The sequence below is a fragment of the Micromonospora sp. CP22 genome (assembly GCF_009712475.1).
Classification (GTDB): Bacteria; Actinomycetota; Actinomycetes; order Mycobacteriales; family Micromonosporaceae; genus Micromonospora.
The window spans coordinates 1-57,671 of the sequence record NZ_VCJO01000019.1 but is presented as its reverse complement, the minus strand read 5'-3'; the positions used below and the strand labels follow the sequence as shown (position 1 = coordinate 57,671).

The following is a 57,671-nucleotide window of genomic DNA, read 5'->3' as shown; positions in this document are numbered from 1 at the left end:
TGCAACAGGTCGTCGTAGACCCGGGCCACCGCGACCACCGGCGGGTCCGGGCCCGGGTCGGCGCGCAGCACGTCGGCCTGGGTGAAGCCGAGTTCGGCCTGCCCGGTGTGGAGCAGTTGCACGTTCTCCGCGGAGGCCGCGGTGACCAGCACCTCTGCCCGCACGTCGGGTAACTCCCGGTTGAGGATGGCCGCCAGTGACACGCCGAAGGCGTGGTAGACGGCGGTGGGGCTGCCGGTGGCGATGCGGATGACGACCGGTTCACCCGGATCGTCGCGGCAGCCGCCGAGGCCGGGCAGGGCCAGCAGCAGGGTCAGCGCCAGCGTCACGCGGGCACCGCGCCACCGCGCTCGGGCGGGAAACCGGGTACGGCTCACGGGCAGCACTGTGCGCCGCCGGACCCCTGTGGCGCAACCCCAGGCGACGGCGGAGCGTGGCACGGCCGTGGTCGGCCGCCGGTCAGGCCACCGGGTACGGCATCGCCTCCTCCGCCGCATACCGCAGGATCCGGTCCCGGTCGGGGCCGTAGGCCACACTGACCAGGAAGCAGCCGGCGTTGGGGCGCAGCAGCGCCGGAACGTCGAGCAGGGCGGCCCCGCGCACCAGCACCGCGCCGAGTTCCCGGTCGGTGATCCGCACCCCGAGGATGTGCCGCCGGACATGCCGACCACCGGCCAGCAGCGCGGCCCGCCAGGCGGCGGCGGCCAGTCGGGTGCGCCACAGTCGCCGTGCCGTCGAGGCACCCGGCACCGGTCCGCCGAGCAGTTCCCGTCGGCCGCGCCGCCAGCCGTTCTCCACCATCGCCGCGTACGTCGGCCGGTGCTCCCGCCCGACGTGCAGCCGGTGCAGTTCGTACCGACGGCGTAGTCCGCCGACGACCACCTCGTGCCGGACCGGGATGTCGAGGCGGTCGAGCAGCCGTCGGGTCCGCCGCGCCGCCTCCTCCCGGTTGAACTCGATCGTCGTAGGCCGGACCGGCTGCTGGCCCGCCTGTCGGTTCCCGGGACTCGCCGGGGGCGGCATGCAGCGCAGCAGGCAGGCCGTCTCGAACGCGTCGGCCAGGGTCGTCCAGTCCAACGGTGGCGGTGCCGACGGGGGCCGCAGCGACGACGTGGCGCCGGCTGACGACGGACGTGACCGGTCGAGCAGGATCGGTTCGGCAGTCACCGGAGGGCCTCCTCGTCGCGTCGGGTCCTATTACGGTGACCCGCGACACCGACCGGTGGTACCGATCCGGCCCAGCCTTGAGGAAATCTTGCGTCTGCTTACAGCGCCGTAACGATCACGTCGACCTGACGCGGTCGGCCGGGCTCGGTGTTCTGCACGCAGACGGTGTACTTCAGGTCCCGCAACGTCGTCACCAACGCGTCGACGGTGCGCGGTCGGGCACCGGAGAGCAGCAGGTCCCGGACCAGCCGCCCCTTCGTGGCCTTGTTGAAGTGGCTGACCACCGAGCGCACCGGCACCCCGTCGACCTCACGCTCGTGCAGCACCCGCACCGTCACGGTGCGCTCGGCCAACTCGCCGCGCGGCGTCCAGACGGCGGCGTACGCCCCGGAACGTAGGTCCAGCACCGGGCCCCGACCGGCCGCCTCGGTCAGCGCGGCGCCGAGTTCCCGACGCCACAGCGCCGGCAGGGGACCGATGCCGGGCAGCCGGGCCCCGATCGGACACCGGTACGGCGGGATCCGGTCGGTCAGCCGTACCGCGCCCCACAGACCGGAGCTGACCAACACCTGCCGTCCGGCCGTCCGTTGGGCCGCCGCCGGAAGGCTGGCCAGGTCGAGGGCCTCGTAGAGCACCCCGGTGTAGATCCGGCCGGCGGGCGCGGTGGCGGCCTGCCGCAGCCGGGCGTTGCGCCGCACCTCGCCGACCTGTCCGGGGCCGAGACCGAGCGCGGCCAGCGCCGCCTCCGGCGGCCCGGCGCTGAGCGCGAGCAGGGCGGACAGCACCTCCTCCCGCACCGGGTTCAGGCCCGGCAGGGAGAGTCGGTCCAGATCCAGTCGACGGCCCGAGCCGGCTTCGGCCTTGCCCTCCGAGGGCGGCAGCAGGATGAGCATGGGTGACTCTAACGCCACGGTCGCAGCGGCTCCGGCGGGTGGTACACCCGGAATCCGCCGATCTCGGTGAGCAGCGCGGCACCGGACCGGTCGCCGAGCAACTCCCGCAGCCGCCGGTCCGCCGGAGCGTCGGCCGCCAGCACGTACCCGGGCCGCTGGGCCCGCTCCAACCGCCACCAGTACGCCGGATAGCGGTTCTGGCCGGGGCGCAGATCGTCGTCGAGCACCCCGCAGACCACCTGTTCGGCGGTGTTGAACACCAGTCGGTTACACGTCCAGTATTCCGCGTACACCTCGTGCAGCCCGGCCGCGCGTACCGTGTCGGCCAGCTGCCGGGCGTGTCGTTCCTCGGCGCGTCCGGCGGTGGTGCCGGAGGTGGCGAAGAGCACCGTCACCACCAGCGCGCTGGCCGCCAGCGCACCGAGCACGGCGGTGGACGCGGCACCGGCCACCCGGCCCGCCACGCCGACCGTGCCCCTCCGGGCGGCCACCGCCGCCACCCAGAGCGGCCACAGCACCGCCGGCAGCGACAGTTGCAGCACCGACAGGTAGCGGGCGTTGCCCAGCGGGTCCGTCGCGGCCAGCGGGCTGCGCACGTACGCCAGCAGGGTCAGCGCCGCGCCGCCGAGCAGGGCGAGGTGCACGACCGGCCCGACCCGCTCGGGCCGCCCGCGCGCCCGCCGGTACGCGAACCCGGCGAGCGTCGCCGCCACCACCAGCAGCACCGGATAGAGCAGGCCGAACCACGCCTGCCAGCGGGCGCAGCCGGTGACCGGGCAGAGCCCGGCGGCCAGCGGTACGCCGTCCAACAACCCGCCACCGAGCCGCTGCGGCCAGGACGGGACCGGCCCGTCCTCGCCGCTGATGCCCCGCAGCACCGACAGGGAGTCCTGCCCCGGCGGGGCCACCAGGTTGTCCCGGATCATCGGGGCGAGCCCGATGACGAAGCCGACGAGCAGCAGCAGACCCGCCCGGCCGAGCAGTTCCCGGCGCAGGGTCCACAGCAGCGCCAGCCCGGCCATCGTCAGGTAGGGCACGATCAGCCAGTCCGACCAGAGCGCCACCCCGGCGAGCAGCCCGAAACCGCCCACGGCCAGCCCTCGCCGACCCACCGTGTGCCGGGCCAGCGCCACCACGAGCAGCAGCATCGCCAGCACCGCCACCTTGACCTCCGGCCGCCCGCCGACGGTGGTCACCTGGTCCCGGACGACCCGTTCGGAGCCGAGTGCGAGCAGTCCGACGATCAGGGTGGCGAACCACGGCGAGCCGATCCGCCGGGTCAACCGGTGGATCAGCCAGAGGAACAGCGCGTAGAGCCCGAGCACCGGCAACCGCAGCGCCGTCCAGCTCGGCCCGGTCACCGCGAGCAGCGGCGCGGCCAGGTACGACTCCAGGGTGCCCATGTACCGCTGGCCGTAGAGGAAGATCGGCTGCTCGCGCCCGTCGGCGATGTGCAGTGCGGCCAACCCGAAGGTCGCCTCGTCGCTGTTGGAGACGGGCACGGTGGTCAGCACCAGCACCAGCCGGTAACCGACCCCGGCGATCCCGAACAGCAGGGCGACCAGCGCCGGCCGGTCGAGCCGTGGCCGCCACCGCTCGCGCCGCCGCCCTGGTCCCGCTGCCGCTCGTGGCACGACCTCGCCCCCGTCGCCGTTCCGACCGGAGTCTGTCACGGCGGTGACGTCGGGCGTGGTGGTTCGGCTCAGCTCGCGTGGTCGAGGTGGCAGCTCTGTGGCAGGGTTGCATCGTGTCACCCACTCCCGCCGGCCAGCTGGCCGTACCGAATCTGCACCGGGCCGCGCGGATCGAGGACGCCGTGCACGCCCTGGTCGAACGCCGGCTGCGGCGGACCGGTTGGCGGACCAACATCATCGCGTACACCGGCTACGGGGCGCCCGGTTGGGTGCGGGTGATGTGCCGGGTGCTGTTGGGGCGACCGGACACCCGGCAGCGGGGCCGGCTGGAGAAGGTCCGGGGCTGGCGCAGCTTCGCCACCCTGCCGGCCAAGCACGTCACCGTGACCATCGAGACCGGTGGGGTGGTCCACGAGGCGCAGGCCGACCGCAGCGGTTTCATCGACACGGTGGTCGAGGCGGGCCTGCCGCCCGGCTGGGGTTCGGTGCGGCTGAGCATGCCCGACGTCGAGCCGGTCGAGGCGCCGGTACGCATCCTCGACCCGGAGGTGCGCTTCGGGGTCCTCTCCGACATCGACGACACGGTCATGGTGACCGCGCTGCCCCGGCCACTGCTCGCCGCGTGGAACACCTTCGTCCTCGACGAACACGCCCGTGCGGCGGTGCCCGGCATGGCGGTGCTCTACGAACGGCTGGTCACCGCCCACCCCGGTGCCCCGGTGTTCTACCTGTCCACCGGCGCGTGGAACGTCGCCCCGACGTTGACCCGGTTCCTGTCCCGGCACCTCTACCCGGCCGGTCCGCTGCTGCTGACCGACTGGGGGCCGACGCACGACCGCTGGTTCCGCAGCGGCCGGGAGCACAAGCGGGCCACCCTGGCCCGGCTGGCCAAGGAGTTCCCCGACGTGCGCTGGCTGCTCGTCGGCGACGACGGTCAGCACGACCAGGAGATCTACCGCGAGTTCGCGGTCGCCCACCCGGACAACGTCGCCGGGGTGGCGATCCGCCGGTTGTCGCCCACCCAGTCGGTGCTCGCCGGTAGCCTGCCCGTGCCGCAGGACCACTCGAACGAGGGGCCGGTGGGGCAGAAGTGGCTCTCCGCCCCCGACGGCGCCGGTCTGTGGACCCTGCTGCGCGCCGCGAACCTGGTCTGAGCCGCGGACCCGGGCCCTGGTCTGAGCCGCGGACCCGGGCGCCTCGACGGCCGCCAGCGGGGGCCGGAGCGTACGAGATCAGGCGGGGCGGAGCCAGAGGGCGCCGAGCGGCGGCACCCGCAGCGCCACCGAGGCGGGTTGGCCGTGCCAGGGGACGTGTTCGGCGTGCACCGAGCCCAGGTTGCCGACCCCGGAGCCGCCGTAGTGGTGAGCGTCGGTGTTGAGCACCTCGGCCCAGGCACCGGCGGCCGGTAGGCCGACCCGGTAGTCCTCCAGCGGCAGCGCGGAGAAGTTGGCCACGCAGACCAGGGTCGCCCCGTCGGGTGCGATCCGGACGAACGAGATGGCGTTGTTGGTGACGTCGTCACCGGCGAGCCAACGGAAACCGGTGGGGGAGGTGTCCTGCGCCCACAGGGCCGGCGTGTCCCGGTAGACCCGGTTCAGGTCGCCCACCAGGCGTTGCACACCGGCCCGCGCCGGATCGTGCAGCAGATACCAGTCGAGGCCGCGCTGCTCGCTCCACTCCCGGTCGTCGGCCAGCTCGCAGCCCATGAACAACAACTGCTTGCCCGGGTGCGCCCACATGTACGCCAGCAGCACGCGTACGTTGGCCAGCCGTTGCCACGTGTCGCCGGGCATCTTGCCGACCAGGGAGCCCTTGCCGTGCACCACCTCGTCGTGGCTGATCGGCAGCACGTAGTTCTCGCTCCAGGCGTACGACAGGGAGAAGGTGAGCTGATGGTGGTGGTGCTGCCGGTAGATCGGGTCCTTCGAGGTGTAGAGCAGGGTGTCGTGCATCCAGCCCATGTTCCACTTGAAACCGAAACCGAGCCCGCCGTCACTGGTCGCCCGGGTCACCCCCGGCCAGGCGGTGGACTCCTCGGCGATCATCACCACCCCGGCGTGGTGTTTGTACACCGTCGCGTTGACCTCCTGCATGAACGCGATGGCCTCCAGGTTCTCCCGGCCACCGTGCACGTTCGGGGTCCACTGCCCGTCCTGCCGTGAGTAGTCCAGGTAGAGCATCGAGGCGACCGCGTCCACCCGCAGCCCGTCGACGTGGAACTCGTCGAGCCAGTAGAGCGCGTTGGCGACCAGGAAGTTGCGGACCTCCGGGCGGCCGAAGTCGAACACGTAGGTGCCCCAGTCGGGGTGCTCGCCCCGCTGCGGGTCGGGATGCTCGTAGAGCGGGGTGCCGTCGAAGCGCGCCAGCGCCCACTCGTCCTTGGGGAAGTGCGCCGGCACCCAGTCCAGGATCACCCCGATCCCGGCGGCGTGCAGCCGGTCCACCAGGTACCGGAAGTCGTCCGGGTCGCCGAACCGGGCCGTCGGCGCGTAGTAGCCGGTCACCTGGTAGCCCCACGAGCCGCCGAACGGGTGCTCCATCACCGGCAGGAACTCCACGTGGGTGAAGCCCAGCTCGACCACGTACGCGACCAACTGCTCGGCCAGTTCCCGGTATCCCAGGCCGGGCCGCCACGAGCCCAGGTGCACCTCGTACACGCTCATCGGCTCCTGGTGCGGCTGCCGCCGCGACCGCTCGCCCATCCAGTCCGCGTCCGACCATTCGTACGTCGACCGGTGCACCACCGACGCGGTGGCCGGTGGCACCTCCGCGTACGCGGCGAGGGGGTCGGCCTTGTCCCGCCAGCGCCCGTCCGCGCCCAGCACCCGGTACTTGTAGCGGGTGCCGCCGGTGGCGTCGGGGACGAAGATCTCCCACACGCCGGTCGAGCCGAGTGAACGCATCGGCCAGCCGTCGTCGGGTGCCCAGCCGGTGAGGTCGCCGACCAGGCGCACGCCTCGGGCGTTCGGCGCCCACACCGCGAACGCCACCCCACCGTCGACGACGCGGGCGCCGAGAGCCTCCCACAGCCGTTCGTGCCGCCCCTCACCGATCAGGTGCAGGTCCAGCTCACCAAGGGTCGGCGCGAAGCGGTACGGGTCGTCCTGGCGTACCCCGTCGACGTCGAGTCGGTAGTCGAGCACCTCGCCGGGGAGGGTGGCCTCGAAGATTCCGCCGTCGTGCACCCGCTTCATCGGGTGCCGCTCGTCGCCGACCAGCACGCTCACCTGGTCCGCGCCCCGCCGCAGGGCGCGGATCACCGTACGGCCGCCGGACGGGTGTGCCCCGAGCACGGCGTGCGGGTCGTGGATCTCCCCGGAGATCAGCTGGTCCATCGGGCGTCGTCCTTCTGGGCGGGAACGGTCGGCGCGGTGCCGCCGGACAGATCAGCCGGTACGTCCTGGGTGGTCAGGGTGGGCGGCTCGGTGCCGGTCTGGCCGGGCGACGCCGCGTCCGCCGGGCCGGTCGCGGCAGCCGCGACGGTCGGCCGGCTCAGGGTGAACACGTGCGCCGGTTGCAGGTACGGGTCGAGACGCACGGTGTTGCGCTGCCCCCAGTCGTAGCTGACCCCGGTCAGCTCGTCGTGCACGGTGAACCGGTCGTGCCAGTCCAGCCCCAGCGCCGGCATGTCCAGCGTGGTGTTGCCCCACTGCACGGTGTGCGAATCGAACGAGCAGACCACCAGCACCGTGTTGCCGGTCACCGGGTCACGTTTGGACCAGCACAGCAGGGCCGGGTTGTCGATGTCGTGGAAGACCAGGTTGCGCAGCCGGTGTAGGGCCGGGTTGTCGCGGCGTACCCGGTTGAGGGTGGCGATGAACGGGGCCAGCGACCGGCCGTGCGCCTCGGCACCGGCCCAGTCCCGGGGGCGCAGCTCGTACTTCTCGTTGTCCAGGTACTCCTCCGCGCCGGGGCGCGCCACGTGCTCGAACAGCTCGTAACCGGCGTAGATGCCCCAGGAGGGGGAGAGCAGCGCGGCCAGCACGGCACGGATCTTGAACATCGGCGGGCCGCCGTGCTGCAACGAGGCGTGCAGGATGTCCGGCGTGTTGGGCCAGAAGTTCGGCCGCATGTAGTCGGCCGCCGCCACCAGCTCCGTGCAGTACTCACGCATCTCGGCGGCCGAGGTCCGCCAGGTGAAGTACGTGTACGACTGGGTGAAGCCGATCTTGGCCAGCCCGTGCATCATCGCCGGTCGGGCGAACGCCTCGGCGAGGAAGAGCACGTCCGGGTCGACCCGCTTGACCTCCCAGATCAGCCAGTGCCAGAAGTCGACCGGCTTGGTGTGCGGGTTGTCCACCCGGAAGATCTTCACGCCCTCGTCGACCCAGTGCAGCACCACCCGCAACACCTCGGCCCGGATGCCCTCCGGGTCGTTGTCGAAGTTGAGCGGGTAGATGTCCTGGTACTTCTTCGGCGGGTTCTCCGCGTACGCGATGCTGCCGTCGGCGCGGGTGGTGAACCACTCCGGGTGTTCGGTCACCCACGGGTGATCCGGCGCGCACTGCAACGCCAGGTCCATCGCCACCTCCAGGCCCACCTCGGCGGCGGCGGCGAGGAAGTCCCGGAAGTCCTCCAGCGTGCCCAGATCGGGGTGGATGGCGTCGTGCCCGCCCTCGGCCGCGCCGATCGCCCACGGCGAACCCACGTCGTCCGGCCCGGCCACCAGGCTGTTGTTCGGACCCTTGCGGTTGACCCGGCCGATCGGGTGGATCGGCGGCAGGTAGAGCACGTCGAAGCCCATCGCCGCGACGCCCGGCAGCCGCTCGGCGGCGGTGGCGAAGGTGCCGGACCGGGCCGGCGCGTCGACGGTCGCCGGAATCGCCCCCTCCGAGCGGGGGAAGAACTCATACCACGCGGAGAACAGGGCCCGCTCCCGGTCCACCCAGATGCGGTACTCCTCGCCGGTGGTGACCAACTCCCGGACCGGGTGCTCCCACAGCAGGTCGGCCAGTTCCAGCGCCGGGTTCACCCGCTTCGGCAACGGCCGGTCGGCGTCACCCAGGGCCTGCACGGCCTTCTTGAGGCGGGCCCGCTCGGCCTTCGGCACCAGGTCGGCGGCGGCGGTCAGCACGCGTACGCCCTCGGCCAGGTCGTTGGCCAGCTCGGCCGCCCCCTGACCGGCGGCGATCTTCTTGGTGACCGCGGCGTGCCAGGTCAGGTAGGGGTCGCTGAACGCCTGCACGGTGAACTTCCACTCGCCGACGGCGTCCGGCACGATGGTGGCGTGCCACCGGTCCTGGCCGGGCTCACCCGGACGCATCCGGGTGAACGAGCGGGCCAGCCCGTCCGGGCCGAGCCACACCACGTTGCAGCCGAGCGCATCGTGCCCCTCGCGATAGGCACGCGCCGACACGGGCACCAACTCGCCGACCACCGCACGGGCCGGGTAGCGACCGCAGGAGACGACGGGGGAGACGTCTTCGATCGGGAACCGTCCGCTCACCCGATTCAACCTACTGCCCGAGATCGCTTCCCGCTCGGCTGACAACCCACCCTGCCCCGCACCGCGCGGGGTTGATCCACTGGTGGCTGCACTGTCCTGGTGATCAACCCCATCGTGTACGCCGAAGCGTCGGTGCGTTTCGACCGCATCGAGGACCTCGACGAGGCATTGCCGGCCGGTGACTTCCTGCGCGAGGAACTTCCGTATGCGGCCGGCTTCCTCGCGGGCAAGGCGTACGCGAGTTGCCGTGCGCAGGGCGACGCCAAGAGGTCGCCGATCGCCGCCTTCTACATCGGTGCGCATGCCGCTGTCTGCGGGTACCGTCTGCTCACCCGCGACGAGGCTCGCTGTCGAACGTACTTCCCGAAGCTGGAGTCGATCAGCCCGGCAGGTTGATCGCTGCGCACCTCGTGCCGGTGGTGACCGTGGTGAGAAGGGCACCCTTCTCTACCGGAGGCGTTAATAAGGTGCCCTTCCTTACCCGCGCAGCGCGCGGTAGAGCTGCAGGGTGCGGGCGGCGACGGCGTCCCAGGAGAAGTGTTCGACCGCGCGCCGCCGCCCGGCCCGGCCGAGTGCGGCGGCGCGCTCGGGCGCAGCCAGCAGCTCGTTCAGCCGCCCCGCCAGGTCGGCCTCGAAGCGGGCCGGGTCGACCGGCGTGCCGTCGGCGGTCTGCTCGATGGGCACCAGCAGGCCGGTGTCGCCGTCGGTGACCACCTCGGGGATGCCGCCGGTGGCGGTGGCCACCACCGCCGTCTCGCAGGCCATCGCCTCCAGGTTGACGATGCCCATCGGCTCGTACACCGACGGGCAGACGAAGATCGTGGCGTGGGTGAGCACCTGGATCACCTCGGACTTGGGCAGCATCTCGGCCACCCATACCACCCCGGAGCGGCTGGCCCGCAGTTCGGCGACCAGGCGCTCCACCTCGGCGGAGATCTCACGCGTGTCCGGTGCCCCGGCCAGCAGCACCAACTGGGTGTCCGGGGGCAACTCGCGGGCGGCGCGCAGCAGGTGCGGCAGCCCCTTCTGCCGGGTGATCCGCCCGACGTAGGCCACGCTGGGCCGGGCCGGGTCGATGCCGAGGCGCGTCAGCACGTCGGTGCCCGGGTCCGGGGCGTACTGGGCGGTGTCGATGCCGTTGTAGATCACGTGGACCCGGTCCGGGTCGACCGACGGGTATGCGGCCAGCACGTCCCGGCGCATGCCCGCGCTGACCGCCACGATCGCGTCGGCCGCCTCGTACGCGGTGCGCTCACACCACGAGGAGAGCGCGTAGCCGCCGCCGAGCTGCTCGACCTTCCACGGTCGCAGGGGTTCCAGGCTGTGCGCGGTGGCCACGTGCGGCACCCCGTACAGCAGCTTCGCGGTGTGCCCGGCCAGGTTCGCGTACCAGGTGTGGCTGTGCACCACGTCCGTGCCGGCGCACCCGGCGGCCATCTCCAGGTCCACCCCCATGGTCCGTAGCGCCGGGTTCGCGCCGTCCAGGCTCACCGGCTCGGCGTACGCCCGCACGCCCGGCTCGGTGCGGGGCGCGCCGAAGCAGTGCACCCGCACGTCGGCGAGTCGGCGCAGCTCGCGGGCCAGGTACTCGACGTGCACCCCGGCACCGCCGTAGACCTCCGGCGGGTACTCCCGGGTCAGCAGGTCCACGCGCAGCCGTGCGGAGTCCGTCATGCCCGGCACCCTAGTGCAGATTCCGACGCCGCACCGGGCAGCGGAACTGTGCCGTACGAGTGGTGAACCGGCACCGGTATGGATAGCGTCTGGTCATGGCTGCCAAGGTGCTCGCGATCGTTCTGGCCGGCGGAGAGGGCAAGCGCCTGATGCCGCTGACCACGGACCGGGCCAAGCCCGCCGTGCCGTTCGGCGGGATGTACCGCATGGTCGATTTCGTCCTCTCCAACCTGGCCAACGCCGGCTATCTGAAGATCGTCGTGCTGACCCAGTACAAGTCCCACTCTCTCGACCGGCACATCACCAAGACGTGGCGGATGTCGACGCTGCTCGGCAACTACGTCACGCCGGTGCCCGCGCAGCAGCGCCGTGGCCCCTGGTGGTTCGCCGGGTCGGCCGACGCGATCTACCAGAGCTTCAACCTGATCTACGACGAGCAGCCCGACTACGTGATCGTCTTCGGTGCCGACCACATCTACCGGATGGATCCCCGGCAGATGGTGGAGGACCACATCGCCTCGGGCGCCGCGGTCACCGTCGCCGGCATCCGGCAGCCGCTGTCGACGGCCGACCAGTTCGGCGTCATCGAGGTCGGCGCGGACGGGCGGCGGATCCAGGCGTTCCGGGAGAAGCCCACCGACGCCGTCGGCCTACCCGACGCGCCCGACCAGATCTACGCCTCGATGGGCAACTACGTCTTCACCACCCGGGCGCTGATCGAGGCGGTCGAACGCGACGCCGACGACAAGACCAGCAAGCACGACATGGGCGGCAGCATCATCCCGATGCTGGTCGAGCGCGGCGAGGCCAACGTCTACGACTTCCGTGACAACGAGGTGCCGGGCAGCACCGACCGGGATCGGGGCTACTGGCGGGACGTGGGAACCCTCGATTCGTTCTACGACGCGCACATGGATCTGATCAACGTCCACCCGGTGTTCAACCTCTACAACTTCGACTGGCCGATCTACACCGAGCAGCCGCCGTTCCCGCCGGCCAAGTTCGTGCACCAGTGGGGTGAGCGGGTCGGTCGGGCGGTCGCCTCGATGGTCTCGCCCGGTGCGGTGATCTCCGGTTCGCTGGTGGAGAACTCGATCGTCTCGCCGAAGGTGAAGGTGCACTCCTGGGCCCACGTGGACGGTTCGGTGCTGATGGAGGGGGTCGACATCGGCCGGCACGCGGTGGTCCGCCGCGCCATCCTCGACAAGAACGTGCAGGTGCCCGAGGGTGCCGAGATCGGTGTGGACCTGGAGCGGGACCGGCAGCGCTACACGGTCTCCGACAATGGCATCGTGGTCATCGGCAAAGGACAGAAGGTGGAACCGTAAGCGCGAGGAGTGCAGCGCAGCGGAGCCCAGCAGTCGCGAACGGAAGGCCAACACAGCCTTGAGTAGTCATCCCCGTGCCGGCCAGCCGGCCGAGCCCGCCGACCTGGTCGACGTACCACGGTTGGTGACCGCCTACTACAGCGAGCATCCCGACCCGGCCGACCCGGCGCAGCAGGTCTCCTTCGGCACGTCCGGGCACCGTGGGTCGAGCCTGCGTAACGCCTTCAACTCCGATCACATCGTCGCGGTCACCCAGGCGCTCTGCGACTACCGTCGGGAGCAGGGCATCGACGGGCCGCTGTTCCTCGGGCGGGACACCCACGCGCTGTCCACCCCCGCTGCCGTCGACGCCCTGGAGGTGCTCGCCGGCAACGACGTCACCGTGCTGTTGGACAGCCGCGACGGCTACACCCCCACCCCGGCGGTCTCGCACGCCATCCTCGGCCACAACCGGGGTCGTACCGCCGGTCTCGCCGACGGCATCGTGATCACCCCGTCGCACAACCCGCCGGACGACGGCGGGTTCAAGTACAACCCCACCCACGGCGGGCCGGCCGACTCCGACGCCACGAAGTGGATCCAGGACCGCGCGAACGCGATCCTCGCCGCCGGGCTCAAGGAGGTGCGTCGCGTCCCGTACGCCCGAGCCCGCGCCGCCGACACCACCGGCACCTACGACTTCCTCGGCGCGTACGTCGACGACCTGCCCGCGGTGCTCGATCTCGACGCGATCCGCGCCGCCGGGGTCCGCATCGGCGCGGATCCGCTCGGCGGCGCCAGTGTCGACTACTGGGGTGAGATCGCCGACCGGCACCGGCTGGACCTGACCGTGGTCAACCCGAACGTGGACCCGACCTGGCGGTTCATGACCCTCGACGGCGACGGCAAGATCCGGATGGACTGTTCGTCGCCGAACGCGATGGCCTCGCTGATCGCCATGCGGGGCGACTACCACGTGGCCACCGGCAACGACGCCGACGCCGACCGGCACGGCATCGTCACCCCGGACGCCGGGCTGATGAACCCCAACCACTACCTGGCGGTGGCGATCGCCCACCTGTTCCGCACCCGTGAGCGGTGGGGACCGGACGCGGCGGTCGGCAAGACGTTGGTCTCCTCCTCGATGATCGACCGGGTCGCCGCCGATCTCGGTCGGCCACTGCTGGAGGTCCCGGTCGGCTTCAAGTGGTTCGTGCCCGGCCTGCTCGACGGTGCGGTCGGCTTCGGCGGCGAGGAGAGCGCCGGCGCGTCCTTCCTGCGCCGTGACGGCGGCACCTGGACCACGGACAAGGACGGCATCCTGCTCTGCCTGCTCGCTGCCGAGATCATCGGCAGCACGGGGCGTACCCCGAGCGAGCACTGGGGCGAGTTGGCCGCCCGCTTCGGCGCACCCGCGTACGCCCGCATCGACGCACCGGCCACCCGGGAGCAGAAGGCGGTGCTCGGCAAGCTCTCCCCGGAACAGGTACGCGCCACCGAGCTGGCCGGTGAACCCATCACCGCCACGTTGACCACCGCCCCCGGCAACGGCGCGGCGATCGGCGGTCTGAAGGTCACCACCGAGTCGGGTTGGTTCGCCGCCCGCCCGTCCGGCACCGAGGACGTCTACAAGATCTACGCGGAGTCGTTCCAGGGGCCGGAGCACCTCACCCGCATCCAGCGGGAAGCCCAGGAGCTCGTTTCGGAGGTGCTGACGGCGGCCGGTTGACCCACTCCGCAGGCGTACCGGGTGGCCGGACGTCGGCGGCCCGGCCGAGGTGCGACGGCGGGCACCGGGTGTGGTGGCGGCATGCGACCACACCCGGCTATCACCGTCACGCGCTGGCGGGACCGATCAACGTGGGACGGAAGGTGTACTCGCGACCGCAGTAGTCCGGCGCGACGCTGGGCCGGTCGAACGAGGCCCGGCAGACCTGGATCACCACCCGGTCGATGCCGGCCGCCGAGGTGTTGGAGCCGAGCAGCAGGTCGAGCCGTACGGCTGAGTTGTCCGCTCGCTGGGCCGCCCGGTCAATCACGGTTTCGCCCGCGTACGCGACATAGGTGGCGATCGTGTAGCGCCGGTCGTCGCGGCAGGCGATCGGCTCGTTGGCGATCGGCCGGTCGACGACGACTCCGGTCAGCCGCACTGCGGCCGCTGGAGCGAAGGACCGCCACTCCAGGACGCCCTCGGTGTAGCCGTAGGTGCAGTTGTCTCCGGAGGGAACCGAGAAGCGCTGGGGGATGGGGGTGGGGCTGGCGGCTGCGCTGCCGGCCATGACGGTGGTGGCGATCAGCGCGGCGGCGAGCGCGGTCGCCGCCCTCAGGAACGCACGAGTCATCTGCTTCCTTTCAGGCTGGCACGGTGCGGTGGTGACCGGGCGGTACGGTCAGGGCCGCAGGCCCGGCTGGACGGGCCACCGGCATCCGTGGCGGGATAGAGCGAAGTTTATCGATTTGAAGAAGCGAAGTCACCCACCGTGGAGCGGATCGTGACACCCATCCGTACGCCGCCGCGCAGCCGCCCGCCGCCCGAGGGGCCCCGATGCCCGCGCCGCCGAGGCTCAGCTGGTGCTGGCGACGAGCACCAGGGCGCTGGCGAGGATTTCGATGAGGCCGACATGCTTCGGCGTGAGCCGGTGACGGGGTAGGACGACGGCCCGGACGAGGAGGAGCAGGAAGACCCCGAGCAGGGGAGGACCGAGCCAGGCGGCCAGGGCGACCGAGGCGACGTGGTAGCCGACCGAGGCGCGGTAGTAGCTGGTGCTGCCGCGTTCGCGGATCATCGTCTTGACGTAGAGGACGGTGCCGATGAAGTAGGCGGTGACGGCGAGGAAGGCGGTGACCACCGTCTCCGGAGGCTGGCCCGCGGCGGTGGCGCAGACGAACACCATGAGGCAGCTCTGGGCGACCGAGGCCAGGTCGTTGCCGAGGGCGCGTTCGGCGCGTCGCCGCGCGTAAGCGACGTTGACGCCCAGCAGGACGGCGTACGCCGGGGCGTACCAGAGCAGGTCCGGGCGCAGCAGGAGGACGAGTCCGCCGAGCAGCGCGGTGGGGACGCCGTAGGTCCACAGTTGGACGCGGAAGCGGCCGAAACGGCCGGTCTTGACGGCCTGCAACAGGTAGTAGCTGAGCAGGTAGCCGGTGAGCCAGGCACCGAGAAGGGGCAGGTGCGGCCAGCGCAGCCCGAGGGTGAGGACCGCGGCGAGCCATGGTACGAGCAGCATCGCCCAGGCGCCGTGCTGGGGCGGGATGAACTGTCGACGTTTGCGGGGCCGTGACCCGGTGGCGGGGGGCCGCCGCCGGACGGGCGGCGCGGTCGGGCGTGTCATCGCGGTCTCCCCGCCGCCGGGGCTGCCGCCGTCATCCGTACGACGCAGGCGGCGGGTGCGCCGAAGGGCTCCAACGTCACCGATCCCTCCGCCGCGCCGTCACGCTGGAGGGCGCCCCGCACCACACCGAGATGCAGCCCGCACATCGCGTCCGGATTCTGGCCGACCAGGTCCAGGAAGGGGCAGGTCAGCAGGTGCAACTCCGTCTCGGTGCCGACGTCAGCGGTCGGCTGGCGTCGCGGGCTGAAACCCAGTCCGTCCAGCACCGCCAGGACGGTGTTCACCGGGTCTTCGTCGCGGGGTGTCGCGGCGGCCAACTGCCGGCCCCAGTCCTGGCCCACCCGCGCGGCGGTGGCCCTGATATCACCGTCACCGCGGGACAGGTGCCCCAGGAGGGCGGCCGCCAGATCCCGGTAGGTGCCCGGGACCGGGTCGGCCGCCGCCGCCCGGTACCGCCAGGCCGGGCGGCCCGGCAGCCCACCGCTGGCGCGGGCCTTGACCAGGAGCCCGGCCTCGGTGAGTCGATCCAGGTGGGCGCGGGTGGTGGAGAGGTGCTGTCCGGTACGGGCGGCCACCTCGGCGGCGGTGACGCCGCCCTCGGCATCGCGCACCAGATGCAGAATCGTGACCCGGCTGGCAGAGCCCAGAGCGCGGTGACGGGGAGCGTCGATCGTCTCCCCGCGAGGACCCCTCCGCTGAGTTTCCATGTCACATGACGTTACAACGTCGATCGACGTCGAAAATCCTGGGGCAGGGTCCGTGTCACGCTCGGCCGCCCGAGCACCATGGGCACAGGTCCAACGGCCCTACTCGCCCACGATTCACCGGACCAGGCTGGGCGTGTCACCAGATGGGCGTCAGGAGGTCGACCATGTGCGACTACTGCGGCTGCCGGGAGTTTCCGTTGATCGGTCGACTGACCACCGAACACGAGGCGATCGCCAATGCCGCAGAGCGGCTGCGTACGGCGATCACCTCCGGTGCCGATGACGCCGTCACCCGCCTCGACGACCTGCTCGCGCTGCTGACGCCGCACACCGACACTGAGGAACGTGATCTCTTCGTCGAACTGCGGGCCGAGGGCAGTCTCACCGAAGCCGTGGATCGGCTGTGCGACGAACACGACGACATCCACGGTGTCCTCGGCGCCATCGACCGCACGTCGCCGGACTGGTCGGGAGTGCTGGCCGCGCTGGACCGGCTACGTCGACACATCGACAACGAGGAGCACGGATTGTTTCCGGCCGCGGTCATCGCCCTGCCGATCCCAGCCTGGGATCGCCTCACCAGCGGATAGCGCGGTCTCCGGTGGACCATGTACCGGGCGGCGGTGCGGCCCGCCCGGCGCACGGTCCAGCCATGTCGGGGACTTCGACCGGGCGGGCAACGCCGACAGCACGGTTGATGTCACGTGATCGCGTCTGGGGTTGCGGCAGCCCGTCGAAGGCATGAACGTGGTCAGCAAGGTCACAACCGAGGGAATGAGGCGCATGGCGAGCACCGGGGAGCAGGCGAGCCGAGCACTGATGGCGGTCGGAGGACTGGTACGGCGGGCGGAGGTGTCACCGGACGGCCGTGCGCTGTACCAGATCGGCGGTCGTGAGGCGGACGCGTTCTACCGCGACCGGTGGTCGTACGACAAGGTGGTGCGCTCCACCCACGGCGTCAACTGCACCGGCTCGTGTTCCTGGAAGGTGTACGTCAAGGACGGCATCATCACCTGGGAGCAACAGCAGGTCGATTACCCCAGCGTCGGGCCGGACCGGCCGGAGTACGAGCCGCGCGGCTGCCCGCGCGGCGCCGCGTTCTCCTGGTACACCTACTCGCCCACCCGGGTGCGCTACCCGTACGCCCGCGGTGTCCTGGTGGAGATGTACCGCGAGGCCAAGCAGCGCCTCGGTGACCCGGTCGCGGCGTGGGCCGACATCCAGAGTGACCCCGAGCGGCGTCGCCGATACCAGCGGGCCCGCGGCAAGGGTGGCCTGGTTCGGGTGACCTGGGACGAGGCCCAGGAGATGATCGCCGCCGCGCACGTGCACACGATCAAGCGGTACGGGCCGGACCGGGTCGCCGGATTCTCCCCGATCCCGGCGATGTCGATGGTGTCGCACGCGATCGGCGCGCGGTTCCTGTCGCTGCTCGGCGGTTCCATGCTCTCGTTCTACGACTGGTACGCCGACCTGCCGGTGGCCTCCCCGCAGGTGTTCGGCGACCAGACCGACGTACCCGAGTCCGGCGACTGGTGGGACGCCTCCTACCTCGTCATGTGGGGATCCAACGTCCCGGTCACCCGCACGCCGGACGCCCACTGGATGGCCGAGGCCCGCTACCGCGGCCAGAAGGTGATCGTGGTCAGCCCGGACTTCGCCGACAACGTCAAGTTCGCCGACGAGTGGATGCCCGCCCAGCCGGGCACCGACGGCGCTCTCGCCATGGCGATGGGCCACGTGATGCTCAAGGAGTTCTTTGTCGACCGGCGCACCCCCCGTTTCGTCGACTACGTCCGCACCTTCACCGACCTGCCGTTCCTCATCACTCTCGAGCAGGCCGCCGACGGGTCGTACCGGCCGGGGAAGTTCCTCACCGCGGCCGATCTCGGCGGGCAGGGCACGGAGGACGCGTTCAAGCCGGTGCTGTGGGATTCGGTAGGCGACGAGGTTGCGGTGCCGCGCGGTTCGCTGGGCCACCGCTGGCAGGAGCAGGCCGGTCAGTGGAACCTCGACCTGGGCGACCTGCAACCGGCGCTGACCTGTCTGGGGGCGGGCGACGCGGTGGAGGTCGGGTTGCCGCGGTTCGACACCGACACCCCGCAGGTGCTGCGTCGCGGCGTACCCACCCGCACCGTCGCCGGCAAGCTCGTCACCAGTGTCTTCGATCTTCTGTTGGCGCAGTACGGGGTGGCCCGTGACGGCCTGCCGGGGCAGTGGCCGGCCGGCTACGACGACGCCGAGGTGCCGTACACCCCGGCGTGGCAGGAGCCGATCACCGGCGTGCCGGCGGCGCAGGTGGCCCGGGTGGCGCGGGAGTTCGCCGACAACGCCGAGCGGTCCGGCGGCCGGTCGATGATCCTGCTCGGCGCGGGCACCAACCACTGGTTCCACTCGGACACCACCTACCGGGCGATCCTCGCGCTGGTGACGCTGACCGGCTGCCAGGGGGTCAACGGTGGCGGTTGGGCGCACTACGTGGGGCAGGAGAAGTGCCGACCGGTGACCGGTTGGGCGAACCTGGCGTTCGGGTTGGACTGGGTGCGCCCGCCACGGCAGATGATCGGCACCGCGTTCTGGTACGTCCACACCGACCAGTGGCGTTACGACACGTACTCCGCCGACGTGGTCTCCGCACCGACCGGCACCGGCCTGTTCGACGGCAAACACACCATGGACCTGCTGGCCCAGTCGGCGCGGCTGGGCTGGATGCCGTCGATGCCGACGTTCGACCGCAGCCCGCTCGATCTGGCCGACGAGGCGCTGGCCGCGCAACCGGACGACCCGGCCGGGTACGTCGCGACGTCCCTGCACGAGGGTCGGTTGCGGTTCGCCTGCACCGACCCGGACGCGCCCCAGAACTGGCCACGGGTGCTGACGGTGTGGCGGGCGAACCTGCTCGGTTCCTCAGCCAAGGGCAACGAGTACTTTCTTCGCCACCTGCTCGGCACCGACTCCAACCTGCGCGCCACCGAGGCCGAACCGGAGCTGCGGCCGAAGGACGTGGTCTGGCCGGACGAGGCCCCGGAGGGCAAACTCGACCTGCTGCTGAGCCTGGACTTCCGGATGACGTCCACGACGCTTTTCTCCGACGTGGTCCTGCCAGCCGCCACCTGGTACGAGAAGCACGACCTCAACAGCACCGACATGCACCCGTTCGTGCACGCGTTCACCCCGGCGATCAACCCGCCCTGGCAGACCCGCACCGATTTCGACGCCTTCCACGGCATCGCCCGCGCCTTCTCCGCCCTGGCCGGCCCGCACCTGGGAGTACGCAAGGACCTTGTCGCGGCGCCGCTGCTGCACGACACTCCGGACGCGATGGCCACCCCCCACGGGGTGGTGCGCGACTGGGCCCGCACCGGTGAGGTGCCGGTGCCGGGCCGGACCATGCCGAAGCTCGTCGTCGTCGAACGCGACTACGCCGCCGTCGCCGACAAGCTCGCCGCCCTCGGCCCGCTGCTGGACACGCTCGGCACCACCGGCAAGGGGGTGCACACCGACGTGACACCCGAGATCGAGTATTTGCGCCGCAAGAACGGCACGGTGCGCGGCGGCGTCGCCGACGGCCGTCCGTCGCTCGCCAAGGACGTGCACGCGTGCGAGGCGATCCTCGCCCTGTCCGGCACCACCAACGGCCGGGTGGCCACGGCGGGTTTCCACGATGTGGAGAAACGCACCGGCGTCAGGTTGGCCGATCTGGCCGCCGAGCACGAGGGCAAGCAGATCACCTTCGCCGACACCCAGTCCCGGCCGGTGCCGGTGATCACCAGCCCGGAGTGGTCCGGCAGTGAGCACGGCGGCCGGCGGTACTCGCCGTTCACCATCAACACGGAGCGGCGCAAGCCGTGGCACACGCTCACCGGCCGGCAGCACTTCTTCCTCGACCACGACTGGATGCACGAGGCCGGAGAGACGCTGCCGATCTTCCGGCCGCCACTGGACATGCACCGGTTGTTCGGCGAGCCGCGGCTCGGCCCGCACGGCGAACTGGAGATCACCCTGCGGTATCTCACCCCGCACTCGAAATGGTCGATCCACTCCGAGTACCAGGACAACCTGCTCATGCTCACGCTCTCCCGGGGCGGCCCGACGATGTGGATGAGCGAGGCCGACGCGGCGAAGATCGGGGTACGCGACAACGACTGGATCGAGGCGGTCAACCGCAACGGGGTGGTTGTCTGCCGGGCCGTGGTGACGCACAAGATGCCCGAGGGCACGGTGTACATGTACCACGCCCAGGAGCGGGTCATCGACGTGCCGAAGGCCGAGCGGACCGGCCGTCGCGGCGGCATCCACAACTCGTTGACCCGGCTGCTGGTCAAGCCCACCCATCTGATCGGTGGGTACGCGCAGTTGTCGTTCGCGTTCAACTATCTCGGCCCGACCGGAAACCAGCGCGACGAGGTCACCGTGATCCGCCGCCGTTCCCAGGAGGTGCAGTACTGATGCGCGTGATGGCGCAGATGGCGATGGTGATGAACCTCGACAAGTGCATCGGCTGTCACACCTGCTCGGTGACGTGCAAGCAGGCGTGGACCAACCGCTCCGGGGTGGAGTACGTCTGGTTCAACAACGTCGAGTCCCGGCCCGGTCAGGGCTATCCGCGCACCTACCAGGATCAGCAGACGTGGCAGGGTGGTTGGGTACGCACCCGCTCCGGCCGGCTCAAGCCCCGCTCCGGCGGACGGGTGAAGAAGCTGTTCAGCATCTTCGCCAACCCGAAGCTGCCGTCGATGCAGGACTACTACGAGCCCTGGACGTACGACTACGAGCACCTGCTGACCGCGCCGGCCGGCGACGACATCCCGGTGGCCCGACCGAAGTCGCTGCTGACCGGCGAGGACACGAAGATCACGTGGAGTGCGAACTGGGACGATTCCCTCGCGGGCGGCAACGAGATCGCCGCCGGTGACCCGGTGCTGCGGCAGGTCTCCGACCGGGTCCGTGAGGAGTACGAGAAGGCGTTCCTGTTCTTCCTGCCGCGCATCTGCGAGCACTGCCTCAACCCGTCCTGTGCCGCGACCTGCCCGTCCGGGGCGATCTACAAACGCAGTGAGGACGGCATCGTCCTGGTCGACCAGGACCGCTGCCGGGGCTGGCGGATGTGTGTCACCGGCTGCCCGTACAAGAAGGTGTACTTCAACCACCGCACCGGCAAGGCGGAGAAGTGCACGTTCTGCTTCCCGCGCATCGAGATCGGTCAGCCCACCATCTGCTCCGAGACCTGCGTCGGCCGGCTGCGCTACATCGGCCTGATGCTCTACGACGCCGATGCCGTGGCGGCTGCCGCGGCGGTCAAGGACGAGCACGACCTGTACGCCGCCCAGCGCTCGGTCTTCCTCGACCCGCACGATCCCGCCGTCGTGGCCGCCGCCCGGCGGGCCGACATCCCCGACGACTGGATCGAAGCGGCGCAACGGTCCCCGGTCTGGGACCTGATCATGCGTCACGAGGTCGCCCTGCCGCTGCACCCGGAGTACCGGACCATGCCGATGGTCTGGTACATCCCGCCGCTGTCCCCGGTCGTCGACGTGCTGCGCGACACCGGCCACGACGGTGAGGACATGCGCAACCTGTTCGGCGCCGTCGACGCGCTGCGCATCCCGCTGGAGTACCTGGCCGGGCTGTTTACCGCAGGCGACACCGCCCCGGTGCGGGCGGTGCTCAACCGGCTCGGCGCGATGCGCGCCTACCAGCGCCGGATCAACCTGGGGGAGCCGCGCGACGAGTCCATCGCCGCCGCCGTCGGCATGACCGGCGCGCAGATGGACGACATGTACCGGCTGCTGGCCATCGCCAAGTACGACGAACGCTACGTCATCCCGGCCGCTCACGCCGAGGACGCGCATCACCTGGAACAGCTCGGCACGGAGTGCAGCCTCGACTACGAGGGCGGCCCCGGCATGGGCGGCGGTGGACCGTACGGCCAGGGGCCCTTCGGGGAGTCGTCCGGCACCCCGGCGCCGATCCAGGTCGAGACCTTCCACATGCTGCGGGAGCGCCAGACCTCCGACAGCTTCACCGATCCGGGCGACGAGCCGCGCCGGGTCAACCTGCTCAACTGGGACGGCAAGGGCCGGCCCGCCGGTCTCTTCCCGCCCCGTCGCAACGCCACGGCCGGTGGCGCGGACACCGACGAGCCCGGCGTGATCGACACCGACGGGAGCGGACGATGACCACCACACCACTCTGGCGGGCCGCCGCGGCCCGGGCGGCCTCGCTGCTGCTGCGCTATCCCGACACCGACACGCTCGACGCGTTGCCGACGCTGCTCGCCGCCCTCGACGAACTGCCCGACCCCGTGGCCTCGCACCTGCGCCCGGTGGCGCTGCACCGCCGCGACGGGCACCCCACCCGACTCGCCGCCCAGTACGTGGAGCTGTTCGACTTCCGCCGCCGCTGCGCGCTGCACCTGACCTACTACAGCTGTGGCGACACCCGTAAGCGCGGCGAGGCACTTGTCGGCTTCACCGCCGCGTACAAGGCGGCGGGCGTCGAGGTGATCGGCGGCGAACTGCCCGACTACCTGCCGGCGGTGCTCGATCTGGCCGCCGTCGACGGCGAGGGCTGGCGTCTGCTGCGCGACAACCGCGTCGGCCTCGACCTGCTCACCGAGTCGTTGGCCCGGGAGAAGTCGGTCTACCGGCACGCGGTCGAGGCGGTGCAGGCGCTGCTGCCCCCCGCCCGGCCGGCCGAGGTGAGAGCCGCGGCCCGACTGGCCCGCACCGGACCACCCGTGGAGCAGGTGGGCCTCGAACCGTTCGGACTCGTCGACACCACCGGAGGCCGTCGGTGAACGTTCTGCTGTGGGTGGTCTACCCGTACCTCACCATCGCGATCCTGGTGGGTGGGTTGATCTGGCGCTACCGCTACGACAAATTCGGCTGGACCACCCGCTCCTCACAGCTCTACGAGTCGACCGTGCTGCGCTGGGGCAGCCCGATGTTCCACTTCGGCATCCTGATGGTCTTGATCGGGCACGTCGGTGGGCTGCTCATCCCCAAGTCGTGGACCGAGGCCGTCGGCATCACCGAACACACCTACCACCTGATGGCCGTCTTCATCGGCTCGGTCGCCGGCTTCTGTACGCTGATCGGCATGGCGGTCCTCATCGCCCGCCGCCGTCTCACCGGGCCGGTCTTCGCCGCCACCACCAGGAACGACAAGGCGATGTACGCGGTGCTCACCACCGTCATCGTGGTCGGCCTGTGGAGCACGCTGCGGGCCAACGTGGTGGGCGACGGCTACGACTACCGGGAGACCATCTCGCCCTGGTTCCGGTCGCTGTTCTACCTCAGCCCGGATCCCGAGATCATGGCCGGTGTCCCGGTCGGTTTCCAGATCCACATCGTCACCGCCTTCGCCCTGTTCGCGTTCTGGCCGTTCACCCGGCTCGTGCACGCCTTCAGCGCCCCGGTCGGTTACCTCACCCGCCCCTACGTGCCCTACCGCAGCCGCGACACCCGACCCGGCCTGCGTCCGTCGCGCCCCGGTTGGGAAGGGCCACCCCGGGCACCCCGAGCGCAGCGCAAGCCCGACCGAACCCGCCGCTGACGCGCTTCGCAGCCGCCGGCCAGCCCGCGACGAGGTACGAGATGACCACAACCGGCAATGCGCCGAGCACCGACCCGGCTGGCGTCACGCCACGTCCCGGCGCCACGCGCAACCTGGTGGTCGCCACCATCGGCTTCACCGTCAACTTCTGGGCGTGGGCGCTGCTCGGCCCGCTCGGTCCGGGCGTCAAGGAGCGCCTCGGGCTCAGCTTCGCCGCCCAGTCGCTGCTGGTCGCGGTTCCGGTGCTCGTCGGATCGCTGGGCCGGATCCCGGTCGGCGCGCTCACCGACCGGTACGGCGCGCGCATCATGTTCCCCCTGCTCAGCCTCGCCACCATCGTCCCGGTACTGACTCTGACGGTCGTCGACAGTTACCCGGCGTTGATCGTCACGGGGTTCTTCCTGGGACTGGGTGGCACGACCTTCGCCATCGGCGTACCGCTGATCTCCGGGTGGTACCCACCCGCCCGCAAGGGCTTCGCGCTCGGTGTGTTCGGCATCGGCATGGGCGGTACCGCCATCGCCAACTTCACCACCGTGCGGCTCGCCGAGACCTACGGCGAGAACACGCCCTTCCTGCTCGTGGCGGCTGTCCTCGCCGGCTACACCGTGCTGGCGTTCGCGCTGTTGCGTGACCCGCCGCGCCGCGCCGCGCCGGCCGGCTCCGCGCTCGCCCGCACCGTCGCGGTCAGTCGCCTGACGGTCACCTGGCAGCTGTGCTTCCTCTACGCGGTCGGCTTCGGCGGGTTCGTCGCCTTCAGCGTCTACCTGCCCGCCTACCTGCGCACCGCCTACGAGCTCAGCGCCAACGACGCCGCGCTGCGCACCGCCGGTTTCGTCGTCCTGGCCGTGGCCGCCCGCCCGACCGGCGGTTGGCTCTCCGACCGCCTCCACCCGGTTCCGGTGCTCGTCTGGTGCTTCACCGGCACCGCCGTGTTCGCCGTTGTGCAGGCGTTCCAGCCGCCCCTGATGCCGGTCGCCACCATCGCCTTCCTCGGCATGGCCGCCCTGCTCGGCGCCGCCAGCGGCGCCGTCTTCGCCCTCGTCGGCAGGGTCGCACCGGCCGACAAGGTCGGCACGGTCACCGGCGTGGTCGGCGCCGCGGGCGGCCTGGGCGGCTTCGTCCCACCACTGATCATGGGCTGGGTGTACGGCATCGAGGGCTCGTACGCCATAGGGTTGATGCTGTTGTCCGACGTCGCGCTCGCCGCCGCCGTCTACACGGCGGTCAAGATGAGCCGGATCGGCAAACCCGCCACCGCGGCAGCGGAGACACCCGCCGCTTCCGCGAGCATCAGTACCCGATCCGGTAACTGACGCCGACCAGAAGAGAGATCATGCAGAAGTCATCGCTGACCGACCTGACCGACCAGCTGCTCACCGCGGCTCGCGGCACGTCCAGCGGGCGCGGCGCCCAGACCGTGCACGGTGGGCACACCAAGACGCTGCGCCAAACCGTCATCGCCCTCGTCGCCGGCCAACGCCTCGACGAGCACGAGAACCCTGGCGAAGCCACCGTGCACGTGCTGCACGGCCTCGTCCGCCTCGCCACCGGCACGACCAGCTGCGACGGCGTCGCCGGGGATCTGCTGCTCGTACCGGACGCCCGGCACAGTCTTGAGGCGCTCCAGGACTCCGTGGTGCTGCTCACCGTCATCAAGAAGGTGTGACCCGACGATGAGGAGCTCAGTCCTTGTCGATCTCGGTGGCGACATCGCTCAGCGCGATCCGGTTCGGTAGCCCGGTCTTGACGATCAAGCTGGAGATGTGCCGCTCGACCGTACGCGGCGACAGGTGCAACCGCGCGGCGATCTCCCGGTTGCTGAGCCGACCGGCCAACAGCCGCAGCACCTCCAGCTCCCGGACCGTGACCCCCATGGCCCGCAGCCCGGCCGGGATCTCGCCGGCACCCTGTCGGCGCTGCGCCACCCGGGCCCCCGCCTGACGCAGCATTGTCCGGCACGCGTGTGCGACCGGTTCGACGTTCGCCTGGTGGAAGTAGTCCTCCGCGGCACGCAGCCACGGCACCGGCGAACCCCACCCGTCGGCCAGCGCCGACTCGGCGACCAGCCGCAGCGCGAGATGCCGACCCATCGCGTACAGGGAGGCGACCTCCATCGCCTCGGCCACCGTGGCGGTGGCGGCCTCGTGCTGGCCGGCCCGACCCAGCAGCACCGCCCGGGTGAAGAGCGCGAACTGCCGGTCCCAGCGCAGCTGGCTGGCGGGCGCGCTGGTGAGTTCCTCGTACTCGGCCCAACTGATGTCGTCGGCCATCGCGCGCAGCAACGGCTGGAGGCCGAGCCGACCGCTCAGGTGGAACACGGTCGGGTTGGTCTCCTCCGCCCCCACCGCCAGGGACAACTCGGCCAGCGCCAGCGGGCGGTTCTCCTCCAGCAACGCGCAGAACGCACCGGCCAACCCGTGGACCCGCTGGGTGTGCAGGCTCTCGTCGCCGCCCCAGCTCCGGAACTCGGCCAACGCCTTCTGCATCTGCGGGCGTCGGCCCTGATGAGCGGCGAGCACCGCTTTGAGCAGCAGCACGTACTGGGTGGTCTCGGTGAACTTCGTACGGCTGGTGGCGGCGTGCACCTGGTCGATCAGCTCCTGCGCCGGGGCGTACGCCCCCCGCATGATCAGATGCAGTGCGATGCTCGCCTCCGCCTGCTGTCGGGCGGTCACCGCGCCGACCTGTCGCGCCTGCTCCCGGGCCTGTTCGAGCCGGTCCAGGGTGCCGTGCAGCAACGCGTCGTCGTTGCCGAGCCGGATCAGCGCGTGGACCTCCCAGATCGGCAGGTCGTGTTCGGCGGCGATGGAGCGGGCCTTCTCCAGGCAGCGGGTGGCCTCGGCCGGGTCGCGGTGCCGGACCAGCGCACCGAGCAACTGCCATGCCTGACAGGCCACCACGGGCAGCGGCACCGCGGCACCGACCGTGGCGGCCCGGCGGGTCAGGGCCTCGGCGACCTCCAACTGCTCCTTGCCGGGGGTGTCCAGGGCCAGGTGCGCGGCGACGATGTCGATCGGCGCCTCGTCCTGCGGTGCGGGGTCGGGGCCGAGCAGGTCGCGGGCGATCTCCACCTGCGCCGTCGCGTCGGTGAGCTGCCCGGCCACCATGGCGGTCCAGGCCAGCCGGGTGTGCAGGCTGGCCCGCCGACGAGGGTCCAGCTCGCCGACCTGGTCCGGACTGCTGACCAGGGCCAGGGCCCGACTCACCAGTCCCGCTTCGCCGAGGGCCTGGAGCAGCGCCTCCAGGGTGTCCGCCCGCACGTCGCCCGGGGAACCGGCCTGGAGTTCCCACGCCCGATCGAGCAGGGCCACGGCCGAGGTGGCGGCACCCTGGGCCAGCGCCCGTCGACCGGCCTCGGTGAAGAGACGCCCGGCGGTCAACGTGTCGCCGGCCTCGAGGCGGAGGGCGGCCGAGATCTGGCACCACTCGCCGGGCAGATCCGGGTGGACCTTCGCCACGGCGTCGGCCACGCTCTGGGCCAGCTCCCGCCGGTCGTACGGCTCGATCAGGGCGAGCAGCGACTCCTGGGTGACCCGGTGCCGGAAGGCGTACCAGTCGGACATCTGGTCGTCCGGTGTCACCATCTGGGCGACGAGTTCACCGTTGAGGTGGTTGAGCACGTCCCGGTCGCTCAGGCCGGTCGCCGCCTGCACCACGGTGACCGGGAACCGCTGCCCGATCAGCGCCCCGCAGGACAACAGCCGCCGGGCCGGTGGGGCCAGCTTCTCGATCCGGTGCCCCATGCTGCGGGCGAAGGCGGCCGGCAGCGCGGCGGGCGGCGGAGACGCGAGCTGCCAGCCACGGGCGTCGCGCAGCAGCAGCTGGTTCTCCACCATGGCGGTGAGGATCTCCTCGACGAGGAAGGGGTTGCCGCCGCTGCCGCCCCAGATCAGGTCGGTCGCAGCAGTCGGCAGCTCGTCGTCGGTCACGTCGAGACAGGCCCGGACCATCTCGCGCAGCTCATCCGGACCGAGTCGGTCCAGCGTCACGAGGGTGCACTTGCCTCGCCGGGCCGCCGCGTGCGCGACCGCCAGGGCCGGTGAGTCGTCGGCCCGGATGGTGCCGAGCAGCACGGTGGACTGCTGGTGAAGGTTGTCGATCAGGTACTCGACCACCATCAGCGTCTCGGCGTCGGCGTCCTGGAGGTCGTCGAGGACCATCAGGCACCCGGTGTCCTGACCGGCGAGACCGGTCAACCGGAGCACCGCCTCGGCGAGGATCACCACCGAGCCGTTCTCCTGCTGGGCCGGGGGCGTGCCCCAGTCGGGCACCAGCCGCCCGAGGACCGGACCGTACGGACCGAGCGCGTTGATGTCCACGGTGGACGAGCGCAGCAGGGAGAGCACCGCCTCGGTGATCGGCCGCAGCGGCACACCGGTGCACAGGGTGCTGCCCCGCCCCTGGAGCAGGGCCATCTCGGCGTGGTACGCCTGCTCGACGGTCGCCGCGGCCAGCCGCGACTTGCCGATGCCGGCCTCTCCGACGATGAAGACCGATCCGCCGTGCCCGTCGATGGCGGCGTCGAGAAGGCGGCGCAACACGGTGAGTTCCGCATCTCGGCCTATCATCGGGCGGGATCGCCGTTGCACGGGCGTAACGATAGCGAGGCGGCCCGTCATAGACCACTACGGACGGGTAGCGAACGTACCTACCCGAGCGACCGGACGGACCGCCACGCTGGGTCAGTCGTCGACCGACCTCACACGATGTAGGTGGGACAGCAGGTGGTGAGGGCCACCGTGTCGACGGGTTCCGGGCTGTCTCCGGAGACCAGACGCCCGACCAGCAGACCCACCGGGATGGCGAGACCGGCCAGCGCCGCCGTACGCAGCCCGAAGCTGACCACCGGGTTGACTCGCGGGTCACCCACCGGGTGGGTGTCGGTGACGTCCTCGGCGTACGCGGCGTTGGCGGCGAATTCGTCAGACATGTCGTCTCTCCTCTTGGGTTGGATCGGTTGGTGTCCGGCGACCGTCCGAGACGGCTGGTCTCCGTTCTGGTTCCAGCAGCAGCGCGGAGGGTATCCGCGCCGACAGGCCGATGCGTAGCAGGCTGTATCCGATGCCGGCGAGCCCGGTCAGCAGACCCGGGGTGAGCACCCCGTCGGGCGTACCGCAGTAACGCTCCTGCCACTGCAACGCGTTCAGGATCAGCGTGGCGCGCCGACGCAGGATGGCCGTCGCGTCGGGTCCTACCGGCCCCGGGGCGAGCGCGGTGAGGGCGTCGACGATGCCCGCCTCGCCGTGGCAGAGACTCAGATCGCGTGACGGCGGCTGGTCGGCCAGCCAGCGGACCAGCCGGGTCGACTCGGCCAGGCCCGGCGACCCGGACCCGCCCGCCTCGCCGCCGCCCCGATGGGCGAGCGCGAGCGCCAGGCCCGAGGCGCCGACGCACCACCCCGAGGAACTGGCCGCGGCTCGCGCCGCGTGCCGTGCGGCCGCCAACGCGGCGTCCGCGTGCCGGGTGGTGCCCGATCCCGTCTCGACGAACCGGTGCAGGGCGTACGCGATGCCGGCCGTGCCGTCCGCGAAGCCGGTCGGACCATCCGGGCGGTCGAGCGCCTCCACCGCGTCGGCCACCGCGTCGGCGCAGCTGCGGGCCAACGCCCCGGCCCGTTCGTGACCGAGGTCGGTGTGGATGGCGGACATCGCGGCCAGACAGCCCGCGCGGCCGGTCGCCCAGTCGTCGGTGGGGGAGCTGACCGTGGCGACGTAGGCGAGTTCGACAGCCGTGTCGACCCACCGGCCGATCTCCGGGTCGTCCAGCAGCATCCGCAGCCGGGTGAGGCCGTAGGCGATCCCGCCGAGGCCGTGCAGGCCGCCGCAACCGATCGCGGTGACCAGCTCCGGCCGGTCCGCGAGCAGGTCGAGCAGGCGGGGCGTCGCGACGATCGCCCGGCGGGCCACGTCCCGGTAGCGGGCCACGCCGCTGACCTCGGCGAGTTGACCGAGGAAGAGCGCCACTCCGAGGTAGCCGTTGGCCAGCCCCGCTCCCATCGGCAGCAGCAGCCACTGCCGGTCGTCGACCAGTTCCAGGCCGAGCCAGTTCACCCGCTCACGACCGGGCGCGCCGCGCGCGACGAGTTGGTCGGCGATCGCGCACGCCGCCGCGACCAGCCGCTCGGCGGGGGCCGCCGTGCCATGCTTCGAACTGGGCATCGGGGCGGCGTCGAGGTGCCCACCGACCGGTCGGCGGGTGGCCAGGCTGGCCAGGATGATCCACTCCTGGTCCTGCCGGTCGGCCTCGCCGAAGCGCGCGATCCGGTCCAGTGCGGCGTCCATGCCGCTGCGGCGCAACGGCATCGTGGTCGGTCGGCCGTCGACGCAGAGGGTCAGCGAGTCGGCGCGGGCGTGGTAGTAGGGGACGTCACCGCGCCACAGTGCGGCGATGTCGTGACGTGCGAAGGCCGTGTCGGCGGGGAACTGGGCCTGGTCGTAGAGCTGGGCGAGGAAACGGTCCCGGTCCAGGGCATCGCGGAGCAGGTTCGGGTGGGTGCTCTCGTCGAGCAGCATCCGGTACGCCCAGGTGGGCCGGGCGACGAGTCGTACGGTCATCGCCGCCGACTCCTCGACCAACCGGGCGAAGTCCTCGCGATGCGTCTCGATCGCGTCGTAACCGAGCCGGAAGCCGGCCATGATCGACTCTGCGTGATCCTCCGGATTGATCACCCGGTCGCCGAGCCGGGGTCGGTTCGAGGCACCGTCGAAGGTGCCCGCCCGGCGCACCAGGCGCATCCGGTCGGTGCCCGGGTCGGCCCAGTCGATCAGGCTGGCCGGGCTCTGCCGACCCTGGTCGCCACCGGAGCCGGACAGGTCCATGATGCCCTGCTCGCCGACGACCATCATGGGCAGCAACGCGGTCCGCTGCACCGACGCGGCGAGCAGTTCGGCCGCCGGGTCCACGGTGTCGTTCGGTTCCTGCCACACCGGGCGGAACAGCGTCTCGACATCGATCATCACGGGCTGGTCGCCGCTGGCGATCAGGTTCTCGTAGTGCAGGTCCGTGGTGTTGAGCGCGTGGGCGAGCGCGAGCAGCACCCCTTGACGGCGGTAGTAGAGGTGCCCGCCGTCCGGGTCGGTCAGCGGTGCGGACGCCACGAACTCGGTCCACCCGTACTCGGGACGGTGCAGACCGGCGACCTTACGCAGGCCGACGTCGGGAATCCGCAGGTTCAGCCAGTCGACGAAGGCGTCCAGCCGGGCGTCGTGGGCCAGGTCGCGGGGCTTGTAGACCAACCGTCGGCCGTCGGCGAACCGGACGACGCTGGTGGTCCGCCCGGCGCGATGCGGGTCGCCCTGGTTGTCCTCGACGGCCACCAGCGGACCCGGGTCGACGTCGCCGAACAGCTCCCGCACCAGGCAGGACCGGTCGGCGGCGTACCGGTTCACCAACTCCAGCCTGGCCTCGGTGGCGTACACGGTGGCCTGTCCGACCAGTCTGGCCAGCACCGGACGGTCGGTGAACAGGGTGGCGATCCCGGCCGGCTCGGTCAGCCGACGGACGAAGTCGACGAAGCGGGCGCGACTGTCGTCGCCGCGCAGCAGACCGGCCGCCCGCTGACGGTGCAGTTCGGCGACGAAGGTACGGGCGGCGAGGCTGGTCAGCCGGCGTTCCAGGGCGGCGCCCAGCGAGCCGGTCAGCGCGTGGAGGTCCACCTGCGCCTCGTCGGACATCAGACGGGTCCCGACCCGGAAGCGGGCCTTCGCGTACTCGACCAGCGGGCGGAACGGCAGAGCGAAGGCGGCGCGCCAGTCCGCCGGGACCGGGTCCGAGGCGGGCAGCGGTGTGGCGGCGCGTACGGCGGACTCGATCGGCTCCACCCAGGACGGTGCGTCCAGCCGGGCGGTGAGTTGCGTGTCCTCCTCCGCCAGGATGCCGAGCAGGTGGTCCTCGCTGACGGTCAGGCCGCGCAGGTACGCCTCCAGCACGCCGCTGTCCTCGGCCCGCCAACGCCGCAGCCGCTGTCGGGCCTGCGCCAGCCGGGCGCTGTCGACCGGTGCGGCGACATCGGCACGCACCCGCTCGTGCAACGCCACCCCGCACGCCCACCAGCCCCCGGGGAGCCGCTGCGGCTCCGTCGGGGCCAGGCTCGATGGGCCGTCGGCGGTCGAGGTGTTCACCGGAAAGAGGGTGCCAAGGCGTACCGACGAACTCATGCGTGGGATCCACCCAAATTCTCGTCATCGACGCTGGTCGTGCGAGGCATCCCCGGTTGACCTGCGGATTCACCGGGCGGGTGACGGACGGCCCGGAGAGGCGAGCGGGCCGGTCGGCCGGCCACGACCGTCGGTGTCGGTGTCGTACACCTGCGTGCTGGGGGGACGGAACTTGGGTGGCGTGCACACATGCGTGGAGGTGCCGTGGTGACCGAATCTCCGACCTATTCCGCTGGGTGGACCGATCGGAGCGACTGTGGAGTTTTGCGTACTCGGGCCGGTGAGCGCCTGGCAGGACGGCTCTGAGATTCCGCTGGATGGTGCGAAACAGCGCACCGTCCTGGCCGCGTTGCTGCTCGCCAGGGAGCGGATCGTCTCCGACGCCCAGCTCTGCCGACTGCTCTGGGACGAACACCTGCCGGCGACCTTCGCCGCTCAGCTGTACAACTACGTGTCCCGGCTACGCAGGTACCTCGGAGACGAGGTGGAGATCGTCCGGAAGTGCTCCGGGTACGCCCTGCGGCGCAAGGACAGCCGGCTCGACCTCGACGATTTCGAGCGGCTGGCCGGGCTGGGCCGTGCCGCGCTGCGCGAGGGCCGGTACGAGGAGGCGGGGCGCTGGTTGCACGAGGCCCTGGGCCTGTGGCGGGGTACGACCCTGTCCAACGTCACCGACCATCTGGTCGAGGCGGAGGCGCATCGGATGGCCGAGGCGCGGATGGCGGTCCTGGAGGACCGAATCAGGGCGGACCTGTTCCTGGGGCGGCAGGCCGAGCTGGTGCTTGAGCTGACCGACCTGGTGGCCCGCCAGCCCTTGCACGAGCAGCTCCGCAGCCTGTTGATGATCGCCCTGCTGGGGTGCGACCGGCAGGCCGACGCGCTGGCCGTCTACCACGAGGGCCGACGCGTCCTCGCCGACGAACTGGGGGTGGACCCGGGGGCGGCCCTGACCGAGGCGTACCAGGCGGTGTTGGCCCGGCCCACGGTCTCCGTCGCCGAGGCGGTGCCCCGGACCGCGCCCGGCTGGCGGGACGTACGTCCGGCGATGTTGCCGCCCGGGGCACACGACTTCCACGGCCGTGAGGAGCAACTACGCCTGCTCACCGGGTGGCTCGCCGCGTCGCCACGATCCGGGCCGCCACGGACCCTGCTGACCGGGATGGCGGGCGTCGGCAAGACCGCGCTGGCCCTGCGGGCGGCGCACCTGTCCCGGGACGACTTCCCGGACGGGCAGCTCTACGTCGACCTGGGCGGCACCCGGGGCAACGCGACCGACCCGGGTGACGTGCTGGGCTGGTTCCTGCGCAGCCTGGGCAACGCCGAGCAGGACATTCCGGGGCGGCTCGACGAGCGGGAGTGCCTGTACCGCAGCCAGCTGGCCGGTCGACGGATGCTGGTGGTGCTCGACAACGTCGCCAGCTACTCGCAGGTCCGTCCGCTGTTGCCGGGCGACCCGTCCTGTCGGGTCATCCTGACCTGCCGGGGGCGTCTGTCCGAACTGCCCGGCGTCACCCGGGTCGAGGTGGACGTCCTGGCACCGGCACAGGCGATCGAGCTGTTCGCCACGATCGTCGGCGAGCAGCGGGTGGTCGCCGAGCCGGCCGCCGCCCGTCAGATCGTCGAGCTGTGCGGTCGGCTGTCGATCGGCATCCGGGTGGCCGCGGCCCGGCTGATCGCGCGTCCGCACTGGTCACTGCGGTACCTCGCGCAGCGGCTGGCCGACGAGCGGTGCCGCCTCAACGAGCTGCGACTGGGGACGCTGGACGTGCGGGCCCGTATCGACGGCAGCTACCAGCAGTTGACCGCCGAGAGCCAGGTCGCGTTGCGTCGGCTGGCGCTGCTGGAGTCGGCCGACTTCCCGATCGGGGCCGCCGCCCGAGTGCTCGACGTGTCGTCCCGGGTGGGGGAGGAGGTGGCGGAGAGCCTGATCGACGCCCGGCTGTTGGAGATCGCCGGATCGGACGGCGCACGGCGGCAGCGGCACCGCTTCAACGGCCTGGTGCGGGTCTTCGCCCGGGAGAAGGCTGATCCGGCGGATCGTCGGATGATGGCCGGCCGGTTCCCGCTGTCCGTGTCGCCCCGGGTGCCTGCTGCCTGATCACGCAGCTCGACGGTATGGAGAAGATATAGCCGCCACCGGCACGGTCGGCAGGTGACCAGCAGAACCTCGCCCGAGTGCGCCACCACCGCCCGGATCGAGCTGACCCGTGCCAGCGACGACGAGATCGTCGCCCGGGTACGCCCGGATCGGGCCGATCCGGTCTTCGCCGGGCACTATCCCGGCTTCCCCCTGCTGCCCGGCGTGCACATCGTCGAGTACGTGCACCGCGCCGTGCTCGCGGCGGCGCCGACGGTGGTCCTCGCCGAGCTGGTGTACTGCCGGTTCCTCCGGGCCATCGACCTGGACGACGAGCTGGTCATCAAGGTCCGCCGCGACGGCGAGCTGTGCCACGGCACCGTCACCGTCTCCGACGCACCAGCCGCCGAGGTGGTGCTGCGTTACCGGAATGGAGGTGACTGATGCTCGACGGCGACGACATCCGGCGGCTCATCCCGCACCGACCGCCGATGCTGCTGGTCGACCGGGTCAGTGAACTGGTGCCCCGCCGACACCTGGTCGGCAGCTACACCGTCACCGGAAGCCATCCACTGCCCCCGGTGCTGCTGCTGGAGTCGTGGGGACAGGCCGCGCTGGTCCTGATCCGACACGACCGGCCGATGCCGGACGTGCTGACCGGTGGTGTGCCGGTCGCCGGTGTCTTTGAGGAGATCAGGTTCGGTCGGCCGGTGTGGCCCGGCGAGACGGTCGAGCACCGGGTGCGGCTGACCCGGCTGCTCGCCGACACCGGCTTCGTCGAGGGCGAGACCGTGATCGGTTCCGAGGTCGTCATGCGGGTCGGCCGCCTGGTCGGTGCGGTGCGTCCGGCCGCCACGTTGCGCCCCGCCGCCCTGGCCGGGGTATCCGACGGCAAGGAGTCGACATGAGTGAGGTCCGACGACCGGTTGCGCTGGTCAGCGGAGGGTCCCGGGGGATCGGCCGGGCGGTGGTCCGGCAGCTCGCCACGGACGGGTACGACGTGGCCTTCTGCTACCAGAGCAACGGGCAGGCCGCCGCGAAGGTGGCCGCCGAGGTGGAGGAGGTCGGCGCGCGGGTGCTGGCCCGCCAGGTGAACGTCGCCGACCCGGCCCGGGTACGCGAGTTCGTCGCCGAGGTGGAACGCGACCTGGGTGAGGTGGCCGCGCTGGTCACCGTGGCCGGCATCATCCGGGACCGGCCGGTGGCGATGATGGCCGCCGAGGACTGGCAGTCGGTGGTCGACGTCAACCTCGGCGGGGTCTACCAGGTCTGCCGGGCGGCGATCCGGCGCATGATGCGCCGTCGGGGCGGGGCCATCGTCACGCTCTCCTCGGTGGCCGGCATCACCGGCAGCCCCGGTCAGACCAACTACTCCGCGTCCAAGGCGGGCATCATCGGGTTCACCAAGGCGCTGGCGAAGGAGGTTGGCCCGTACGGGATCCGGGTCAACGCCGTGGCGCCCGGCTTCATCGAGACCGACATGCTCAGTGACCTGCCGGCCGGACTGACCGACGGGGTCGGGCAGCGGACCGCTCTCGGCCGACTCGGGCAGCCCGAGGAGATCGCCCCGGTGGTGACGTTCCTGCTGTCGGAGCGGGCCTCCTACCTGACCGGACAGGTCATCACGGTCGACGGTGGCCTGACGATCTGACCCGGTGCGCGGCGAGCCGGTCCCGCATGGCCGCCAGGCGGAGCCGGCTCGCCTCGGCGCGCGCCCGTCGCGCCCGCAGTCGCAGGTAGAGCGTGCCGAGCAGCCGGGAGGACAGGTCGACCCGACGGGCGTCCGCCCCGACGATGATTCTCATCTGGTTGCGGCGGATCCCCCGCAGGATGGCCCGGGCGGCCGCTTCGGCCGAGACGGCCGCCTCCTGGGCGAAGCGTTCCCGGATCCCGTCGTAGCCCAGGCCCCGCCCGGTGCGGGCACTGGTGAAGATGTCGGTGCGTACGTTGCCCGGGTAGACGCAGCTGACCGTCACCGGCACGCCGCCGACCTGCATCTCCTGCCACACCGCCTCGGTGAAGCCCCGGACGGCGAACTTCGCCGCGTTGTACGCAGTCTGGGCCGGAGCGGTGGTCAGGCCGTACATGCTGGAGATGTTCACCAGGTGCCCGCGCGCGGCGACGAGCAGCGGCAGGAACGCCCGGGTGCCGTGCACCACGCCCCAGAAGTTGACATCCAGCACCCAGCGGACGTCTTCGTACCTGGCCTCGATGACCGTGGCCAGCAGATTCACCCCGGCGTTGTTGACCACCAGGTCGGCGCCGCCGAAGTCGGCCCGGACCTGCGTCGCGTGCGCCTGCACCGCCGCCATGTCGGTGACGTCCAGCGGATAGCCGCGCACCTCGGCCCCCAACTCGGCACAGGCCGCCGTGGTGCGGTCCAGGCCGTCGGGGGCCACGTCGGAGAGAGCCAGCCGGGCACCCTGGGCGGCCAGCTCGATGGCCAGCGCCCGACCGATCCCCGAGCCGGCTCCGGTGATGACCACGACCTTGCCACGGAGATCCTTCATGCGCTTCCTTCCGACCGGGCGGGCCAGCGTGCGGCGGCACACTCCCCGCGTACGGTCGCCGGCCCGGCTATCTCTTTTCCATACCGCCGCGATGTAGAGAAGTTGTGAGATCGCCGTCGAACACTCCCTCCCGGACGGTGCCACCAGGACGCCGACCGGCGTGGTGTGGAGGGATTGATGGCCCAGATGACTGGTGCGGCGATTACCGGGCTCGGTGCCTACCGGCCGAGCAGACTGGTCACGAACGAGGAGATCGCCGACGAGGCTGGTGTGACCCCGGACTGGATCGAGGAGCGGACCGGCATCCGGTCGCGCTACTGGTCCGGACCGGAGGAGTCCGTGACGATGATGGCCGCCGAGGCCGGCGGGAAGGCGCTCGCCATGGCGAACGTCGACCCCGCCGACGTGGACCTGGTCATCCTCGCCTCGGCGACGAAGAAGGACCGCATCCCGGGCGGCGCGCCCGAGGTGGCCAGCCGGATCGGCATCGACGCCACCGGGGCGTTCGACCTGAACGCCGCCTGTGCCGGCTTCGCCTACTCGGTCGGGGTCGCGGCCAACGAGATCCGGGCGGGCAGCGCCCGCAACGTGCTGGTGGTCGGGGCGGAGCAACTGAGTCGCTTCATCGACCCGGAGGATCCGGCCACGTACGTCATCTTCGGTGACGGCGCGGGTGCGGCGGTGGTCTCCGCCGCGCAGACCGACGGCATCAGCCCGGTGGTGTGGGGCAGCGACGGCCGACGCGCCAACATCCTCGGCACCAGGTGGGACGCCAACGGCCGCGAGTTCGCCAAGATGGACGGTCCGCTGGTCTACCGGTGGTCCACCAAGAACGTGCCGAGGGTGGCCCGCAGGGTGTGCGACCTCGCCGGTATCGAGCTGGCGGACATCGACTGGTTCGTGCCCCACCAGGCGAACCTGCGCATCATCGACCAACTGGCCGAGATCCTCGAGATCCCCGCCGAGAAGGTTGCCAAGGACGTCGTCGAAACCGGCAACACGTCGGCCGCGTCGGTTCCGCTGGCGCTCAGCCGGCTGTACGAGAGCGGCCAGACCAGCCCCGGTGACCGGGTGCTGCTGCTCGGCTTCGGCGCCGGCCTCGCCTACGCCGGTCAACTCATCCGGATGCCCTGACCAGTCCCCTCTGTCGAAAGGACCATGACCATGACCATCGCTGTTGACCAGGTGTTCCCGGACGTCGTGCGGCTCACCCGCAAACTGATGACCGAGAACGTCGACCGGCAGATCAACCCGGGGGACGCCTTCGTCGACCTCGGCCTGGACAGCCTCAAACTGGTCGACCTGCTCGCCGCCGTGGAGAACCACTTCGACATCGAGGTGCCCGACGAGGAGGTCGGCAACTTCGCGAAGGTCCAGGACATCACGGACTTCGTCCTCGCCGCCAGGTCCTCGATGTGACCGAGGACGTCCGGCAGTTGTCGGTCGGGCAGCGCGCGCTGTGGCTGGTCCAGCGGCTCGCGCCGGATAGCGCGGCCAGCAACGTGGTGCACGGTCTGTACGTCGAGCCGGCACTCGATCCCGATCTGGTGCGCCGGGCGTTGACCGTGGTGCGGTCCCGCCACGACCTGCTCCGATCCCGGTTCGTGCAGACGGACCACGGGCCGGTGCGGGTCGTGGACCGCGACCCACCCACCGAGGTCGAGGTGCACGACGTGCCCGACCTGGACGACGACGGGCTGCTGCGCCGGTGCAAGAAACTCGGCGACCAGCCGCTGCGGCTGGGCGACGACGGCCCGCTGCGGGCGGCGCTGCTGCGGCGGCGGACCGACTGCGTCCTGGTGGTGGTCGTCCACCACATCGCCACCGACTTCCACTCGCAGCGCATCGTCTGGCAGGAGCTGGCCGAGGTGTACGCCGCGTTGCGGGCCGGACGGCCGGTGGAGTTGCCGCCGGTCGGCGGCACCTACGACGACTTCCTGGCCCGGCAGCAGGCGGCGCTCTCCGGCGAGCGTGGCGAGCGGCTACGGGCGTACTGGGACCGGGTCTGCGACGGTGCCACGGCGGTGACCCTGCCGACCGACCGCCCCCGCCCGCCGGTGCGCTCGTTCCGGGGCGGCGCGTTCAGCCAGCCGCTGCCGGACGACCTCGTCGTCGGGTTGCGGCAGGCCGCCGCCACGGCCGGAGTCACGCCGTACAGCGTGGTGCTCGCCGCGTTCCAGGCCACGATGTACCGCTACAGCGGGCTGGGCGAGTTCACCGTCGGGTGTCCCGCCACGCTGCGTCGGGGGCGGGCGCTGCGTGGGGTGGTCGGACTGTTGGTCAACACGATCGCGTTGCGCGGCTCGTTCGACACGGGCACCACCTTCGCCGAGGCGATCGCCGCCGCGAGTCGGCAACTGACCGACGGGGTGGCGCACGCGGCCTACCCGTTCCCGCTGGTCCAGGCGAGCCGACGCAGCCAGGGGCCGGTGGTACGGGTGACCGTCACGCTGCTCGCGCACCAGCACGACGACGACTTCACCTACGAGCGCCACCCGTTCGTCGGGCACCGGGTCCGGCTCCTGGACATCCCGTACGACGAGGGTCAGTTCGACCTCTCGGCGACCCTCACGCAGTACAACGACGGCCGGATCGAGGCCGAGTTCGGCTACGACGTCGACCTGTTCGACGAGCCGACCGTGCGGCGGTTGGCCCGGCACTTCCTCCAGATGCTGCGGGTGGCCTGCACGGCACCGCAGACCGTGGTGTCCCGCGCGCCGATGGTCGACGAGACGGAACTGCGCGACCTGCTGGCGCTGGGCGCGCGATAGACCCGGTGGTGAGCGGTCCGGCCAGCCGGGTCGGGCCGTCGCCACTCGGGCCGGAGCCGGTCGGTGCACCCCCGTCACCGGCCGGCTCCGGAACCGCGTGAGCGGCGAGGCACCGGTATAGGGCCCGTATAGCCCTGATTGACAACGTCATGGCACTGGAAAGGCCACTTGTGGAGGGAGGAACGGTGCGTGAGGGCATCCTCTCGACGATCGGGAACACGCCGCTGGTCCAGTTGGTCCGGCTGTTCCCGGACTCTCCCTCTCGGATATTCGTGAAGCTGGAGCGCTTCAACCCCGGCGGCAGCATCAAGGACCGCACCGCGCTGAGCATGCTGCGCGGCAAGATCGAGTCGGGTGAGCTGGTGCCCGGCCGGTCGGTGGTGATCGAGTCCAGCTCGGGCAACCTGGCCATCGGCCTCGCCCAGGTGTGCGCGTACTACGCGATCCGGTTCATCTGCGTGGTCGACCCGAAGACCACCCGTCAGAACCTCGCCATCCTGCACGCGTACCGCGCGGAGATCGAGATGGTCGAACACCCCGACCCGGTGACCGGGGAATATCTGCCCGTCCGGCAGAACCGGGTCCGCGAGCTGTGCGAACGGATTCCGGACGCGTACCGCCCCGACCAGTACGCCAACCCGCTCAACGCCGCGGCGCAACGGCGCACCATGGCCGAGATCGTCACCGCGCTCGACGGGCAGGTCGACTACCTGTACTGCACCACCGGCACCTGCGGGACGCTGGTCGGCTGCGTCGGCTACCTGCGCGAGCAGGGACTGTCCACCCGGGTGGTGGCGGTGGACGCGGTGGGCAGCGCGATCTTCGGTGGTCAACCGGAGCCACGGCTGATCCCCGGTCACGGTGCGTCGATCACGCCGCCCCTGGCGGCCGACGCGGCGCCGGACGAGGTGGTGCACGTCTCGGACCTGGACTGCGTGGTCGGGTGCCGGCTGCTGCTCAACCGGGAGGCCATCCTCGCCGGTGGCTCCTCCGGTGCCACCGTCGCCGCGCTGCACCGCCGGATCGCGCAGATCCCGGCGGGGGCCACCGCCGTGCTGATCCTGCCGGACAACGGTGATCGCTATCTCGACACGATCTATTCCGATCAATGGGTGGTACGACACTTCGGAGAGATCACCCATCTGTGGAAGGACGAGTCATGCTGATCATCGGTCAGGCCGTGGTACGCGACATCCTCGACGGCGACGACGCCCGGGTCGTGGACCTGGTCCGTCAGGCGTACCTGCTGCACGAGCAGGGGCGCAGCAGTGTGCCGCACTCGGTCTTCCTGCGCTTCCCCGATCGGCCCCGCGACCGGGTCATCGGGCTGCCCGCCCACCTCGACACCGACCCGCCGGTCGCCGGCATCAAGTGGATCTCGTCCTTCCCCGGCAACCTCGCCCAGGGCCTGGAACGGGCCAGCGCGGCCATCGTGCTGAACTCGATGCGTACCGGGCATCCGGTGGCGCTGGTCGAAGGGTCGGTCGTCTCCGCCCGACGTACCGCGGCGAGCGCGGCGCTGGCGGCCGACCTGCTCACCACGCACCGTCGCCCGGACGGTCTGGCCCTGATCGGCTGCGGTCTGATCAACCAGCAGGTGCTGCGGTTCGTCGCCGGCACCGTCGCCCCGCCACCGGCGCTCACCCTGTTCGACACGGACCCGGCGCGGGCGGCGGCGTTCGCCGAGGCGGCCCGCGCGTTGCTGCCGGAGGTGCCCACGACGCTGGCCCGCACCGCCGAGGAGGCGCTGGCCGCGCACCGGTTGGTCGCCATCGCCACCACCGCCACCGCCCCCCACCTCGACCTGGACGCCTGCCGTCCGGGCACGGTGCTGCTGCACCTGTCCCTGCGTGACCTGCGGCCCGAGGCGGTGCTGGCGGCCCGCAACGTGGTCGACGACGCCGACCACGTCTGCCGCGAGCACACCTCACTGCACCTGGCCGAACAGCTCACCGGCGGGCGGGACTTCGTCCACGCCACGATCGGCGGGCTGGCCGGCGGCCAGGTCCGGCTGCCCGACGACGACAGGCCGGTGGTGGTGTCCCCGTTCGGCCTCGGGGTGCTGGACCTCGCCGTGGCCGAGCACGTGCGGGCCACCGCTGACCGGCGGGGCCTCGGCGTACGCGTCGACGACTTCCTACCTGTGCCGGACGCCATCGGGGCGTCCGCCGGATCACCGAAGGAGTGGCAATGAGCGACGACCGCAGCTACCGAGTGGTGCTCAACGACGAGGAGCAGTACTCGGTCTGGTGGACCGACCGGGAGCCGCCGGCCGGCTGGCGGGCGGAGGGCACCGAGGGCACGCGCGAGGAGTGCCTGGCCCGGATCGGCGAACTCTGGACCGACATGCGACCGCTGAGCCTGCGCCAGCGCATGGAGTCCCAGAGCACCGCCTGAAGCCCACGAACCAACCCGACGCCCCGCCCGGTCCCCGAGGAGGAGTACCGATGAGCATCGTTCCGCTGGCGATGCCAGCAGCCATCACTCCGGGAACGAGCACGCTCTCCGAGCTGGTCGCCCGGCAGGCCGCGCTGACCCCCGCCGCCACGGCGGTGGACGGCGACACCGGGCAGCTGGACTACGCCGAGCTGGACCGGCGCGCCAACCAGCTCGGGCGGTACCTGGCCGGGCTGGGCGTCGGGCCGGAGACCCTGGTGGCGGTCAACCTCGATCGCGGCGTCGACCTGGTGGTCGCACTGCTGGGGATCTGGCGGGCCGGCGCGGCCTACCTGCCGCTGGACCCGAACCACCCGGCGCAGCGCCGACGGTGGATCCTCGACGACAGCGGTGCCGAGGTGCTGCTCACCCTGAGCACGCTCCGCGACGAGGCGGCACCCGCCCGGGTGGTGTGCCTGGACACCGAGCGGAGCCGGATCTCCGCCGCCGATACCACCGCCCCGGTACCGCTACCGGACCCGGAGTCGGTCGCCTACGCCATCTACACCTCCGGCTCCACCGGCCGCCCCAAGGGGGTGCTGATCACCCACCGGGGCATCGCGAACCGGGTGACCTGGACGATCCGGGAACACGGCCTCGGCCCCGCCGACCGGGTGTTGCAGAAGACCTCGGTCAGTTTCGACGCGGCGGGATGGGAGTTCTTCGCCCCGCTGGCCAGCGGCGGCACCGTGGTGCTGGCGCCCCCCGACGCGCACCGCGATCCGGGCGCCCTCGTCGCCGCCGTCGCCCGGCACCGGATCACCGTCCTACAGGGCGTGCCGACGGTGTACGGGCGGCTGGTCGACGAGCCCGGCTGGGCCGACTGCACCAGCCTGCGGCTGATCTTCTCGGCGGGTGAACCGCTGCACGCCGAACTGTGCCGACGGCTCGCGGTCACCCCCCAGGTGCAGATCTGGAACACCTACGGCCCGACCGAGTGCGCGATCGACGTGACGGCCCACCTGGTCGATCCGGAGCAGCTGACCGGGCCGGTGCCGATCGGCCGTCCGCTGCCCGACATCCGGCTCCAGGTGCTCGACGCCGACCGGCGACCCGTGCCGGTGGGCGTGGTCGGCGAGCTGTACGTCGGTGGGGCCAACCTGGGTCGCGGCTACCTCCACCGGCCGGAGCTGACCGCCGACCAGTTCGTCCCCGACGAGTACGGCCCGCCCGGTGCCCGCCTCTACCGCACCGGCGACCAGGTCCGCTGGCGCTCCGACCGGAACCTGGAGTTCGTCGGCCGGGTCGACCACCAACTCAAGGTCAACGGCGTCCGGATCGAACCGGCCGAGGTGGAGGCGGTGCTCGCCGGGCATCCGGACGTCCGCGCGTCGGTGGTGGTGGGCCACACCGACCCGGCGGGTCGTCGGCAGCTCGCCGCGTACGTCGTCGGGCGACCGGCACCCACCCCGGCGCAGCTGCGCGCCTTCTGCGTGGGCCGCCTGCCCGAGGCGCTGGTACCCGTGGTGTTCCAACCGCTCGCGGACCTTCCCCGCACCCCCAGCGGCAAGGTCGACCGGTCGGCGTTGCCGCCCATCGAGCCGGTCGACCGGGCGGCACTGCGACCACCGACGACCCGTGCGGAACGGACCGTCGCCGCCGTCTGGCGGGACCTGCTCGGCGTCGACGAGATCGGGGTCGACGACGACTTCTACCAGCTCGGCGGCTCCTCGCTGGAGACGCTGGCACTGGAAAGCCGGCTCAGCGCGGCGGCGGGCGGCACCGTGGCGCTGCGGGACCTGCTCACCGCGACCACCGTGGCCGCCCAGGCCCGGCTGCTGGACGCCGCCGCACCGGCCGTGCCCGTGCTGCCGGTGGGGCGTGAGCGACCCCTGCCGCTCTCCGCCGCGCAGCAACGACTCTGGATGCTCGACAAGCTCGACCCGGGCAGCCGGGAGTGGGTCGTCCCGATCTACGTGCGGCTGCCCGCCACCGTCCACCCGGACCACGTGGTCGCCGCCCTGTCCGCCCTGGAGGCGCGACACGAGCCGCTGCGCACCCGCTACCTGGTCGTCGACGGGGTGCCCCGGCAGCAGGTCGTGCCGCCGGCACCGGCCGCCGTCGAGGTGCGCGACGTCAGCCAGGGCGGGCTGGCCGAGTTGGTCTCGGCGCAGCTCGGCGAAGGCTTCGACCTGGGTGCCGGACGGCTGTGGCGGGCCGCGCTGGCCACCGCGTCCGGTCAGGACCACCTGCTGGTGATGGCCGTGCACCACATCGCCTCCGACGCCGGTACCGCCCTGATCCTCGAACGGGATCTGCGGGAACTGTGCCTGGCCACGGCCGCCGGACGCCCCGCCGAGTTGCCGCAGCTGCCGGTGCAGTACGCCGACTACGCCGTCTGGCAGCACCAGCAGCTCACCGACGAGGTGGTCGAGCGGGAGCTGACGTACTGGCGGGACACCCTCGCCGGGCTGCCCGAGTTGCCGCTGCCGCTGGACCGCCCGCGACCCGCCGAACGGGACGCGCGCGGCGAGATGCTCGCTTTCACGGTGCCGGCGGAGGTCGCCGACGCCCTCACCGACCTGGCGCGCCGCTGCGCGGTCACCCCGTTCGTCGCGCTGCTCACCGGCTTCGCCACCCTGCTGGCCCGGTACGGCGGGCAGTGGGACGTGCCGGTCGGCGTGCCCACCTCCGGGCATCGGCCGCCCGAGGCCGACCAGATCGCCGGGATCTTCCTCAACCCGGTGGTGCTGCGCTGCACGCTCGATCCGGCTGCTGACGTGGTGCGGGCGCTGCGGCGGGTCGCCGATGTGGTCGGTGCCGCCCTGGCGCACCAGGACCTGCCCTTCGACCGGGTGGTGGACGACCTGCTCGGCCGGCGGGATCTCTCCCGCACCCCGCTCTACCAGGTGATGCTCAACTACCAGGAGGGTGGCATCACCGGCTCGGTCGCCGAGGACCCGGTCGCGGTCGACGCGCTGCGGCGGGCCTCCACGGTGGCCAAGACGGACCTGACCGTGCACCTCTGGCCGCAGCCCGACGGCTCGCTCGCCGGGGCGGTGGAGTACGCCACCGCGTTGTTCGACGAGTCCACCGTACGACGGCTGGCCGACCATCTCGTCCGGCTGTGGCAGGACGCCGCCACCCGTCCCGACGTACGCCTCGACGAACTCGACCCGTTCACCGCCGAGGAGCGACACCGGCTGCTGCACGAGTGGAACGGGCCGACGGTGCCCCGTCCGGCCACCACCGTGGTCGACCTGTTCGAGGCACGGCTGGCCGCGTCACCGCAGGCCGTGGCGCTGCGCCAGGGCGAGGCGGTGACCACCTACGCCGAACTGGACGGCCGGGCCAACCAGTTCGCCCATCACCTGCGCCGCTCCGGCGTGGCGCCGGGCGCGGTCGTCGCGGTGCTGCTGGATCGTGGTCCGGACCTGGTCGCCGCGATCCTGGGTTGTTGGAAGGCGGGCACCACGTGTCTTCCGCTCGACCCCTCGTATCCCGCCGAACGGATCGGCTACCTGCTCGCCACCGCCGACGTCGGTCTCGCCGTCACCGACGCACGGTACGCCGAGCGGTTCGAGGTGCCGACGCTCCAGGTGGACACCCATCGGCTCTTGATCAGCGCCGAGTCGACCGACCCGCCGCCCCGTGACCTCGATCCGGCGCAGTCGGCGTACGTGCTGTTCACCTCCGGGTCGACCGGTCGACCCAAGGGAGTGTTGCTCTCCCACACCGCGATCACGAACTTCCTCGCCTGCGCGACGGAGACCGAGGCGCTCGGCGACCGGGGTGGACGCCCGACCGGTGGCGGCGCGCCACTCTTCTCCACCATCGCCTTCGACCTGTCGATCTCCAACCTCTGGGGTCCGCTGGTGGCCGGTCGGCCGGTGACCCTGCTTCCCCAGGAGTTCGACCTCACCGACCTCGGCCGACTGCTGCTGGCCTCCGGGCCGTACGACCGGTTCATCATGACGCCCCCGCACCTGGAACTCCTCGCCGGCCAGATCGACCGGGAGCAGGCGCAGCGGTTGGCCGGCCAGCTCTGGGTGGCCGGTGGGGTGCTCAGCAAGTCGGTGGCGAACCGGTGGTGGCGACTGCTCGGCCCCGGTGGCCTGATCAACTCGTACGGTCCGACCGAGACCACGGTGATCATGTCGGCCTATCCGGTGGAGACCGAGCAGCATACCGAGATCGTGTCGATCGGCCGGCCGATGGCGAACACCGTGGTGCGGATCCTGGACGACGAGATGCGGCTGCTGCCGGTCGGCGCGGTAGGTGAGCTGTACATCGGCGGTGCCTGCCTGGCCACCGGCTACGTGGGTCAGCCGGAGTTGACCGCCGACCGTTTCGTGCCGGACCCCTTCGGACCGCCGGGCGCGCGCCTCTACCGCAGCGGCGACCTGGGGCGTTGGCAGCCCGACGGCACGATGGCCTTCGTCGGCCGGGTGGACGACCAGGTCAAGGTCCGCGGCTACCGGATCGAACCCGGCGAGGTGGGCGCCGTCCTGCTCGAGCATCCGGGCGTACGCGAGTGTGTGGTCCTCGCCCACCAGGACCGCCTGGTCGCCTTCTACACCGGCGATGCCGCCGACCTGCCCGCGCACTGCGCCCGCCAGCTGCCCGACTTCATGGTGCCGAGCCTGTTCGTGCCGGTGGAACGGATACCGCTCAACGCCAACGGCAAGGTCGACCGGGAGGCCCTGCGCCGCCGGCTCGACGCGGCCCTCGCCGACGGCACCGCGGACACCACCGAGTTCGTCGACCCCGAGAGCACGCTGGAGAAACGGATCGCCGCCGTGTGGTCGCAGCTGCTGGACGCGCGGATCGGTGTCACGCACAACTTCTTCCTCCTGGGCGGGCACTCGGTTCTCGCCGCCCGGCTGATCGGCGAGTTGCAGGACGAGTTCGACCTCGACCTGCCGATCCGCCTGGTGTTCGAGCACCCCACGGTGCGCGCCCAGGCGATCGCCATCGAAGACCTGATCCGAGCCGAGGTCGACGCCCTGGACGACGCCGCCCTGGACGACGCCGCCGCTCTCGACCTGACGCGACCCGGGCACTGAGCGGCGTAGCCGCCTCGTCCGCCCTGCCGCAGACCAGACCAGACCTGCCCGCAGACCAGCTCTGCCCGCCCCCTTTGCACTAGTTCCGCCTTCTTCGCCCGCTCACCGGCGGGTTATTCACGGAGGGAATCCGATGACCAGCACCGCCAACGAGCCGAACCTGCGTGAAGAACTCGTCCAGCGTCGGCTGGCCGGCCGTCGTACCGCCCGCCGCAGCCGGATTCCGGCCGTGGACCGCTCGGGTCTGCTGCCGCTGTCCCACGGGCAGCAGCAGATGTGGTTCCTCAACCGGATGGACCCGACCAGCGCGGAGTACCTGGTCTCCTGTGCGCTGCGGCTGCGCGGCGACCTCGACGTCACCGCGCTGGGAGGCGCCCTGGACGCCCTCGTCGCCCGGCACGAGATCCTGCGCACCCGCTACGCGCTCGCCGGTGACGCACCGGTGCAGGTGATCGACCCGGCGGCCCACCTCGAGCTGTCCGAGGTGGACCTGACCGCCCACCCGGCCGCCGAGCGGGCGGTAGCGCTCACCGAGGTCCTCGCCGAGGCCGCCTCGGTCGGATTCGACCTCGCCCAGGAGTGGCCGGTCCGGGCGCTGCTGGTCCGGCTGGCCGCCGACGAGCACGTGCTGGCGCTGGTGCTGCACCACATCGCCTGCGACGCCCCGTCGGTGGCGGTGCTCACCAACGAGCTGGCCGAGCTGTACGCCGCCCTCAGCGGCGGCACCGAGCCTCGGCTGCCGGCCCCCGCCGTACAGTTCGCCGACTTCGCCTCCTGGCAGCGGGGTCGGCTGCACGACAAGGCCGTCACCCGGTCCCTCGACTACTGGCGGAACCAACTCGCCGGGCTGACTCCGGTGGAACTGCCGGTCGACCGTACCCGCCCGAAGCGGCGCGACTGGCGTGGCTCGTCGGTTCCCTTCACGCTGACCGCCGAGGTCGGCGACGCGCTGCGTGCGGCGGCCCGCGACGCCGGTACCACCGTCTTCGTCTCGCTGCTCAGCGGATTCCAGGTGCTGTTGTCCCGCTACACCGGACGGACCGACCTCGCCGTCGGCACGGTGTCGTCGGCGCGTAGCCGCTCAGAACTGCGCGACCTGGTCGGTTACGGCATCGACAACCTGGTGCTGCGGGGACGGTGGGAGGGCGACCCGACGTTCGCCGCCCTGCTGGAGCAGAACCGGACCACGGTGCTGGACGCGTTCGACCACGCGGACGCGCCGTTCGCCGTGCTGGTCGACGAGCTGGAACCGGAGCGCGACCTCTCCCGTACCCCCCTCTACCAGGTCGCGTTCACCCTCCAGAGCGACCCGCCGAGCACCACCTGGCCCGGCGGTCTGAGCGTGGAACCGGTGGAGTTGCCGCTGCACTCGGCCAAGGTGGACCTCACCCTGCACGTGGTCGAGGGCGTCGACGGCGGACTGCGCGGCCGGTTGGAGTACGCCACCGCCCTGTTCGACACCGCCACCGTCGAGCGGATGGCCGAGCACCTGGTGCGACTGTACGAGCAGGTGGCGGCGGAGCCGACCGCCCGCCTGTCCGACCTGAGCCTGCTCGGCGAGGCCGAGCAGGCCATGGTGACCCGGGGCCCGCTCACCGCCGACCCGGTCACCGGGACCGTGCACGGGCGGTTCGAACAACTCGTGGCCGCCCGACCCGACGCCGTGGCGCTGACGGTCGGCGACACCACCCGTACCTACGCCGAGCTGAACGCCGCCGCCAACCGGCTCGCGCACTGGCTGGTCGCCCAGGGCGCCGGCCCGGAGCGGCTGGTCGGTGTCCACCTCGACCACGACGTCGAGTTGGTGCCAGCCCTGCTCGGCGTGCTCAAGTCCGGCGCGGCGTACCTGCCGCTGGACCCGACCTCACCGGACGACCGGCTCGACTTCATGATCAACGACGCGGGTGCGGAGATCGTGCTGACCACCGTCGGCGCGCGGGACCGGTTCGCCGACTTCGACGGCACCGTGGTGCTGCTGGACGACCCCGCGTTCGTCGCCGAGCTGACCGCCCAGCCGACCAGCGACCCTGCCGTGCCGATGGACGTGGACAACCTCTGCTACGTCATCTACACCTCGGGTTCCACCGGCCGCCCGAAGGGCGTCGCGGTGGCGCACCGGCAGGTGCTGCGCCTGTTCACGGTGACCGCCGAGGACTACCGGTTCGGTCCGGACGACGTGTTCGTGCTGCTGCACTCGTACGCCTTCGACTTCTCCGTCTGGGAGATCTGGGGCTGCCTGTTGCACGGTGGTCGGCTGCTGGTGCTGCCGCGTGCGGTGATCCGGTCGCCGGAGGAACTGCTCGACCAGCTGGTCGAGCACCGGGTCACGGTGCTCAGTCAGACGCCCTCGGCGTTCCGCGCCCTGGTCTGCCTGGCGGCCGACGGCGACCCCCGGGTGGACCGGCTCGACCTGCGGGTGGTGACCTTCGGCGGCGAGCAGCTGGACTACGCCGAACTGACGCCCTGGGTGGCCCGCCGTGGGCTGGACGCACCCCAGCTGATCAACATGTACGGGATCACCGAGACCACCGTGCACACCACCCACCACCGCGTCGTCGACGCCGAGGTGGGCGGCACGGCCAACCCGATCGGCGCGCCGCTGTCCGACCTCTGCGTATACCTGCTCGACGCGCAGGGCCAGCCGGTTCCGATCGGGGTGCCGGGCGAGATCTACGTGGGTGGACCCGGGGTGGCGCGTGGCTATCTCGGCCGCCCCGAGCTGACCGCGCAGCGGTTCGTCCCGGACCCGTGGGGTGCGCCCGGATCCCGGCTGTACCGCAGTGGCGACCTCGCCCGGCGCAACGCGGACGGCGGGCTGGAGTTCCTCGGCCGGATCGACCACCAGGTCAAGATCCGTGGTTACCGGGTCGAGCTGGGTGAGATCGAGGCGGCGCTGACCGCGCTGCCGGGTGTCCGAGACGCGGTGGTGGTGCTGCACGAGCAGGGGCCGGGCGACCAGCGTCTGATCGCGTACCTGGTGGCCGGTGAGGACCCGGCGCTCCTGCGTCCCTCGCAGGTTCGGGCGGCGCTGGGCCGGACCCTGCCCGACTACATGATCCCCACCGCGTTCGTGCCGCTGGTCCGGATCCCGCTGACCAACAACGGCAAGCTCGACCGCGCCGCGCTGCCCTCCCCGGACCGGACGGTGGCTCCCGTCGAGCGGCCGTACGTGGCCCCGCGCACCATCGTGGAGCAGCAGCTCGCCGACGTCTGGGCCACCACCCTCGGGCTGGACCGGGTCGGTGTGCACGACGGCTTCTTCGACCTCGGCGGCGACTCCATCCGCGCGGTGGCGCTGGCCGGCGCGCTGCGCGACGCGCACCTCGACGTGGAGGTCCGGGACATCTTCGAGCGGCGTACCGTCGCCGAGCTGGCCGAACTGATCACCGCGCGCCCGGCCGCCGAGCCGGAGCCGACCGTCGCCCCGTTCGAGCTGATCAGCGCCGCCGACCGGGCCGCGTTGCCCGCCGACCTCGTGGACGCCTACCCGTGCACCCAGGGGCAGCTCGGCATGCTCGTCGAACTGCTCGCCGACACCGAGCAGAACCACTACCACAACGTGACCAGCTACCGGGTGCGCGATGCGGGAGAGTTCTCCCTGGAGGCGCTGCGCGCCGCCGCGGCGCTGTTGGTGCAACGCCACGAGGTGCTGCGGACCTCCTTCGACCTGACCAGCTACTCGGTGCCGATGCAGCTGGTGCACGCCACCGCCGAGCTGACCGTCACCCATGACCACAGCCACGCCGTCGACCAGGCCGAACTGGACCGGGAACTGCGCGACTTCATTGCCGTGGAGCGCACCCGTCTGTTCGACCTGGACCGGCCGTCGCTGCTGCGGCTGCACGCCCGGACCTGCTCCGACGGTAGCTGGTGGCTCACCCTGACCGAGTGCCACCCGATCCTGGACGGGTGGAGCTACCACTCCCTGATCATGGAGCTGGTCCGCGAGTACCACCGGATCCGCGCCGGCGAGCAGCCCACGCCGCAGCCGGTCCCGTCGGTCCGGTTCGCCGACGCCGTGGCCGCCGAACAGCGGTCGGTCACCGGTGACCTGGACCGCGAGTTCTGGCGTCGCGCCCTGGTCGGGCGGACCCGGCACGAGCTGCCGGTCGGCTGGGCCGATCCGGCAGCCCCGGAGGGGGCCAAGCACGAGCACTGGGTGCCGCTCCAGGACCTCGAATCGGCGCTGCGCGACCTCGCCCGGCGTCTCGGCGTGCCCTACAAGTCGGTCATGCTGGCGGCGCACCTGAAGGTGATGAGCCAGCTCACCGAGGCCGGCCGCTTCTACACCGGTCTGGTCTGCAACATCCGGCCCGAGGTGGCCGGTGCCGACCGGGTGTACGGCATGCACCTCAACACCGTTCCGATCGGTTACGACGGCGCACCCGCCACCTGGGAGGAGCTGATCCGGCGGACCTTCGAGGCCGAGGTGGAGCTGTGGCCGCACCGCCGCTACCCGCTGTCCACCCTGCAACGTGAGATCGGGCAGGACGCCCGGCTGCTCGACGTGCGGTTCAGCTACCACGACTTCCACCAGATCGACACCGCAGACATCGACTACGCCGAATCCATCGACGACAGCCCGACCGAGTTCCCGCTGGGTGTGTTCAGCCGGCTCGGTTTCCTGACCCTCCAGGCCAGCCGACGTCACGTCAGCCACGACGCCCTGCTCCGGTTGGGGGGGATGTATCGGGTGGTGTTGGAGGCGATGGTGGCGGATCCGGGTGGGGATGCGCGGGTGGTGTGTTTGCCGGCGGGTGAGGTGTCGGTGGTGTTGGGGGATGTGGGTGTGGGGGAGTTGGTGTCGTGGTCGGTGTTGGAGGGGTTTGAGCGTCAGGTTGTGGCGGTGCCGTCGGGTGAGGCGGTTAATGGGGTTGGGTTTGCGGAGTTGGATTCGCGGGCGGTGGGTTTTGCTCGTGGGTTGGTGTCGCGGGGTGTGGGTCGTGGCGCTGTGGTGGGGGTGTTGCTGGATCGGGGTGTTGATCTGGTGGCGGCGATGGTGGGGGTGTGGAAGGCGGGGGCGGCGTTTGTGCCGTTGGATCCGGCGTTTCCGGTGGGTCGGGTCGAGTCGATGTTGGCGGATGCGGGTGTGTCGTGTGTGGTGACGTCGGCTCGGTATGTGGATCGGTTTGCTGCTGCTGGGGTTGGGGTTCTGGCGGTGGAGGAGGTGGCCGGTTCGGATCCGGTGGGTTCGGTGGTGTTGCCGGGTGTGGTGGATCTTGATGATGTGGCTTATGTGATTTTCACGTCGGGTTCGACGGGTCGGCCGAAGGGTGTGCAGGTCACGCATCGGGGTTTGGCGAATCATGTGGCGTGGGCTGCGGGTGAGTTGGCTGGTCGTGGTTCGGCTGGTTGTGCTGTTTTCTCGTCGGTGGCTTTTGATTTGCAGGTGCCGAATGTGTGGGCGCCGTTGGTGGTGGGCCAGCGTGTGTTCATGGTGGATCAGGATGTGGATCTGGCGGAGTTGGGGGCTGTGCTGGATGGGGCTGGTCCGTTTAGTTTCTTGAAGTTGACGCCGGGTCATTTGGAGATTTTGGGTCGGCAGTTGTCGGATGACCGGTTGGCGGGTTTGGCGCCGGTGGTGGTGGTTGCTGGTGAGGGTTTGCCGGCGGCGGTGGCGAATCGTTGGCTGGGTTTGTTGGGGCCGGGGAATCTGATTAATGAGTACGGGCCGACGGAGGCGTCGGTGGGTACGTGTGTTTTTCCGGTTCGGGTTGAGCAGACGTTGCCGGTGGTGCCGATCGGTCGGGCGTTGCCGGGTGTGCGGATGTATGTGTTGGACGCGTGGATGCAGCCGGTGCCGGTGGGGGTGACCGGTGAGTTGTATGTGGGTGGTGTCGGTGTCGCGCGGGGGTATGTGGGTCAGCCGGGGTTGACGGCGGATCGGTTTGTGCCGGATCCGTTCGGTGAGCCGGGGTCGAGGTTGTATCGGACGGGGGATCTGACGCGTCGGTTGCCCGATGGTGTGGTGGAGTTCGTGGGTCGGGTGGACCACCAGGTGAAGGTGCGTGGTTACCGGATCGAGTTGGGTGAGATCGAGTCGGTGTTGACCGCGGTGGCCGGGGTGCGTGACGCGGTGGCGGTGGTGCATTCCGGTGTGGTGGGTGAGGCGCGGCTGGTCGGTTTCTATGTTCCGGAGGGTCCGGACGTGGGGCTGGTGCAGCGGGTGCGTCAGGAGTGTGCGGATCGGTTGCCGGAGTACATGATTCCGGCTGATCTGGTCGCGGTGGAGTCGATTCCGTTGAACGCGAACGGGAAGGTCGATCGGGCCGCGTTGCTGGAATCGGTGACCGTCACCGAGCGGGTGCACGTCGCTCCGCGTACGGATCTGGAAGCGCAACTGGCCGATATCTGGGCCCGGGTACTCAAACTCGACACCGTCAGCGTCCTGGACAACTTCTTCGACCTCGGCGGTCACTCGATCAGCGCCATCGCGCTGGTCGGCGCACTACGCACCGCCGGCTTCCCCGCGTCGGTCCGGGACGTCTTCGTGCACCGCACCGTGGCCGCGCTCGCCACGCACATCCAGGCGACGCAGGCCGCCGTCGAACCGCGATTCGAGCCGGTGGCTCCGTTCACGCAGCTCGACGAGGCAGACCGGGCCGCCCTGCCGACCGGCCTCGACGACGCCTACCCGATCGGCCAGGTGCAACTCGGCATGCTGGTGCAGATGCTGGCCGACACCGACCGGCACACCTACCACAACGTGTCGGCCTTCCCGATCCACGACGACCAGCCCTTCGTCCCCGACGCGCTGCGCCGTGCGGTGCAGACCGTCGTGGACCGGCACGAGATCCTGCGCACCTCCTTCGCCCTGGACGGCTACTCGGTGCCCCTGCAACTCGTGCACTCCGAGGTCCCGATCGAGGTGGCCGTGCTCGACCTGCGGGGCACGGACGCCGAGGAGGGACTCCGCGCCTACATGGCCGCCGAACGGGCCGCCCCGTTCGCGCCGGAGGAGTTCCCCCAGATCCGGGTCGCCGGCGCGATCGGCGAGGGCAACGCCTGGTGGTTCGTGCTGACCATGTCGCACGGCATCCTCGAAGGCTGGAGCCACCACTCCCTGCTGATGGAGATTCTGGACAACTACCGGCGGCTGCGGGACACCGGTTCACCCGTGCCCTTCGACGCGCTGCCGGTCCGCTACGCCGACTTCGTCGCCGCCGAACTGGCCTCCCTCGCCTCCGCCGAGGACGAGGCGTACTGGCGTGGCGTGGTCGAGTACCCGCGCTTCACCCTGCCGAGCGGCTGGGGAGCGCCGGAGAGCGACCCCGAGTTCCAGTGCGGCACCCGGGTGCCGCTGCACGACCTGCTCGACGGGCTCAAGAACCTGGCCAGCCGTACCGGCACGTCGCTGAAGAGCGTGCTGCTGGCGGCGCACCTGAAGGTGATGAGCCAGCTCACCGACCAGGACGTCTTCACCAGCGGCCTGGTGTGTCACGGCCGGCCCGAGGTGGCCGGCGCCGACCGGGTGTACGGCATGCACCTGAACACGCTGCCGTTCGTGCACCGGGGTTCCGCCGCCACCTGGGAGGAGTTGATCCGGCAGACCTTCGAGGCCGAGTTGGAGTTGTGGCCGCACCGGCACTACCCGCTGCCGGCGGTGCAGCGGTTCACCAATGGCGAGCGGCCCATCGAGATCCTGTTCAACTTCCTCGACTTCGCCCAGGTCGACACCGACCGGGTCGGCTTCGACGACGCCATCTACGAGGCGTCCAGCGAGTTCGACCTGCACGTCTCCACCCTCGACGGAACGCTGAGCATCCTCAGCCGTCCGCACGTCGTCAGCTACTCCAACGTCCTGCGGTTGGGGGGGATGTATCGGGTGGTGTTGGAGGCGATGGTGGCGGATCCGGGTGGGGATGCGCGGGTGGTGTGTTTGCCGGCGGGTGAGGTGTCGGTGGTGTTGGGGGATGTGGGTGTGGGGGAGTTGGTGTCGTGGTCGGTGTTGGAGGGGTTTGAGCGTCAGGTTGTGGCGGTGCCGTCGGGTGAGGCGGTTAATGGGGTTGGGTTTGCGGAGTTGGATTCGCGGGCGGTGGGTTTTGCTCGTGGGTTGGTGTCGCGGGGTGTGGGTCGTGGCGCTGTGGTGGGGGTGTTGCTGGATCGGGGTGTTGATCTGGTGGCGGCGATGGTGGGGGTGTGGAAGGCGGGGGCGGCGTTTGTGCCGTTGGATCCGGCGTTTCCGGTGGGTCGGGTCGAGTCGATGTTGGCGGATGCGGGTGTGTCGTGTGTGGTGACGTCGGCTCGGTATGTGGATCGGTTTGCTGCTGCTGGGGTTGGGGTTCTGGCGGTGGAGGAGGTGGCCGGTTCGGATCCGGTGGGTTCGGTGGTGTTGCCGGGTGTGGTGGATCTTGATGATGTGGCTTATGTGATTTTCACGTCGGGTTCGACGGGTCGGCCGAAGGGTGTGCAGGTCACGCATCGGGGTTTGGCGAATCATGTGGCGTGGGCTGCGGGTGAGTTGGCTGGTCGTGGTTCGGCTGGTTGTGCTGTTTTCTCGTCGGTGGCTTTTGATTTGCAGGTGCCGAATGTGTGGGCGCCGTTGGTGGTGGGCCAGCGTGTGTTCATGGTGGATCAGGATGTGGATCTGGCGGAGTTGGGGGCTGTGCTGGATGGGGCTGGTCCGTTTAGTTTCTTGAAGTTGACGCCGGGTCATTTGGAGATTTTGGGTCGGCAGTTGTCGGATGACCGGTTGGCGGGTTTGGCGCCGGTGGTGGTGGTTGCTGGTGAGGGTTTGCCGGCGGCGGTGGCGAATCGTTGGCTGGGTTTGTTGGGGCCGGGGAATCTGATTAATGAGTACGGGCCGACGGAGGCGTCGGTGGGTACGTGTGTTTTTCCGGTTCGGGTTGAGCAGACGTTGCCGGTGGTGCCGATCGGTCGGGCGTTGCCGGGTGTGCGGATGTATGTGTTGGACGCGTGGATGCAGCCGGTGCCGGTGGGGGTGACCGGTGAGTTGTATGTGGGTGGTGTCGGTGTCGCGCGGGGGTATGTGGGTCAGCCGGGGTTGACGGCGGATCGGTTTGTGCCGGATCCGTTCGGTGAGCCGGGGTCGAGGTTGTATCGGACGGGGGATCTGACGCGTCGGTTGCCCGATGGTGTGGTGGAGTTCGTGGGTCGGGTGGACCACCAGGTGAAGGTGCGTGGTTACCGGATCGAGTTGGGTGAGATCGAGTCGGTGTTGACCGCGGTGGCCGGGGTGCGTGACGCGGTGGCGGTGGTGCATTCCGGTGTGGTGGGTGAGGCGCGGCTGGTCGGTTTCTATGTTCCGGAGGGTCCGGACGTGGGGCTGGTGCAGCGGGTGCGTCAGGAGTGTGCGGATCGGTTGCCGGAGTACATGATTCCGGCTGATCTGGTCGCGGTGGAGTCGATTCCGTTGAACGCGAACGGGAAGGTCGATCGGGCCGCGTTGCTGGAATCGGTGACCGTCACCGAGCGGGTGCACGTCGCTCCGCGTACGGATCTGGAAGCGCAACTGGCCGATATCTGGGCCCGGGTACTCAAACTCGACACCGTCAGCGTCCTGGACAACTTCTTCGACCTCGGCGGCGATTCACTACGGGCGGTGGCGCTGGTCGGCGCGCTGCGGACGGCCGGGTTCGGCGTCGGCGTACGCGACGTCTTCGTGCACCGCACCGTCGCGGCGCTCGCCGGGCATCTCGAGGCCAAGCAGACGGCGACCCCCGAGCCGCAGTTCCAGCCGGTGGCCCGCTTCGCGCAACTCGACGAGGCAGACCGGGCCGCCCTGCCGACCGGCCTCGACGACGCCTACCCGATCGCCCAGGTGCAACTCGGCATGCTGGTGCAGATGCAGAAGGAGTCGCAGCGGTCCCTCTACCACATCGTCCGGTGCTTCCGGGTGCACAGCCGCCAGCCCTTCGCCGCAGACGCCCTGACCGCGGCGGTGCGGGACATCGTCGCCCGGCACGAGACCCTGCGCACCTCCTTCGCCCTGGACGGCTACTCGGTGCCCCTGCAACTCGTGCACTCCGAGGTCCCGGTCGACGTCCGGGTCCTGCGGCTGGACCCGGAGCGGGCCGAGGCGCAACTGCGTGAGCATGTCGAGGCCGAGCGCGCGCGGCCGTTCGACCCCGAGCACCCCGCTCCGCTGCTGCGGATCAGCGCCCACGTCGACACGGACGGTGGTTGGTGGCTCACTCTGGCGATCAGCCACCTGGTGACCGGTGGCTGGGACCTGAACGCGCTCCTGGCCGAGCTGCGCAGCTGCTATGAGCGGCGCTGCGTCGGCATGGCACCTGAGGCGTCGGAGCCGATCGCGGTCCGCTACGCCGACTTCGTCGCCGGTGAGCGTGCGGCGGTGGACTCCGACGCCGATCAGGCGTACTGGCGCAAAATCACTTCCGAGTACGTGAAGTTCACCCCGCCGTCCGGTTGGGGAGAGCCGGACGCGGCGCACGGCGCGGTCCTTCGACACCGGATCAGCTACCAGGACCTCGACCCGCGCATCCGGGCCCTCGCCTCGGCCTGCGAGGTGTCGCCGAAGGCGGTCCTGCACGCGGCGCACCTGAAGGTGATGAGCCAGCTCACCGACGAGCGGCGATTCCACACCGGGCTGGTGTGTGACGCGCGGCCGGAGGTGCGTGGTGCCGAGCGGGTGCACGGCATGTACATCAACATCCTGCCGTTCGGCTACGAGCGGGGTGCGCGTACCTGGCGGGAACTGGTGCGCGCGGTCTTCGACCGCGAGGCGGAGCTGTGGCCGCACCGCCGCTACCCGCTGCCCGCGGTGCACCGGCTGACCGGTGAGGACCAGCACCCGATCGACGTCGTCTTCGACTACACCGAGTTCCGGCGCGCCAACACCGACAGTGAGGAGCAGGTCGGCTTCGAGGCCGTCGCCGGTGAGGGCGGCACCGAGTTCCTCCTCCAGGTCACCGCGGCCAGCGGCTTCCTCGACCTCGTCGCGGATGCGCGGGTGTTTGGTGGTGGTGGGTTGTCGCGGTTGGCGGGGATGTTCCGGTTGGTGTTGGAGGCGAT

General features: G+C 71.0%; 37 protein-coding genes (1 of these 37 running past the window's edge). 23 read left to right on the top strand and 14 right to left on the bottom strand.

Translation table 11 applies throughout. The annotated features are described in order from the left end of the window. The 4 genes from FF096_RS22740 to FF096_RS22725 all read right to left on the bottom strand — a co-directional run. Positions 1–377 carry the 5' portion of a TAXI family TRAP transporter solute-binding subunit gene (locus tag FF096_RS22740; RefSeq protein WP_309223787.1) on the bottom strand. Its footprint begins 586 nt before the window's first position, so only the first 377 of its 963 coding nucleotides appear in the window; it begins with the start codon at positions 375–377; the stop codon falls past the left edge of the window. A gap of 82 nt (positions 378–459) precedes the next feature. Beyond that, positions 460–1,167 carry a hypothetical protein gene (locus FF096_RS22735; protein ID WP_375335376.1) on the bottom strand — a complete coding sequence of 236 codons (708 nt, stop codon included), beginning with the start codon at positions 1,165–1,167 and terminating at the stop codon, positions 460–462. Positions 1,168–1,265: 98 nt separating this feature from the next. Further along, a complete protein-coding gene (gene yaaA / locus FF096_RS22730; protein WP_155221592.1) occupies positions 1,266–2,060 on the bottom strand; it encodes a peroxide stress protein YaaA in 795 nt (264 codons plus the stop codon). Positions 2,061–2,068: 8 nt separating this feature from the next. Continuing rightward, positions 2,069–3,733 carry a hypothetical protein gene (locus tag FF096_RS22725; protein ID WP_375335375.1) on the bottom strand — a complete coding sequence of 555 codons (1,665 nt, stop codon included), beginning with the start codon at positions 3,731–3,733 and terminating at the stop codon, positions 2,069–2,071. Positions 3,734–3,807: 74 nt separating this feature from the next. On the opposite strand from FF096_RS22725, the gene FF096_RS22720 reads away from it, so the two are divergent. Beyond that, complete coding sequence (locus FF096_RS22720; RefSeq protein WP_309223786.1) at positions 3,808–4,848, top strand: phosphatase domain-containing protein; 1,041 nt, start codon at positions 3,808–3,810, stop codon at positions 4,846–4,848. Positions 4,849–4,926: 78 nt separating this feature from the next. On the opposite strand, the gene glgB is transcribed toward FF096_RS22720, so the two are convergent. Both glgB and FF096_RS22710 read right to left on the bottom strand, forming a co-directional pair. Then, positions 4,927–7,029 (bottom strand): 1,4-alpha-glucan branching protein GlgB, encoded by a 2,103-nt coding sequence (gene glgB / locus FF096_RS22715; RefSeq protein ID WP_155221591.1) that lies wholly within the window; start codon positions 7,027–7,029, stop codon positions 4,927–4,929. Continuing rightward, positions 7,017–9,140 (bottom strand): alpha-1,4-glucan--maltose-1-phosphate maltosyltransferase, encoded by a 2,124-nt coding sequence (locus FF096_RS22710; RefSeq protein ID WP_309223785.1) that lies wholly within the window; start codon positions 9,138–9,140, stop codon positions 7,017–7,019. The genes glgB and FF096_RS22710 overlap by 13 nt, the downstream gene beginning before the upstream one ends. Before the next feature lie 99 nt (positions 9,141–9,239). Here FF096_RS22710 and FF096_RS22705 point away from each other — a divergent pair, with 99 nt between their 5' ends. Next, positions 9,240–9,536 carry a type II toxin-antitoxin system VapC family toxin gene (locus tag FF096_RS22705; protein WP_230462864.1) on the top strand — a complete coding sequence of 99 codons (297 nt, stop codon included), beginning with the start codon at positions 9,240–9,242 and terminating at the stop codon, positions 9,534–9,536. Between the two features lie 81 nt (positions 9,537–9,617). Here FF096_RS22705 and glgA read toward each other — a convergent pair whose 3' ends face one another. Continuing rightward, the gene (gene glgA / locus FF096_RS22700) at positions 9,618–10,814 is read right to left on the bottom strand and encodes a glycogen synthase (RefSeq protein ID WP_155221589.1); all 1,197 of its coding nucleotides are present in this window, start codon (positions 10,812–10,814) and stop codon (positions 9,618–9,620) included. A gap of 95 nt (positions 10,815–10,909) precedes the next feature. Here glgA and glgC point away from each other — a divergent pair, with 95 nt between their 5' ends. Next, the gene (gene glgC, locus FF096_RS22695) at positions 10,910–12,142 is read left to right on the top strand and encodes a glucose-1-phosphate adenylyltransferase (RefSeq protein WP_155221588.1); all 1,233 of its coding nucleotides are present in this window, start codon (positions 10,910–10,912) and stop codon (positions 12,140–12,142) included. A gap of 58 nt (positions 12,143–12,200) precedes the next feature. After that, positions 12,201–13,850: a phosphoglucomutase (alpha-D-glucose-1,6-bisphosphate-dependent) gene (pgm, locus tag FF096_RS22690; protein ID WP_155221587.1), complete on the top strand. Its 1,650-nt coding sequence runs from the start codon at positions 12,201–12,203 to the stop codon at positions 13,848–13,850. Between the two features lie 106 nt (positions 13,851–13,956). Here the strand turns inward: pgm and FF096_RS22685 are convergent, their stop codons facing one another. The 3 genes from FF096_RS22685 to FF096_RS22675 all read right to left on the bottom strand — a co-directional run bounded on the left by FF096_RS22685 (position 13,957) and on the right by FF096_RS22675 (position 16,160). Continuing rightward, positions 13,957–14,463, bottom strand: a complete 507-nt coding sequence (locus tag FF096_RS22685; RefSeq protein WP_155221586.1) for a hypothetical protein — start codon at positions 14,461–14,463, stop codon at positions 13,957–13,959. Between the two features lie 222 nt (positions 14,464–14,685). Next, positions 14,686–15,453 carry a YwiC-like family protein gene (locus tag FF096_RS22680; protein WP_155221585.1) on the bottom strand — a complete coding sequence of 256 codons (768 nt, stop codon included), beginning with the start codon at positions 15,451–15,453 and terminating at the stop codon, positions 14,686–14,688. Next, positions 15,450–16,160 (bottom strand): metalloregulator ArsR/SmtB family transcription factor, encoded by a 711-nt coding sequence (locus FF096_RS22675; protein WP_155221584.1) that lies wholly within the window; start codon positions 16,158–16,160, stop codon positions 15,450–15,452. Before FF096_RS22675 ends, FF096_RS22680 begins: the two co-directional genes overlap by 4 nt. Before the next feature lie 164 nt (positions 16,161–16,324). Here FF096_RS22675 and FF096_RS22670 point away from each other — a divergent pair, with 164 nt between their 5' ends. From FF096_RS22670 to FF096_RS22640, 7 genes are all read left to right on the top strand, one after another. Beyond that, entirely contained in the window at positions 16,325–16,750 is a 426-nt protein-coding gene (locus tag FF096_RS22670; RefSeq protein WP_155221583.1) for a hemerythrin domain-containing protein, read from the top strand. Between the two features lie 193 nt (positions 16,751–16,943). After that, positions 16,944–20,609, top strand: coding sequence for a nitrate reductase subunit alpha (locus FF096_RS22665; RefSeq protein ID WP_155221582.1), 3,666 nt, complete (start codon positions 16,944–16,946; stop codon positions 20,607–20,609). Next, positions 20,609–22,339, top strand: coding sequence for a nitrate reductase subunit beta (gene narH, locus FF096_RS22660; RefSeq protein ID WP_155221581.1), 1,731 nt, complete (start codon positions 20,609–20,611; stop codon positions 22,337–22,339). Before FF096_RS22665 ends, narH begins: the two co-directional genes overlap by 1 nt. Further along, positions 22,336–22,959, top strand: coding sequence for a nitrate reductase molybdenum cofactor assembly chaperone (gene narJ / locus FF096_RS22655; protein ID WP_155221580.1), 624 nt, complete (start codon positions 22,336–22,338; stop codon positions 22,957–22,959). The genes narH and narJ overlap by 4 nt, the downstream gene beginning before the upstream one ends. Then, complete coding sequence (narI, locus tag FF096_RS22650; RefSeq protein WP_309223784.1) at positions 22,956–23,717, top strand: respiratory nitrate reductase subunit gamma; 762 nt, start codon at positions 22,956–22,958, stop codon at positions 23,715–23,717. Before narJ ends, narI begins: the two co-directional genes overlap by 4 nt. 41 nt (positions 23,718–23,758) lie before the next feature. Continuing rightward, entirely contained in the window at positions 23,759–25,033 is a 1,275-nt protein-coding gene (locus FF096_RS22645; RefSeq protein ID WP_155221579.1) for a nitrate/nitrite transporter, read from the top strand. A gap of 20 nt (positions 25,034–25,053) precedes the next feature. Beyond that, entirely contained in the window at positions 25,054–25,386 is a 333-nt protein-coding gene (locus FF096_RS22640; RefSeq protein WP_155221578.1) for a cupin domain-containing protein, read from the top strand. A 16-nt stretch (positions 25,387–25,402) separates the two neighbouring features. Here the strand turns inward: FF096_RS22640 and FF096_RS22635 are convergent, their stop codons facing one another. The 3 genes from FF096_RS22635 to FF096_RS22625 all read right to left on the bottom strand — a co-directional run bounded on the left by FF096_RS22635 (position 25,403) and on the right by FF096_RS22625 (position 31,840). Next, positions 25,403–28,288 (bottom strand): helix-turn-helix transcriptional regulator, encoded by a 2,886-nt coding sequence (locus FF096_RS22635; RefSeq protein ID WP_155221577.1) that lies wholly within the window; start codon positions 28,286–28,288, stop codon positions 25,403–25,405. Between the two features lie 131 nt (positions 28,289–28,419). Further along, on the bottom strand, positions 28,420–28,650 hold the full coding sequence (locus FF096_RS22630) for a hypothetical protein (RefSeq protein ID WP_155221576.1): 231 nt from the start codon (positions 28,648–28,650) through the stop codon (positions 28,420–28,422). Next, entirely contained in the window at positions 28,643–31,840 is a 3,198-nt protein-coding gene (locus FF096_RS22625; protein ID WP_196222615.1) for a type 2 lanthipeptide synthetase LanM family protein, read from the bottom strand. Before FF096_RS22625 ends, FF096_RS22630 begins: the two co-directional genes overlap by 8 nt. Positions 31,841–32,156: 316 nt before the next feature. On the opposite strand from FF096_RS22625, the gene FF096_RS22620 reads away from it, so the two are divergent. Genes FF096_RS22620 through fabG form a run of 4 tightly spaced genes read left to right on the top strand, consistent with a single transcriptional unit; the run spans position 32,157 to position 35,604 of the window. Next, positions 32,157–33,974 (top strand): AfsR/SARP family transcriptional regulator, encoded by a 1,818-nt coding sequence (locus FF096_RS22620; protein ID WP_155221574.1) that lies wholly within the window; start codon positions 32,157–32,159, stop codon positions 33,972–33,974. Between the two features lie 54 nt (positions 33,975–34,028). Next, positions 34,029–34,397, top strand: coding sequence for a hypothetical protein (locus tag FF096_RS22615; RefSeq protein WP_155221573.1), 369 nt, complete (start codon positions 34,029–34,031; stop codon positions 34,395–34,397). After that, on the top strand, positions 34,397–34,861 hold the full coding sequence (locus FF096_RS22610) for a 3-hydroxyacyl-ACP dehydratase FabZ family protein (protein ID WP_155221572.1): 465 nt from the start codon (positions 34,397–34,399) through the stop codon (positions 34,859–34,861). Before FF096_RS22615 ends, FF096_RS22610 begins: the two co-directional genes overlap by 1 nt. Beyond that, the gene (gene fabG, locus FF096_RS22605) at positions 34,858–35,604 is read left to right on the top strand and encodes a 3-oxoacyl-ACP reductase FabG (RefSeq protein WP_155221571.1); all 747 of its coding nucleotides are present in this window, start codon (positions 34,858–34,860) and stop codon (positions 35,602–35,604) included. Before FF096_RS22610 ends, fabG begins: the two co-directional genes overlap by 4 nt. On the opposite strand, the gene FF096_RS22600 is transcribed toward fabG, so the two are convergent. Continuing rightward, positions 35,576–36,463, bottom strand: coding sequence for an SDR family oxidoreductase (locus tag FF096_RS22600; protein WP_155221570.1), 888 nt, complete (start codon positions 36,461–36,463; stop codon positions 35,576–35,578). The genes fabG and FF096_RS22600 overlap by 29 nt on opposite strands. A 186-nt stretch (positions 36,464–36,649) precedes the next feature. Here FF096_RS22600 and FF096_RS22595 point away from each other — a divergent pair, with 186 nt between their 5' ends. The 8 genes from FF096_RS22595 to FF096_RS22560 all read left to right on the top strand — a co-directional run. After that, complete coding sequence (locus FF096_RS22595) at positions 36,650–37,597, top strand: beta-ketoacyl-ACP synthase III (RefSeq protein WP_230462866.1); 948 nt, start codon at positions 36,650–36,652, stop codon at positions 37,595–37,597. Between the two features lie 30 nt (positions 37,598–37,627). Then, a complete protein-coding gene (locus tag FF096_RS22590) occupies positions 37,628–37,882 on the top strand; it encodes an acyl carrier protein (RefSeq protein ID WP_375335374.1) in 255 nt (84 codons plus the stop codon). Then, positions 37,879–39,234, top strand: coding sequence for a condensation domain-containing protein (locus FF096_RS22585; RefSeq protein WP_155221568.1), 1,356 nt, complete (start codon positions 37,879–37,881; stop codon positions 39,232–39,234). The genes FF096_RS22590 and FF096_RS22585 overlap by 4 nt, the downstream gene beginning before the upstream one ends. 149 nt (positions 39,235–39,383) lie before the next feature. Continuing rightward, a complete protein-coding gene (gene sbnA / locus FF096_RS22580) occupies positions 39,384–40,400 on the top strand; it encodes a 2,3-diaminopropionate biosynthesis protein SbnA (protein ID WP_375335373.1) in 1,017 nt (338 codons plus the stop codon). Then, positions 40,394–41,428, top strand: coding sequence for a 2,3-diaminopropionate biosynthesis protein SbnB (gene sbnB, locus FF096_RS22575; protein ID WP_155221567.1), 1,035 nt, complete (start codon positions 40,394–40,396; stop codon positions 41,426–41,428). Before sbnA ends, sbnB begins: the two co-directional genes overlap by 7 nt. Further along, on the top strand, positions 41,425–41,631 hold the full coding sequence (locus tag FF096_RS22570) for an MbtH family NRPS accessory protein (RefSeq protein WP_155221566.1): 207 nt from the start codon (positions 41,425–41,427) through the stop codon (positions 41,629–41,631). Before sbnB ends, FF096_RS22570 begins: the two co-directional genes overlap by 4 nt. A gap of 50 nt (positions 41,632–41,681) precedes the next feature. Further along, the gene (locus FF096_RS22565) at positions 41,682–46,676 is read left to right on the top strand and encodes a non-ribosomal peptide synthetase (RefSeq protein WP_230462863.1); all 4,995 of its coding nucleotides are present in this window, start codon (positions 41,682–41,684) and stop codon (positions 46,674–46,676) included. 133 nt (positions 46,677–46,809) lie between these two features. After that, positions 46,810–57,671, top strand: a 10,862-nt coding sequence (locus tag FF096_RS22560) for a non-ribosomal peptide synthetase (protein ID WP_155221565.1), incomplete at its 3' end; no start/stop codon positions are given.

Excerpts from the sequence above, each read along its gene's own strand:
- yaaA (WP_155221592.1), bottom strand. The coding sequence starts at position 2,060 with ATGCTCATCCTGCTGCCGCCCTCGGAGGGCAAGGCCGAAGCCGGCTCG.
- glgB (WP_155221591.1), bottom strand. The coding sequence starts at position 7,029 with ATGGACCAGCTGATCTCCGGGGAGATCCACGACCCGCACGCCGTGCTC.
- glgA (WP_155221589.1), bottom strand. The coding sequence starts at position 10,814 with ATGACGGACTCCGCACGGCTGCGCGTGGACCTGCTGACCCGGGAGTAC.
- glgC (WP_155221588.1), top strand. The coding sequence starts at position 10,910 with ATGGCTGCCAAGGTGCTCGCGATCGTTCTGGCCGGCGGAGAGGGCAAG.
- FF096_RS22685 (WP_155221586.1), bottom strand. The coding sequence starts at position 14,463 with ATGACTCGTGCGTTCCTGAGGGCGGCGACCGCGCTCGCCGCCGCGCTG.
- FF096_RS22680 (WP_155221585.1), bottom strand. The coding sequence starts at position 15,453 with ATGACACGCCCGACCGCGCCGCCCGTCCGGCGGCGGCCCCCCGCCACC.
- FF096_RS22675 (WP_155221584.1), bottom strand. The coding sequence starts at position 16,160 with ATGGAAACTCAGCGGAGGGGTCCTCGCGGGGAGACGATCGACGCTCCC.
- FF096_RS22670 (WP_155221583.1), top strand. The coding sequence starts at position 16,325 with ATGTGCGACTACTGCGGCTGCCGGGAGTTTCCGTTGATCGGTCGACTG.
- FF096_RS22665 (WP_155221582.1), top strand. The coding sequence starts at position 16,944 with ATGGCGAGCACCGGGGAGCAGGCGAGCCGAGCACTGATGGCGGTCGGA.
- narH (WP_155221581.1), top strand. The coding sequence starts at position 20,609 with ATGCGCGTGATGGCGCAGATGGCGATGGTGATGAACCTCGACAAGTGC.
- narJ (WP_155221580.1), top strand. The coding sequence starts at position 22,336 with ATGACCACCACACCACTCTGGCGGGCCGCCGCGGCCCGGGCGGCCTCG.
- FF096_RS22645 (WP_155221579.1), top strand. The coding sequence starts at position 23,759 with ATGACCACAACCGGCAATGCGCCGAGCACCGACCCGGCTGGCGTCACG.
- FF096_RS22640 (WP_155221578.1), top strand. The coding sequence starts at position 25,054 with ATGCAGAAGTCATCGCTGACCGACCTGACCGACCAGCTGCTCACCGCG.
- FF096_RS22635 (WP_155221577.1), bottom strand. The coding sequence starts at position 28,288 with ATGATAGGCCGAGATGCGGAACTCACCGTGTTGCGCCGCCTTCTCGAC.
- FF096_RS22630 (WP_155221576.1), bottom strand. The coding sequence starts at position 28,650 with ATGTCTGACGAATTCGCCGCCAACGCCGCGTACGCCGAGGACGTCACC.
- FF096_RS22610 (WP_155221572.1), top strand. The coding sequence starts at position 34,397 with ATGCTCGACGGCGACGACATCCGGCGGCTCATCCCGCACCGACCGCCG.
- fabG (WP_155221571.1), top strand. The coding sequence starts at position 34,858 with ATGAGTGAGGTCCGACGACCGGTTGCGCTGGTCAGCGGAGGGTCCCGG.
- FF096_RS22600 (WP_155221570.1), bottom strand. The coding sequence starts at position 36,463 with ATGAAGGATCTCCGTGGCAAGGTCGTGGTCATCACCGGAGCCGGCTCG.
- FF096_RS22595 (WP_230462866.1), top strand. The coding sequence starts at position 36,650 with ATGACTGGTGCGGCGATTACCGGGCTCGGTGCCTACCGGCCGAGCAGA.
- FF096_RS22590 (WP_375335374.1), top strand. The coding sequence starts at position 37,628 with ATGACCATCGCTGTTGACCAGGTGTTCCCGGACGTCGTGCGGCTCACC.
- sbnA (WP_375335373.1), top strand. The coding sequence starts at position 39,384 with ATGGCACTGGAAAGGCCACTTGTGGAGGGAGGAACGGTGCGTGAGGGC.
- sbnB (WP_155221567.1), top strand. The coding sequence starts at position 40,394 with ATGCTGATCATCGGTCAGGCCGTGGTACGCGACATCCTCGACGGCGAC.
- FF096_RS22570 (WP_155221566.1), top strand. The coding sequence starts at position 41,425 with ATGAGCGACGACCGCAGCTACCGAGTGGTGCTCAACGACGAGGAGCAG.
- FF096_RS22565 (WP_230462863.1), top strand. The coding sequence starts at position 41,682 with ATGAGCATCGTTCCGCTGGCGATGCCAGCAGCCATCACTCCGGGAACG.